Origin of the sequence: Streptomyces sp. AC550_RSS872 (assembly GCF_019049285.1) — a bacterium.
Taxonomy (GTDB): domain Bacteria; phylum Actinomycetota; class Actinomycetes; order Streptomycetales; family Streptomycetaceae; genus Streptomyces.
Window position 1 is genome coordinate 215,732 of record NZ_JAGMUL010000120.1, and the last position, 57,671, is coordinate 273,402.

45 protein-coding genes, 3 pseudogenes and 1 riboswitch (2 of these 49 running past the window's edge) are annotated in these 57,671 nt (G+C 71.7%); of the genes and pseudogenes, 8 read left to right on the plus strand and 40 right to left on the minus strand.

Features of this window, described 5'->3' with window-relative positions:
* The 23 genes from paaC to KUM44_RS34060 form a co-directional block, all read right to left on the minus strand.
* On the minus strand, positions 1-179 hold the 5' end (the start) of the coding sequence (paaC, locus tag KUM44_RS33950; protein WP_217213600.1) for a 1,2-phenylacetyl-CoA epoxidase subunit PaaC. Its footprint begins 649 nt before the window's first position; 179 of the gene's 828 nt are visible here — the first part of the coding sequence; the start codon lies at positions 177-179; its stop codon lies off the left edge, out of view.
* A gap of 10 nt (positions 180-189) precedes the next feature.
* Positions 190-495: a 1,2-phenylacetyl-CoA epoxidase subunit PaaB gene (gene paaB / locus KUM44_RS33955; protein WP_217213601.1), complete on the minus strand. Its 306-nt coding sequence runs from the start codon at positions 493-495 to the stop codon at positions 190-192.
* On the minus strand, positions 492-1,469 hold the full coding sequence (gene paaA / locus KUM44_RS33960; protein WP_217213602.1) for a 1,2-phenylacetyl-CoA epoxidase subunit PaaA: 978 nt from the start codon (positions 1,467-1,469) through the stop codon (positions 492-494). Before paaA ends, paaB begins: the two co-directional genes overlap by 4 nt.
* Positions 1,470-1,616: 147 nt before the next feature.
* Complete coding sequence (locus tag KUM44_RS33965) at positions 1,617-2,507, minus strand: peptidoglycan-binding protein (protein ID WP_217213603.1); 891 nt, start codon at positions 2,505-2,507, stop codon at positions 1,617-1,619.
* Positions 2,507-4,060 carry a DUF6519 domain-containing protein gene (locus tag KUM44_RS33970; RefSeq protein ID WP_217213604.1) on the minus strand — a complete coding sequence of 518 codons (1,554 nt, stop codon included), beginning with the start codon at positions 4,058-4,060 and terminating at the stop codon, positions 2,507-2,509. Before KUM44_RS33970 ends, KUM44_RS33965 begins: the two co-directional genes overlap by 1 nt.
* Positions 4,061-4,138: 78 nt before the next feature.
* Positions 4,139-6,325: a hypothetical protein gene (locus tag KUM44_RS33975; RefSeq protein WP_217213605.1), complete on the minus strand. Its 2,187-nt coding sequence runs from the start codon at positions 6,323-6,325 to the stop codon at positions 4,139-4,141.
* The gene (locus KUM44_RS33980) at positions 6,325-10,170 is read right to left on the minus strand and encodes a putative baseplate assembly protein (protein WP_374202099.1); all 3,846 of its coding nucleotides are present in this window, start codon (positions 10,168-10,170) and stop codon (positions 6,325-6,327) included. The genes KUM44_RS33975 and KUM44_RS33980 overlap by 1 nt, the downstream gene beginning before the upstream one ends.
* Positions 10,167-13,283 (minus strand): putative baseplate assembly protein, encoded by a 3,117-nt coding sequence (locus KUM44_RS33985; RefSeq protein WP_217213606.1) that lies wholly within the window; start codon positions 13,281-13,283, stop codon positions 10,167-10,169. Before KUM44_RS33985 ends, KUM44_RS33980 begins: the two co-directional genes overlap by 4 nt.
* Positions 13,280-13,675, minus strand: coding sequence for a GPW/gp25 family protein (locus tag KUM44_RS33990; protein ID WP_217213607.1), 396 nt, complete (start codon positions 13,673-13,675; stop codon positions 13,280-13,282). The genes KUM44_RS33985 and KUM44_RS33990 overlap by 4 nt, the downstream gene beginning before the upstream one ends.
* On the minus strand, positions 13,672-14,007 hold the full coding sequence (locus KUM44_RS33995) for a hypothetical protein (RefSeq protein ID WP_217213608.1): 336 nt from the start codon (positions 14,005-14,007) through the stop codon (positions 13,672-13,674). The genes KUM44_RS33990 and KUM44_RS33995 overlap by 4 nt, the downstream gene beginning before the upstream one ends.
* Positions 14,008-14,030: 23 nt before the next feature.
* The gene (locus KUM44_RS34000) at positions 14,031-14,567 is read right to left on the minus strand and encodes a phage baseplate assembly protein V (protein ID WP_217213609.1); all 537 of its coding nucleotides are present in this window, start codon (positions 14,565-14,567) and stop codon (positions 14,031-14,033) included.
* 42 nt (positions 14,568-14,609) lie between these two features.
* Positions 14,610-15,749, minus strand: a complete 1,140-nt coding sequence (locus KUM44_RS34005; protein ID WP_217213610.1) for a hypothetical protein — start codon at positions 15,747-15,749, stop codon at positions 14,610-14,612.
* Positions 15,742-16,125, minus strand: coding sequence for a hypothetical protein (locus tag KUM44_RS34010; RefSeq protein WP_217213611.1), 384 nt, complete (start codon positions 16,123-16,125; stop codon positions 15,742-15,744). Before KUM44_RS34010 ends, KUM44_RS34005 begins: the two co-directional genes overlap by 8 nt.
* A 10-nt stretch (positions 16,126-16,135) precedes the next feature.
* Positions 16,136-16,852, minus strand: coding sequence for a hypothetical protein (locus tag KUM44_RS34015; RefSeq protein WP_217213612.1), 717 nt, complete (start codon positions 16,850-16,852; stop codon positions 16,136-16,138).
* 33 nt (positions 16,853-16,885) lie between these two features.
* Entirely contained in the window at positions 16,886-17,440 is a 555-nt protein-coding gene (locus KUM44_RS34020; protein WP_217213613.1) for a hypothetical protein, read from the minus strand.
* A 25-nt stretch (positions 17,441-17,465) separates the two neighbouring features.
* Positions 17,466-24,467, minus strand: coding sequence for a DUF4157 domain-containing protein (locus KUM44_RS46985; RefSeq protein WP_302186089.1), 7,002 nt, complete (start codon positions 24,465-24,467; stop codon positions 17,466-17,468).
* The gene (locus KUM44_RS34030) at positions 24,464-24,793 is read right to left on the minus strand and encodes a DUF4424 domain-containing protein (RefSeq protein WP_254390493.1); all 330 of its coding nucleotides are present in this window, start codon (positions 24,791-24,793) and stop codon (positions 24,464-24,466) included. The genes KUM44_RS46985 and KUM44_RS34030 overlap by 4 nt, the downstream gene beginning before the upstream one ends.
* Positions 24,784-26,799 (minus strand): ATP-binding protein, encoded by a 2,016-nt coding sequence (locus KUM44_RS34035; protein ID WP_217213658.1) that lies wholly within the window; start codon positions 26,797-26,799, stop codon positions 24,784-24,786. Before KUM44_RS34035 ends, KUM44_RS34030 begins: the two co-directional genes overlap by 10 nt.
* Positions 26,800-26,831: 32 nt before the next feature.
* Positions 26,832-27,677 carry a DUF4255 domain-containing protein gene (locus KUM44_RS34040; protein ID WP_217213614.1) on the minus strand — a complete coding sequence of 282 codons (846 nt, stop codon included), beginning with the start codon at positions 27,675-27,677 and terminating at the stop codon, positions 26,832-26,834.
* 33 nt (positions 27,678-27,710) lie between these two features.
* Positions 27,711-28,454 carry a hypothetical protein gene (locus KUM44_RS34045; protein WP_217213615.1) on the minus strand — a complete coding sequence of 248 codons (744 nt, stop codon included), beginning with the start codon at positions 28,452-28,454 and terminating at the stop codon, positions 27,711-27,713.
* On the minus strand, positions 28,447-29,193 hold the full coding sequence (locus tag KUM44_RS34050) for a hypothetical protein (protein WP_217213616.1): 747 nt from the start codon (positions 29,191-29,193) through the stop codon (positions 28,447-28,449). Before KUM44_RS34050 ends, KUM44_RS34045 begins: the two co-directional genes overlap by 8 nt.
* 26 nt (positions 29,194-29,219) lie before the next feature.
* Positions 29,220-29,744 carry a phage tail protein gene (locus KUM44_RS34055; RefSeq protein ID WP_004003113.1) on the minus strand — a complete coding sequence of 175 codons (525 nt, stop codon included), beginning with the start codon at positions 29,742-29,744 and terminating at the stop codon, positions 29,220-29,222.
* Positions 29,745-29,777: 33 nt separating this feature from the next.
* Complete coding sequence (locus KUM44_RS34060) at positions 29,778-31,643, minus strand: phage tail sheath subtilisin-like domain-containing protein (RefSeq protein ID WP_217213617.1); 1,866 nt, start codon at positions 31,641-31,643, stop codon at positions 29,778-29,780.
* A 609-nt stretch (positions 31,644-32,252) separates the two neighbouring features.
* On the opposite strand from KUM44_RS34060, the gene KUM44_RS34065 reads away from it, so the two are divergent.
* The 5 genes and pseudogenes from KUM44_RS34065 to KUM44_RS34080 form a co-directional block, all read left to right on the plus strand.
* A complete protein-coding gene (locus KUM44_RS34065) occupies positions 32,253-33,311 on the plus strand; it encodes an NAD-dependent epimerase/dehydratase family protein (protein WP_217213618.1) in 1,059 nt (352 codons plus the stop codon).
* Positions 33,312-33,668: 357 nt separating this feature from the next.
* Positions 33,669-35,222, plus strand: a complete 1,554-nt coding sequence (locus KUM44_RS34070) for a C40 family peptidase (protein ID WP_254390494.1) — start codon at positions 33,669-33,671, stop codon at positions 35,220-35,222.
* Between the two features lie 74 nt (positions 35,223-35,296).
* Positions 35,297-35,576: pseudogene (locus tag KUM44_RS46100) on the plus strand (MFS transporter); the annotation flags it as partial.
* Between the two features lie 18 nt (positions 35,577-35,594).
* Positions 35,595-36,318: pseudogene (locus tag KUM44_RS34075) on the plus strand (Gfo/Idh/MocA family protein); the annotation flags it as partial.
* A gap of 85 nt (positions 36,319-36,403) precedes the next feature.
* Positions 36,404-36,523: pseudogene (locus KUM44_RS34080) on the plus strand (sugar phosphate isomerase/epimerase); the annotation flags it as partial.
* Positions 36,524-36,543: 20 nt separating this feature from the next.
* Here KUM44_RS34080 and tgmB read toward each other — a convergent pair.
* From tgmB to KUM44_RS34110, 6 genes are all read right to left on the minus strand, one after another.
* Complete coding sequence (tgmB, locus tag KUM44_RS34085; RefSeq protein ID WP_217213619.1) at positions 36,544-37,500, minus strand: ATP-grasp ribosomal peptide maturase; 957 nt, start codon at positions 37,498-37,500, stop codon at positions 36,544-36,546.
* A 14-nt stretch (positions 37,501-37,514) separates the two neighbouring features.
* Positions 37,515-37,706 (minus strand): putative ATP-grasp-modified RiPP, encoded by a 192-nt coding sequence (gene tgmA, locus KUM44_RS34090; protein WP_217213620.1) that lies wholly within the window; start codon positions 37,704-37,706, stop codon positions 37,515-37,517.
* 162 nt (positions 37,707-37,868) lie between these two features.
* Positions 37,869-39,347: an MFS transporter gene (locus KUM44_RS34095; RefSeq protein WP_217213661.1), complete on the minus strand. Its 1,479-nt coding sequence runs from the start codon at positions 39,345-39,347 to the stop codon at positions 37,869-37,871.
* Between the two features lie 199 nt (positions 39,348-39,546).
* Positions 39,547-40,965: a cytochrome P450 gene (locus tag KUM44_RS34100; protein WP_217213662.1), complete on the minus strand. Its 1,419-nt coding sequence runs from the start codon at positions 40,963-40,965 to the stop codon at positions 39,547-39,549.
* A gap of 131 nt (positions 40,966-41,096) precedes the next feature.
* On the minus strand, positions 41,097-42,494 hold the full coding sequence (locus KUM44_RS34105) for an FAD-binding oxidoreductase (protein ID WP_217213621.1): 1,398 nt from the start codon (positions 42,492-42,494) through the stop codon (positions 41,097-41,099).
* Between the two features lie 218 nt (positions 42,495-42,712).
* Positions 42,713-43,438 carry an ankyrin repeat domain-containing protein gene (locus KUM44_RS34110; protein ID WP_217213622.1) on the minus strand — a complete coding sequence of 242 codons (726 nt, stop codon included), beginning with the start codon at positions 43,436-43,438 and terminating at the stop codon, positions 42,713-42,715.
* 143 nt (positions 43,439-43,581) lie between these two features.
* Positions 43,582-43,664, plus strand: a riboswitch (cobalamin riboswitch).
* A 185-nt stretch (positions 43,665-43,849) separates the two neighbouring features.
* Between KUM44_RS34110 and KUM44_RS34115 the strand changes: the two genes are divergently transcribed.
* From KUM44_RS34115 to KUM44_RS34125, 3 genes are read left to right on the plus strand one after another with little or no spacing between them, the layout of a single operon-like run.
* Positions 43,850-44,872 (plus strand): iron ABC transporter permease, encoded by a 1,023-nt coding sequence (locus KUM44_RS34115; RefSeq protein ID WP_217213663.1) that lies wholly within the window; start codon positions 43,850-43,852, stop codon positions 44,870-44,872.
* 2 nt (positions 44,873-44,874) lie between these two features.
* A complete protein-coding gene (locus KUM44_RS34120; RefSeq protein ID WP_217213664.1) occupies positions 44,875-45,657 on the plus strand; it encodes an ABC transporter ATP-binding protein in 783 nt (260 codons plus the stop codon).
* Positions 45,642-46,646, plus strand: coding sequence for an ABC transporter substrate-binding protein (locus KUM44_RS34125; protein WP_217213623.1), 1,005 nt, complete (start codon positions 45,642-45,644; stop codon positions 46,644-46,646). The genes KUM44_RS34120 and KUM44_RS34125 overlap by 16 nt, the downstream gene beginning before the upstream one ends.
* Here KUM44_RS34125 and KUM44_RS34130 read toward each other — a convergent pair.
* From KUM44_RS34130 to KUM44_RS34180, 11 genes are all read right to left on the minus strand, one after another.
* The gene (locus KUM44_RS34130; protein ID WP_217213665.1) at positions 46,616-47,590 is read right to left on the minus strand and encodes an L-tyrosine/L-tryptophan isonitrile synthase family protein; all 975 of its coding nucleotides are present in this window, start codon (positions 47,588-47,590) and stop codon (positions 46,616-46,618) included. The two genes, KUM44_RS34125 and KUM44_RS34130, sit on opposite strands and share 31 nt — an antisense overlap.
* A 102-nt stretch (positions 47,591-47,692) precedes the next feature.
* The gene (locus KUM44_RS34135; RefSeq protein WP_217213624.1) at positions 47,693-48,964 is read right to left on the minus strand and encodes a cytochrome P450; all 1,272 of its coding nucleotides are present in this window, start codon (positions 48,962-48,964) and stop codon (positions 47,693-47,695) included.
* Between the two features lie 14 nt (positions 48,965-48,978).
* Positions 48,979-49,131, minus strand: coding sequence for a hypothetical protein (locus tag KUM44_RS34140; RefSeq protein ID WP_217213625.1), 153 nt, complete (start codon positions 49,129-49,131; stop codon positions 48,979-48,981).
* Positions 49,132-49,623: 492 nt separating this feature from the next.
* Positions 49,624-49,848, minus strand: coding sequence for a hypothetical protein (locus KUM44_RS34145; RefSeq protein ID WP_048580724.1), 225 nt, complete (start codon positions 49,846-49,848; stop codon positions 49,624-49,626).
* Positions 49,849-49,877: 29 nt separating this feature from the next.
* Positions 49,878-50,720 carry an ABC transporter ATP-binding protein gene (locus KUM44_RS34150; RefSeq protein WP_254390496.1) on the minus strand — a complete coding sequence of 281 codons (843 nt, stop codon included), beginning with the start codon at positions 50,718-50,720 and terminating at the stop codon, positions 49,878-49,880.
* Positions 50,717-51,811, minus strand: a complete 1,095-nt coding sequence (locus tag KUM44_RS34155) for an iron ABC transporter permease (RefSeq protein WP_217213626.1) — start codon at positions 51,809-51,811, stop codon at positions 50,717-50,719. Before KUM44_RS34155 ends, KUM44_RS34150 begins: the two co-directional genes overlap by 4 nt.
* On the minus strand, positions 51,808-52,884 hold the full coding sequence (locus tag KUM44_RS34160) for an ABC transporter substrate-binding protein (protein ID WP_217213627.1): 1,077 nt from the start codon (positions 52,882-52,884) through the stop codon (positions 51,808-51,810). The genes KUM44_RS34155 and KUM44_RS34160 overlap by 4 nt, the downstream gene beginning before the upstream one ends.
* A gap of 115 nt (positions 52,885-52,999) precedes the next feature.
* Positions 53,000-53,674, minus strand: coding sequence for a sigma-70 family RNA polymerase sigma factor (locus KUM44_RS34165; RefSeq protein ID WP_374202100.1), 675 nt, complete (start codon positions 53,672-53,674; stop codon positions 53,000-53,002).
* Positions 53,675-53,910: 236 nt separating this feature from the next.
* Positions 53,911-54,627, minus strand: a complete 717-nt coding sequence (locus KUM44_RS34170; RefSeq protein ID WP_217213629.1) for a hypothetical protein — start codon at positions 54,625-54,627, stop codon at positions 53,911-53,913.
* A 195-nt stretch (positions 54,628-54,822) separates the two neighbouring features.
* Positions 54,823-55,401 (minus strand): copper chaperone PCu(A)C, encoded by a 579-nt coding sequence (locus KUM44_RS34175; RefSeq protein ID WP_217213630.1) that lies wholly within the window; start codon positions 55,399-55,401, stop codon positions 54,823-54,825.
* On the minus strand, positions 55,398-57,671 hold the 3' portion of the coding sequence (locus KUM44_RS34180; protein ID WP_217213631.1) for a cation-translocating P-type ATPase. It continues 81 nt past the right edge of the window; the window shows 2,274 of its 2,355 coding nt (coding positions 82-2,355); the start codon falls outside the window, past its right edge; the stop codon is at positions 55,398-55,400. Before KUM44_RS34180 ends, KUM44_RS34175 begins: the two co-directional genes overlap by 4 nt.

Below are 57,671 nucleotides of genomic sequence, written 5' to 3' on the forward strand. Positions count from 1 at the left end.
GAGACCAGGGCGTCGTCGGCCAACGCGACGCAGACGGCGGCCAGTTCACCGGCGTCGACGCCCTCGGGCACGGTGGTGTCCACGCCGTGCAGCGGGTCCTCGAAGCCGGTGCCGTAGGCCCAGCGGGCGTCGTCCTCGTGTCCCTCGGCGAGGGTCATGTAGACGTGGTCGTCACTCATTCCCTCTCCTTCAGATGTGCGGGACGTCGTCGGGGATGTCGTAGAACGTCGGGTGGCGGTAGACCTTGTCGGCGCTCGGCGCGAAGAACGGGTCCTTCTCGTCGCGTGTGGAGGCGGCGATGTGCTCGGAGCGCACGACCCAGATGCTGACGCCCTCGTTGCGGCGCGTGTACAGGTCGCGCGCGTGGGTGAGCGCCATCCGGTCGTCGGCGGCGTGCAGCGACCCCACGTGGACGTGGTTGAGCCCGCGCTTGCCGCGCACGAACACCTCGTACAGCGGCCAGTCCTGCTTCCCGGACGATTTCTCGGAGGTCATGCCACCGCTCCCTTCTCCGCGCGGGCGGCCTGCTTGGCCGCGTGGGCGGTGGCCGCCTCCCGTACCCACGCGCCCTCCTCGTGGGCGCTTCTGCGCCGCCGCATCCGCTGGTCGTTGCACGGCCCGTCGCCCTTGATGACCCGCATCAGCTCGTCCCAGTCGGGGGTGCCGAAGTCGTGGTGACCGCGCTCGGCGTTCCAGCGCAGTTCGGGGTCGGGCAGGGTGACGCCCAGCTTCTCGGCCTGCGGGACGGTCATGTCGACGAAGCGCTGACGCAGCTCGTCGTTGCTGTGCCGCTTGATCTTCCAGGCCATCGACTGCGCGGAGTTGGGCGAGGAGTCGTCGGGCGGGCCGAACATCATCAGGGACGGCCACCACCAGCGGTTCACCGCGTCCTGCACCATCTCGCGCTGGGCCTCGGTGCCGCGCATCATCGTCATCAGCAGCTCGTAGCCCTGCCGCTGGTGGAAGGACTCCTCCTTGCAGATCCGCACCATCGCGCGCGCGTACGGCCCGTAGGAGCTGCGGCACAGCGGCACCTGGTTGCAGATCGCCGCGCCGTCCACGAACCAGCCGATCACTCCGACGTCGGCGAAGCTCACGGTCGGGTAGTTGAAGATCGAAGAGTACTTCTGACGGCCCTCGATGAGCCGGTTCGTCAGCTCCGCTCTGTCGGTGCCCAGGGTCTCCGCCGCCGAGTACAGATACAGCCCGTGTCCGGCCTCGTCCTGCACCTTCGCGAAGAGGATCGCCTTGCGTCGCAGGGAGGGCGCCTTGGTGATCCACTCCCCCTCCGGCTGCATGCCGATGATCTCCGAGTGGGCGTGCTGCGCGATCTGGCGGATCAGCGTCCTGCGGTAGCCGTCGGGCATCCAGTCCCGCGGCTCGATCCGCTGGTCGCGCGCGATCGTCGCGTCGAAGTGCTCCTGGAGTCCCCCCAGCGGGGGCGCCTCGGCGGCGTGTGATGTCGTCATCGATACCAGCTTCCCCAACCGACCATTCGTTCGGTACCAGTGTGACTGGTTTCCTCTGACGGAGCAAGACCTTGCGCCCCCACGAAGAACGGCCCAGGGCACCCCCATGGGGTACCTGGGCCGTTCGGCTCGCCCGAGCCCTCACCCTCACACGTCGGGCACCTTCAGCTTGTCCCAGCTGACCTTGCCGGGTATGCCGTCCGCGTCCTTGCCCTTGAAACCGAGCTTCTGCTGCCAGGCGGCGTAGGAGCGGCGGTCGGCCTCGGTCCACTCCGGGGTCGGGCCCTCCTCGTAGCGGCCGCACCCCTCGGCGACCAGGCGGCGGCCCATGGCCGTGATGATCGGCGACTTCCGGCCGGTGTGGAAGAAGCCGCTGCCGGGGAACGGCACGTACTTCGGCTTGGGCACGGGCTTCGGGTCGGGGGTGGTGTCACCGCCTCCACCGCCGCCCTTCAGCCGCTGCGCTATGCGCTTTCGCATCCCGTCCATCGTGAAGCCGCGCGGGTCCGTCTTGCCCGGCTGCCACTCCTTGTGGCCGATGACCGAGCGCTCGCTCCAGCCATGGTGCCGGCAGATCGCGGCAGAGACCTTCTCGATGGCCTCCTTCTGCGCCTCGGGCCAGGGGTCCTTGCCGTCGCCGAGGTTGATGCACTCGAAGCCGTAGAAGCGGGCGTTGCCGTCGGTGTCGGCCTCGTTGTCGTGCGGGAGCTTCGACTCGTTGATCACGGCGCGCAGGACGTCGCTGTCGCCGAGTCCGGCGTGGTTGGCGCGGCCGTTGCCGACGAGGTGGATCTCGCCCTTCTTGTCGATGACGCCGTGGCACAGCGGGCCGGGCAGGCCGGAGTAGCCGTTGTAGCAGATGTTCACCGAGGCCTCGGTGCCCTTGGTGACGGTGTGGTGGATCATCACGCCGTTCACCGGGCCCCAGGCGCCCTTGCTGTTGCGGTTGTGGGTGCGCCAGCTGCGCACCTCGTGGACCGTGAGACCTTCCGCGCGGAGGATCTCCACCATCTTGGACGCGCTCAGGGGCTTGGCCATCACTCGTCTCCTTCCGCCGCCGCCTCCGCATCCGCGGTGGTCTGCGACCTCCCGCCGGACGGGTCCTCCGCCAGTTGCTCCTCGCGGCGCGCCTGCTCCTCCGCCGCGAGCGTCGCCTCGTCGGCGGCCGGGATGCTGCTGGCCAGCGGGTTGAAGGCGAGGCGCAGATCGACCGTGCCGCCCTCGCCCTTGACCAGGGCCAGCGGCGCGAAGCCGCGGACGATGCCGGAGGGGGCCTGGAGCAGCGGGCGGCGCGCTGCGTCCGTGGGCCACTCGACGCGGCCGGTGGCGGTGCGGGCGGGAATGATCCAGTGGTCCCCGGTGCGGTACGTGGCGCCCTTGGCGAAGTACACCTCGACGCCGTCCTCCAGCGGCAGCCACTCCCCCTCCGCGACCGGCACGGCGCCGCCCTTCAGGGCGGTCGTACGCCCCTTGCGCTTCGGTCCGCCGTGGTGGTCCCAGCGGCGCAGGAAGGGGTTGAGGTGGGGCAGCCGGCCGACTGACTGGTCGGGCTCGGCGCTGAGGCGGACGCGGCGGCCCGGCAGGTCCAGTTCCTCGACCCGGAGCAGCGGCAGGGGTTCGAGGCGGGAGGCGTACGCGGTGTCGGTGAGCTCCACGTGGTCGCCGACGTCCAGGTCCAGCTTGTCGTCGTGGCCGAGGGCGGCCAACTGCACCCAGGTGCCGTCGAGTTCGTCGACCGGGAAGACGACGGAGCCGTTCTCGCGGGACCACTTGAACGTGGCGTCCTTCGCCTCGCCGCCCGCGTGCACCTCGACGCGGTAGAGCTGGTTCTCGGGGCCTCGGTAGCGGGCGTCGGGCTTGACCAGGCAGGGGTCCTCGTGGGCGTGGTCGGGTCGCTCGCTGCGGGCGGCCAGGCGCGCGGTGGGGGTGGCCTGCTTCCGCGCCCACTTGTCGAACGCGGCGCGGACGACCTCCTTGGACGGGTCGGTCTCCTCGATGTCCAGCGCGGCCAGTGACAGCGGCAGCACCTGCCAGACGACCTTCACGCGGGCGGCCGTGTCGGGCATCGCCGCGCCGAGGGCGACCTCGCGCAGGGCCGGGTCCTCGGCGGCGGAGACGGCGCGCTCCCAGACGTTCAGGTAGACCACGAACGGCGACGTCGCGGGCGAGGGCAGCCGGTCGCCCGGCCTCTCCGGGTCGCGGAATCCGTCGGGCTGGTCCCAGTAGGTCCAGTACGCGGGCGGGGCGGCGGCGTCCTGCTCCTGCTCGGCGGTGTCGTCGTCCGGGACGGGCACGCCGGGCGCCGGGCGGGTCGCGTCGAGAAGGATGCCGTCGACGTAGTAGCGGCCGCCGCGGATGTGCAGCGTGTCGATGTCGTGCTTGCCGCCCACGTAGTCGATCTTGAACCCGGCGGCGTCGCGCGGCCCGCCGTGCCGGCCGATCAGGTCGGCGGCGAGGGTGCGGGCCTGGTGGAGCTGGATCGCGGTCTGCTCGTTGATGTCGGCGTCGAGCTGAACACGCCCCTGCTGGGCGACGACCGCCGAGTAGTGCCGTTCCGGGCGGAACGTGAGGCGGGAGAGGTCAGCGTGCATGAAGGGGGTCCCCCTGGTTCAGGAAAGTGCGGGTAGGGCATACGGCGGCGGCGCGCATGTCATGGCTCATGTCTCGCCTCACGTCACGAAGAAGATCCCGGCGTCCGTGCCCGCCGGGGTGTACTCCGCGAGCCGAGCCCTGAGGCCGTCCTCGCGCTGCGGCCGGTACAGGTCGTGGAAGGCGCCCATCTCGGCGCCGTCGTCCGAGCCCCGCCGGATCTCCTCGGCACACCGGTCCGCCAACAGGCCGTACCAGGGCGTCCCGTAGCGCTCGGAGGTGAACAACGGCCGTACGCGACCTGCCTGTTCGGGCCCGGCCAGGTCGGGCTGGCAGCGGTACCGGCGCGGGGTGCGCGACCCGGCCGGAACGTGGCAGTACCGCAGACAGCCGATGCCGCGCCGGGCCACGTGCAGCCGGCCGGTGAAGACCGAGTTCTCGGCGGTCTTCACGGCGTGCGTGTGGATCTCGCCGATCACGGTCGTGCGGTGCAGATGCAGTACGGCATGCGCGTGCCGGCAGTCCGGCGCGGACAGGGCCTCGCGGTCGCTGCCGGTGGCGTCGAGGATGCTGTCCCGGAGGTGGATGTCGAGGGGGTCCTCGCTTACCTCGTCGCCGATGACCTCGATGGTGCCGAGGATGCTGTGCTCGACCTGGAGGCATGCGGTGGTGCGCTCCAGGACGATGCTGGGCTCCTCCGGGGAGTGCGGATCGCACTCGGGCTCCAGCGACCAGCCGGGGACGAGCGTGGAGTGCCGTACGACGACCGCGCCCATCGGGCCGGTGACGTTGATGCCGCGTCCGGCGACCAGCAGCCCGTCGAGGACGATGCGCGGACGCTCGTGCGGGGCGCAGTCCTCGGACACGGCACGGATGTTGAGGGCGTCGGGGCGGTTGCTGTACCAGTCGAGCAGGCGGATCACCGGCCGGGTGCCCTCGGCGGCCCGGACCTCGAGGCGGTCGCCGGGGTCGAGATCGAAGTCCAGCTGCTCCTGGTAGGCGCCGCTGTGTGTGATCTCGATGATGCCGCAAGGGCCGGTCCGGTCGGCTCGGCGGTCGTGCTGCCAGGCCCGGTAGGCGTCCATGATCTGGCGGTACTGCTGTCCGGGCCCGACGCGGTAGACCTCGGCGTCGGGACGCGGCTCGCGGTCGAGCCGGTCGTACTCGCCGCCGCCCATGTCCGCGGCGGACGCGTAGTGGTAGTCGACCCAGACGCCCTGCCGGGGCGCCGACCGCGACCCGAACGCGATCCGCCCCAGCTCCGGGTCCACGGCGACCTGACCGCGCCCCGGGCGGTAACGCCAGTCCGACAGGTCGGCGACCACGATGTCCGACGGCGGCACGGGCTGGTCCTCGCCGTCACGCCGGATGACGAGGCTCTTGCCGGGCCCGTAGTAGTCGGCGAGCCGGTCGTGGAGCCGGCGGCGGGTGACGAACGCCGGGACGTTGTCGATCGTCGCGATGTGCGTGGGCGACGGCTCCGGGAACGGCTTGGTGACCAGCGGGGTGTCGTTGCCGAGGATCGAGAAGGTGTAGAGGTTCCGGGCGCGGTCGATGCAGTACGCCGGGGACTGGGTGAGCGAGTGCGCCTTCAGCCGCCAGACGAAGAGCGCGACTCCTGCCGGCGTCCAACCACCCTGCCGGTGCCGGGAGTTGGCACGGCGCACGTCGACCGTGCGGGCCGTCGCGCCGAAAGGGCCGCCCGCGAGGTCGAGGGCGGAGTTGTCGCGCAGGTCGACGAGCCGGCCGCGCGTGCCGCGGTGGACGCCTGTGTCGCCGTACAGCTTCACGGGCTGGGTGTGGGCGACCTGCCGGGACAGCTCGACGGCGCGGGCGGGCCAGCCGGTGACCTGGTCGGAGAGTTCCTCCAGGAGGTGGAGGGTGCCCTTGCGACGGCGGTTGGCGACGGTCGCGGCCACGTCGGCGCGCGGGGCGACGGCCTCGGCGAGGGCGGCGCGGCCACCCTCGTGCAGGCCGGTCGTGAGGACCCGCTCGTACCCGGGCAGGGTGCGGTAACCGACCAGGTCGCCGAGGTACGGCAGCACCCAGGGCGCGGCCGTCTCCACGAACAGGTCCTCGTAGCCCTGCTGGACGCCGTCGCGGACCCGGTCGAGCTGCTCGGCGATCACCGCGAGCAGTGCGCGCAGCTGTTCGCCCTCCTCGGTGTCGCGCAGCAGGTGCCAGCGGGGCAGCAGGGCGGCGAGCCCGTCGGGTTCCCTGGACGTCGTCGCCGGGGAAGCCGTCTCGAACCGGACGTCCGGGGACATCACTTGACCTCCGTCAGAATCAGGGTGTCCGCGGCCCTCGGCGACAGCATCGCGAGCTGGGCCGGGCGGATACCGCGGAAGACGAACACCGAACGGCCCCTGGCCAGGCGCCGGGTGTCGGTGATGTCGGGGTTGAGGCGCAGGAGTTCGGCGAGCGGGACGCCGTACTTGGCGCAGATCTCCGACAGCGTCTCACCGTTCGCGGCACGCACCGTGTGGATCTTCTCGTCGTACGTCGCCTCGCGCGCCGGGACCGACGCCTTGGGCGGGCCGGGGTCGGTGAGGATCCCGGTGAGTTCCTCGGGTGTGGCGGACGCGGGGACGCCGGTGAGGACGTCGACGTCCACGTAGTCGACGCCCGGCACGGAGTGGGCGGTGGCGAGGACGTCCGAGAGGCGGGCGGAACGCCCCAACTCCCGTCCCTCGTAACCGAGTCGGGCGAGCAGCGCCCGACGCAGCCGGGGTTCGACGATCTCCCAGGCGTGGTCCTCGGCCACCTTCACCTTGGCCGCGACGAGCAGCAGGACCAGTTCGCGGACGTCCACTCGGACCGGGAGGTTCATGTCCCCGTACTCGGTCAGCGCGCCGCGCAGGGCCCTGAGCGTGTCCGAGTCGCCGTCGATCGGCACGTCGTCCGTGCCCGCGACCGTCACGTGCAGCACGCGGCGCCGGCCGTCGAAGAGTTCGCGTGCGGCGGCCCGTCCGATGCCGGCGCGGGAGCGGGCGAAGTCCTCGTAGTCGGACGCGGAGACCAGCCGGTCCAGCGCCGACACGGCGAGCGGGATCGTACGACGGGTCAGGCCGGGGCCGTCCGCGTCCGCGCCGCCCTTCGCCGGGCGCGGGTTGGTCACCTGGGTGACGCCGAGCGGCCGGGTGAGGGGCTGGGTGATGCGGTCGGCGGCGACGTTGGCGGCCTTGCCGGTGCCGAAGCGGTAACGGGCCCGGATGTTCTCGTGGCCGGACGGCAGCCGGGCGCCGTTTACGCCGTCGCCGAAGGTCACCGTCGTACGGCCGTCGGCGGTGGAACCGGTGATGTAGATCCGCTCGACGGGGCCGCGTCCGGCGAGACTGTCGACCTCGTGCCACAGGACGCCGTCGACCCGGACCTCCAGTACCGGTGAGGCGCCCAGGGGGTTGTCGTCGGCGAGCCAGGTGAGCGGGGACTGCCAGAGCGCGAACGTCTGGTTCACGCGGTCCGAGTCACCGCTGCCGATGGCCTCCTCGCGGCTCTCGCCGTGGGTGGCCTCCACGACGTTGCCCAGGATCCTGACCGTCTCGCGCCGGTAGCGGTGGGCGAGGTCGGCGGTCAGGGTGAGCCTGGTGTGGACATGGTCGCCGGGCAGCTGCGGGTCGACGGCCGCGTCGGCGGCGGCGACGGTGACGACCTCGGTGGCCCGCACGCCCGCGGTTCCCGGGATGTCGCTGCGCTCGCCGGTGACGACGAGCGTGCGGCCGGCACGCAACCCGTCGTACAGCCGGGCGAGTTCGATCTCGTTGCCGTGGACGTCCTCGCCGAGCGGTTCGTCGGCCAGTCGCAGGGGTTCACCGGCCGCGTGGACGGTGGTGTCCCGGATGTGCGAGAGCAGGACGTCGAACTCGTCCAACCACGGGTCGGCGAGGGTGAGTTCGGTGCCGCGTCCAGTGATGCCGTAGTTGCTGTACGCCGCCGTACGCGCCGCGACGACCTGGGTGGTGACGAAGTCGAGCTTGTCGTCACCGGGAATGCCGCCCTGGGCGCCCTTCGCGGGGCGTTGGATCGCGACCCAGCTGCCGACCGTGACGCCGGTGTGGACCGTGTCCAGCTGGAGGACCCGGCGGTTCAGCGGCTCGGGCTTGCTGGCGATCACGATCTCGACGTTGGGCTCGGTGGTGCCCACCGTGTACTTGAGGCTCACCTCGTACTCGCCGTGGGTGAACTGCTCACTCGCGTTCGGCCGCAGGGCGATCTGCTGGGACGTGCCGTTGTGGACGCCGACGTGGATCAGGCCCTCGTCGTCCGGCCGGGACACGAAGAGGGTGCGCTCGGGCAGACCGGAGTGGAGGCGGGCCGTGACACCGGGCTCCTGGGAGTCGGTGGGCCGACGGTTGAGCCAGTTGAGGTCACGGTCCTGGCCGGAGCGCACCGACAGCTCGACCTGGCCCGTGCCCAGCGGGAAGGCCAGCGGCTGGGCGACCGGCAGATTCTCGGCACGCTGGTCGGAGCTGCTGCCCTCGACGTACTGGAACTCGGCCCGCACCGGCGTCCTGCCGGACGTGTCGTACACGACCCGCATGCTCGCGAGCACGGCGCCCGTGAGCGGCCAGTCGGCGGTGCGGATGACCCGACCGCGCTCGTCCTGGACGGGCTTGAGCGGGGCGGTCGCGCCGAAGGGGGCGGCGGTGACGCGCATGGCAAGCAGTTCACGGAGGAGCTGGGCGGTGCCGGGGGCAGCGGCTTTGCGCCATGCCGGGTAGAGGGTGCCGAGAGAGGGGTTGAGTGCAGCGAGGAGGCGGGCGGTGTCGGTGCCGGGGAGCTGGGAGCCGGTGCCACCGCGCGGGGTGGGGGTGGAGGCGCGCAGGGCGGGGAGGACAGCACCCAGTGCTTCGAAAGCAGCGGCACGCGCATCGCCGTTCTTCAGGGGCGCGGGGCTGTATCGATTTGCGGCTCCGCCGCGGGGCGCGACCAGCCCCAACGGCGCAGCAGACGACCGACTACCGCCCTCTTCCGCTTGCGCCGGTGCCAACTCCAAGGCACGTTCGCCCAGTTCCGCCAGCACCGCCTCCAACTGCTCGAACCAGCCGGCGACGTCCTCATACGGCTCTGCCAACACCTGAGCCTCCCCGAGTCGAGCCACGGGCTCCGCAAGCCGAGCCGCAAGCCGCTCAGGACTCTTGATGCCGTCCAGGTCCTCCCGCAGCGGCGCGAGCACCTGATCCTCGAAGTCCTCGATCAGCCGACTGACCGGCCGCGGATTCGGGACCTCGGGAGTCGGAGGCTCATCCCCCGGCTCCCCCGGAGCAGCCGGCACGGCCGTCCACCGCCGCACCTCGTCGACCAGCTCCTTCAACGTCGGCGGCGCGGACTTCGGCAGCGAGATCGCCGTGATCTCGTCCTCCCGGTCAACCCGCGTTTTGGCGACAGGCAGCAACTTCCGCTCCCCACCGGCCTGTTCACCGAAGACGAAGAGCAACTGATCCCCGGTCTGGAGCGAATTCGCCGTGCCCTCGACGAAGAGTTCCGAGCGACGCTCAAGGTCCGCAGGGGTGACTGGGGAGGGACGCCGCCGACGCACCTTCAGCTCGTTCCAGTCCCAGCGAGCCGTCAGATCCCGGCTGGTCTCGAACGTGAGGGACTGCTCCTCGGCGGACGCCGGCACGCTGTGGCTGCGGGCGCCGCGCGGGATGGTGACGGGCAGAGCCTCCGCGCGCGGGTCGCGTTCCAGCGTGTACGCCAGATGCGTGGCGGCGGCCACGCCGGGACGGGGGCGGTGGCCGACGAGACGGCCGAGCAGGACCAGGGAGCGGTGCTCGTTGGCCGTACGGATGTAGGCCTCGTCCGCGATGCGCTCGGAGTGGAAGGTGAGCAGGTCACCGAGGACGGCGGTGGCGTCGAGGAGGCCGATCGCCGGGTCGTCCGGGGTGCGCACGGTCAGCCCGGCCAGCGCCGGGTACGCCGGTGAGGCGAGGCGGTCGAGGAGGGCGGCCCGGAAGGAGCCGTACTCGCCGACGCGGTAGTCCAGGGCCGTGCGGCCGGGCGGGTTGTGCACGGGAGCCGGGGCGAGGCGCTCGTCGTGGCCGCCGCGGCAGGCGCCGCCGCAGGTGCAGTCGTCGGTGATCGTGCCCTCGGTCATCGCTGACTCGGTCATCGGGCACCTCCCAGGGAAATCGCCAGCCGGCCGTTCTCCGGCCGGTCCGGGTCGTTGTCGCAGGTGGCGATCTCCAGCGGGCCGAGCCGCAGCACGCCGTCCTCCTTCTCTCCTCGGTCCGGCTCGAACAGCCTTTGCAGCCGGGTGACCTGGACGCTCTCCACGCCGGGCACGGCTGCCGCGACGGCGACGAGCCGGCTGAGCCGTACCGGTTCGCCGAAGGTCAGCGCGTCCGGGTGGAAGAAGCCGAGGCGTCCGCCCGGGAGGCGGCCGTTGCCCAGGACGCGGTACAGCTCGGCCAGGATCTGCCCGTGCTGGTGGCCCGGCTTGGCGCACACGGTCAGCGCGATGTCCAGCGGGACGAGCCGCGCGGCGTCGACCACGAGGTCGTGGCCGATACGCCGGTACGGCTCAAGGGACTGGGCGACCGAGGCCAGCAGCTCGGCCGACGGGGCGCCGGTGCCGTAGGCGTCGATCGCGACATGCGCCTCCTGGACGCTGCCGGTCCAGCGCAGCTCCGCCGCCGCCCGCTGGACGCCGGACAGGGCGGAGGCGAGGGCCGCGTAGTCGTCGGCGGTGACGGCGCGCAGCCGGGTGCGGCGCAGGTCGAGCGGGGCCAACTGGCGTACCTGTTCGACGGGTTCGGGGGCCGTGCCGCCGACGGCCGGGAGCGGGTTGCGGACCACGGCGGCGGGGGGTGGCTCGCAGTCGGCCTGGACGACGAGGTGGTTGATGGCCTCCGCGCCGACGTTGCCGGCCGTGCCGCCGCCGAGGCGGTAGTGCAGGGCGAGCCGGGATCCGGGGGTCGGCTTCGCGCCGTGGCGTCCGTCGCCGAAGCGCAGGGCGAGCCGGCCGTCGTCCTCCAGTTCGCCGACGAAGTGCCGGTCGCGGGGGCCGCTGTCGAGCAGGTCGCGGCGCGGCTCCCACACCCAGGTCTCGCCCTCGTCGACGCGTACGGCGGGCAGGGCGTGCCGCGGGTCCTGGGCCAGGGCGTCGGTCGCGGAGCCGCGCAGTACCGGCTCTTCGGGGTGCAGTCCGGCGGCGTAGGCGGGGCCCCAGCTGTGCGCGATCTCCCAGGCGATGTGCCCGTCGAGGACCGTGCCCGCGCGGGCGCGTGCCGTGAGGATTTCGACGCGGCGTAGTTTGGCGTCGAGCAACTCGTCGGTGCGGTGCAGGAGTTCGCGCAGGGCGCGGACGGGGTGACGGTGGAGCTCGATGTGCTCCAGGATCTTCAGGCCGTAGATCACGGTGAGTTCGTCGATCTCCTGCTCGGAGAGGCCGTCCCGGTCGCGGGCGCTGCGCCACAGCTCGACGAGCCGCTGCCGGACGCGTCCCGGGATCGCGGCGATCCGCTCGGCCTGCCCGGCGGCGACGGTGGCCGGCTCGGGGAACGGCACCGTCTGCGCGACCGGCGCGCGCCCGAGGACGGGGCGGAAGCGGGGCTGGATGCCCGGGTAGACGGACTGGGCGAGCAGGGTGCGCAGGGCGGCGGCCTGGGCGTACGCCGTGCCGGGCACGACGCGTTCGTGGCGCTGCCCGGCGCGTTCCAGGCCGAGTCCGGCGCGGTTGGCTGCCGATTCGCCGACGACCTCGAAGAGTTCGCGGATGTCGTCGGGGGCGAGAGCCTCGCCGGAATCCGTCTGATCCGTAAGGGAGTTGATGAGACGGGCGGGGGCGTTGCCCTCGTCGCGGTCGTGGCAGCCGAAGGCGGGAGGGTCGCAGGGGGCGACCTCGGCGGGGACCGGCGGGACGGTGAACGTCTCGGGGAGCCCGTGCAGGGTACGGCCGTGGTCGACGAGGACGACGTTGCCGCGGGCGAGGGTGACGTCCTCGACGGGCAGGCAGTCGCGGCCGCCGCGGGTGGTGAGGCAGAGGGGGAAGCGCAGGGCGTCCTCGCCGGCCCAGGTGACCTCCAGGACCGGCTGGTCCTCGATGCGGTCCACGGCCGGGGTGACAGAGGTCAGGCGTACGGCCTGGCGGTGGCTCGGGTCGGCGTCGCCGGGGGTGCCGGTGCGCGGGCCCTTGACCTCCTCCAGGACGAGCACGTCGCCGGGCTTCAGATCGAGTCGGCGGTCCCGGCAGGTCTCCGGGTCGACCCACGCGTCGCGCAGGGTGGCGGAGGTGGCGCCCTTCGGCAGGGTGCACACCTCCCCGCCCCAGCTCCACAGCCGGATCGCGTTGTGCGCTACCCGCAGCTCCAGCGGGTCGGCGGTGACGACCGGTTCGAAGACCTCCACCGAGCCGCGCTCGTCGAGGTCGCCGAGGTCGGCCTCGTCGATGACGGTGCCGGGCTCGGGGCGGTCGTGCGGGTCGAGGGTGCGGACGTCGACGGAGGCGAAGCGGTAGGTGCCCGGCGCGAGCGTGTGATCACCGGCGGTCTCGACGCAGACGTACGCACGCGCCGAACACCCGTCGTGCATCGCGTAGTCGATGAGCCGCACGTGCCGCCGTACGGAGACGCGGCGGCGGGCGGTGTCGAGGTAGGCCTCGGTGGCGACGGCGTCCTGCTGGTAGCTGATCTGGTCGCCGGCGTACGCGAGCAGTTCGACGAGGGTCGTGCCGAGGTCGGCGGGATTGCGCTCGACCCAGTCGGGTGTGGTGAGCGCGAGGCGGTCCAGGAGCAGCTTGCGGATGGTGTCGTAGTCGCGGGCGGTGTAGTCGACGACGGGCGCGGCGGGGAAGCCGGGCTGCTCCCTCTCGTCGTCCTTGCAGTCGAAGGGAGTCGGGCAGCCGGGCCGGAAGGCGAAGGTGGCCCGGTGGTACCGCTGGTCGAAGCCGCGGAAGGGCTCGGTGCCGGGGCGGCCGTACGGGTCGGTCTCGACGAGGGAGAGCCGGTAGCGGGAGGTGTCGCCGGCCTTGTCGAGGGTGACGTAGAGCCGGTCGTCGAGTTCGGGGTCCTCCTCCCGCTCCACGCTGACGTCCACGGCGGTGACGCCGGTGATGCGCCGGCCGCCGTCGATGCGGACGTTCTCGGGGCCGAGGCCGTGCGGGGCCTTGCCGAGGAAGGTGACGGTGAGCAGCAGGCCGTCGTCACTCACCTCGACGGCGTCGACTCCACCCAGCTGAGCGGCGCGGACCTTGGCCCGGCGGGAGGTGGCGGTCGTACCGGTCATGCCGTGGCCCTCCCTTCGAAGACGTCGTCGCGTCGGGCACCGTCGGCACGTACGACGTACGACAGGTACACGCGGACGACGTTGTCCTCACTGACCACGTCCAGGGCCTCCACGTCGATGAGATCGCCGAGCCAGCGCTGGAGCGAGGCCTGCACGGAGAGTTCGAGGGTGCTGATCAGCTCCGGGCTGGTCGGGGCGAAGACCAGGTCGAGGAGCCCGCAGCCGAAGTCGGGGCGCATCACGCGCTCGCCGGGGCTGGTGAACAGCAGCTGCTCGATGAGGTCGTGGACGTGTTCACCGTGCCTGGCGTGCGCCGTACGGCCGCGGCGGTCCGCGCGGAAGGGGAAGGCGAGGTCGGAACGGGGCCTGGTTCCCCGGCTGGTGGGGCTCATCGGACGGTGACCTTTCGCTGCGCGGCCTGGACGACGGGCGGCCCCTGCGGCACGAAGGCCGCGGTGAAGCACTCGGCCGCTGAGGTGTCGAGCAGCACGGGCGCGCCGTCGACGGTGATACCGGAGCCGGCGGCGGTCCAGCGGACCGTCACGCACGGCGAGGGCATGCCGTTCACGGTGTGCGGGCAGCCGGTGACCACATAGCTGTGCGCGGCTGTGGCGACGGCGGCGCCCGCGAGGCGTACGCCGCCGGAGGGTGTGGTGGCGGGCGCGACGCGGCCGCCGTGCGGGCAACCGATCACGGCACCGGCGTCGAGCAGAGTCCCGGACATTCTCTTGTGTCCCCCGTCTTTCCTCATCGCTTGGAGAGCACGGTCAACTGGCCCTCGTTGATGGTCACTTCATCGCCGCGCAGCAGGATCTCGGCGCCCGCGCCGGTCGAGATGACCACGGCCTCCCTGGTGATACGGATGTATGCGCCGCCCTGGGCCTGAAGCAGGATTCCCTGCTCGGCGCCGGGCGTGTCGTTCATGACGAGCTTGTGCGCCTGCGGCGTCTGGACGACGACGGGCTTGTTCGGCGAGTTGGCCTGGAGTTCGCGGCGCGCGTCGGGCGGAAGCTCGTCGGCGGCGCCGTACCAACACCCGGTCCACACCGGGAAGCTGGGATCCCCCTGTTCGAACTCCACCCACACGCCGGCCCCCGGTGGCGGCACCACGAACTGCCCCGACTCGGGCCCGGTGAACGGCAGGCAGGGCAGCGCCCACGTCGACGGCTCGTTGCCGAGGACGTCCGGGACCTCGACCGTGATCCGGCCGATGCGCAGCGGGTCGTCGTTGTCGACGACCCGGCCGCGGAACTTGCCGAGGTAGCGATTGCTGGGTGCCGCCATGGTGGGGGTGCTCCTGGTCGATCGTTCGTGGGGTCACGTGTGTCAGGGCCGGACGTAGTCGCTACGCGCTTCCAAGCCCTCCCTTGAAAGGGTGAAGTTCTGCTGGTACGAGCCCGGACGCAGGTTGTGCGTGACGGACTTGACGAAGTAGTCGCCGTCGTACGCCCGTCCCGAGCCGCGTACGCCGACGAGCTGGCGGGGCTGGAGGATGTAGCCGTGCCGGATGACGTCGAGGGAGCCGGAGCCGGAGACGACGTCGGCGGACACGGCGGCGCGGGCGAGGAGTTCGGCCTCCGCCTGCTCACGCTGGTGCTTGGCGGTGCCGGTGAGCGTCCTGCGCTTCAGGGCCGGGGTGGGCCGCTTGCCGAGGGGCGGGCGCAGCGGGCTGATGGACGGCTGCGGGAGCAGGTCCGACTGCCGGGTCGCGGGGTTCTGCCAGCGGGCCTGCGGCTCTTCGCGTGCGGTGCCGTCGTAGGCGAACGTCAGCTGGTCGACGGTGGAGTTGGCGTCCATGTTGACGTTGAGGGCGTGCTGGCGGATGCCGAGGCGGATCTCCGGACCCCAACGGGCGGAGGACTGGCCGGGGTTGGGGCCCGGCTCCAGGTAGAAGGTGTAGCCGTTGGCCCGCGCGAGCTCGGTGACGTATTGCAGGTCCGTACCAGTCTGGTAGTGCACCCGGAGGTCCTGGTGCGGAGGCTGGGCGACCTTCTCGGTGTAGACGTCGGGCCGGATGCCGTAGTCGGAGTAGCGGCGCAGGATGGCGAGCGCGCGCTCGGAGGGCGGGAGGTTCGGGTACCTCGCGGTGCGCTCCTCCAGGTCCATGAGCAGCGTCAGGTCCTCGCCGGTGACGGTGAGGGTGGAGTGGCCGGGCTGGTTGCTGGCGCCGACCTCGTGGCGGACGACGAGTCCGTCGAAGAGGACGGCGGAGGTGCCGCGGACGGTGACGCCGACGATGAGCCGGGTCTTGGGATCGAAGAACCCTTCCGGCAGCAGCCGCCGGCTGATGATCCCGTTCTTGGTGAGGTCGAAGGCGAGCTGGAAGCCACTGCGCTCGCCCGCGGTGGCGGTGATCTGGGCGGACAGCAGGGCCTCGGTCACCTCGGCCGGGACGGGCCGGGCGAGCTTGGGCCCCATGAGGAGCGTGATGTGGACGGGGCCCTGCCCCACGGGCAGATCAAACACGCCGGTCTCCCCTGCCGCCCGGGAACCCGCCGGCGAGCGGGATGTCGATGACGCGCCCGGCCTCGTCGGTCAACTCGCGTGGATCGAGTACGGGGTTGGCGTCGGCGATCTGCCACCACTGGCCGGGGTCGCCGAAGTACCGCTGCGCGAGCAGGTCGGGACGCTCACCGGCGCCGACGGTGTGGGGCTGGGTGACGTCGCCGTCGGGGATCTGGTCGAGCGGAGGCAGCAACCGGCGCTTGGTGTACCGGACTTCGGTGCCATCGGGTCGGCGGTGGATGCCGATCTCGGTGTCGTGATACCGGCTGGTGCGCGGGTAGGGATGAGCACCCGGTATCGCGTCCAGGGCGCTCTCGTAAGGCTCGATGTCAGCCATGGTGTCCTGCTCAGCCCCTTCCGATCACGACGTTGTTTCCGCTTGCGGTTGCTGTCCCGAATCCGCTTCCGCTGAGCCCGAGCGAGCCGAGGCCGCCGCCGCGTGCGGCCGCGGCGAGGCGTTCCTTCTGCGCGAGGTGGGCCATGTACAGGTCGGCGCCGCGGTGGCCGGCGGGGAGATCGCTGACGGTGAGGATCTTCATGCCGATGCTGAGCGACGCTCGGATCGGATTGAGGTTCACGTCGAAGGCGGACTCGTTGATGGAGAGTTCGGTGAGCCGGACGGGCATGACCCGCTTGCTCCCCCAGGTGAAGAGAGTGAGCGGCATCTCGATCGGGCTGATCTCGATGGCACCCTTCTGCGACAGCTTGCTCGCCGCACGGAGCTGGGCGACGGTCGGCTGCACCAGCATTTCGAGAGTCGCGAGCTGCGGGTGGATGCCGTCGGGGGCGGCGACCTCGAACTGGTCGGTGGCGTCGATCTCGGCGGTGAACTTCCAGGTCTCCTGGGCGGGGCCCTTCAGACGGAGGGCCTCGTTGCGGTCCCCGCTGCCGGTGCCGCCGCCTCCGGCGTCACCGCTGTCGCCGGCGGACTGCGGGGCGACGCTGCGCTCCAGGGTGTCCGGGTTGAACTGTAGGACGATGATCCGCTGGGGGGTGCCGGTGTCGGGGTTGACCACGACGATTCCGGAGCGGATGGGTTTGGGGATGTCGGCGTAGCGGCTCACGTTGTATTCACCTGGCTCGGTTGAGGTGGACGCTCAGTTCTCGGAGAGCTCGAGTCCTTCGATCAAGAAGCCGGCGTCACGCCGTACTCCCTCGTCGGCATCGTTGTTCTTCATGTCCATGGCCAGGCTGCGCAACGACGGCCAGGCGCCCAGATAGCCGATTCCCACCAGAACCGCACGACGGACATCCGGGTGCGGATCGGAGGCGGTCTCCCGGAACTTGGCCGCAAGTGGGCCGTGCTCCTGGAGGGGCGCACTCACGGCCGACAGGTAAATGCCGTGGACCTTCTCGTCCCGGTCACGCGCCCGGGACAGGAATTCGAGCGCCTCCTCGTGCGTCCAGCACGGGAGTCGGCTGGTCACGAGATCGCGAATGTTCTCCACATCCGCTCCGTCGATGACGAGATAACGAAGCCCTGTGATGTGGTCGCCGAGAAACGTGATGACCGTGTCACCGTTCATCGTTTCCCAGACCTCGCGCTCCGGGAGCTCGCCTTTACGGCTGAAGGAGACGGTGTTCCAGTCCTCGCGCCAGGAGAGAACACCGACGTCGTCCAGCGTCACTTCACGCTTCAGGACCACGCGCACTACCGGTGACATTTCAGTGTTCCTCTCAATTTATGCCGTGATGCCGTCTGATGAACTCGACGATGTAGTCTACGATGTCCTGCCGACTCGCTCCCCATACGCTTCCGGAGCCGTCCAGCTTCATGACGACCCATCGCGTCATCACATCGATCTTCCTGAAGCTCAACTCGCCGCGTTCCTCGGCACTTCCATGTTGCCGCTGAGAAGCGCGAAGTGGTCCCACCGTACCGCGTACGCGTTCCGTCAGAATTCGGGACTCTTCCTCGGCCGTCGGCAGCGATTCCTGCCGGTCTTCCGCCTCGAGTCCGCGGGTTGCCCGTGTCGCTCCCTCCATCGAGGCGGGATACCTACCGCGTCCGCCGATCCTGCGCGGTTTGAGTTTCGGCTTGCGCCTCCTTCTCGGTTTGCCGTCCTTCGTTTTGGCCGGCTTCGCGGGCGGGGCCGGCGGCGGTTGTTGCGTGGGATCGGGCTCGAACTCGGCGAATGCCTCCTCGAACGACATCTTCCCTTCTGCGATCAGATCCATCGTCATGGGTGCGAGTGCGGCGTTCTCCGGGTCACGGGCCGTTTCCCGCACGTACATGAGCCATGCGACGCGCCCCAGCGTCTCCTGCTCGTCCTCGGTGAGCTCGTCGGGCCACCGGCCAGTCCGCAGGAAATTACGGATGGTGCGCGCGAGTCGCGCGTCACCTATCTGTGTGGCGTTGAGCGCGGAAAGAGTCTCCGAGTTCAGACCGACGCCCTCGGGGTTCTTCTGTAGACGCTGATTGATGTCCTTCGTGTGTTGATTTATTTCCGGATAGGAGGCGGCATCCATGACGAACGCGTTGCGGGGATCGAAGGGTCGAGGCTCTGCACCCTCACGTGCCTTCGGCCGGAAATGACGCTCCGTGATGCGCTGCCGAGACTCACCGATCGTGTAGTCCATACGGCTGCGCGGAATGTCCGAACCCCGGCTCAGCATATGCAGCGCAGCACCTGGGATTCCCGCCCCACCGCCCGCGTGCGGAACGTTCTGGATGTCCTCGGTCTCCAGGCCGGAGTTGTTGTCTCGATAGGACCCCGCTTCCTCCGAACCGAAGCGCTGGGCGGCGCCGGTGACGCGATCATCTTGAAGGAATGCGACGACGGCATCCCGGACGATGGAGCGCAATTCCTCCGGGTTCGGCGTGTACGGGCGCGCGGCCGAACCCTCCGGGTTGAGCCTGGCGCGTATGTCCCGGGTGGTTCCGGACCCCTGAGCCGCGAGTTCGTTCAGCCGGTACCAGGCCTTCATCCCGGCGAGGGTCAGGCGCAGCGGTACACCTGCGGTGCCGTCGCCGAGCATTCTCTGAAGCCGGGGCCTGATGCGCGCCAGGATCTTTTCCAGCCGTGCATCCTTTGAGTCCTTCGAATCCTCTTCCTTCTTCCTCTGGTCCTTCTTCTGCTGCTTCTCCTTCTTCGGGTCCCTGTCCTTCGGCTTCCCGTCCGAGTGTTTGTCGCGCTTCGGCTTCTTCGGGTCCTTCCTCTCGTGCTTGGGCTTCGGCTGCCGGCCGTCCTCGTCCTTCCTCTTCGGCTTGTCGGGCTTGGCGCCGACCCCGTCCTTGGTCCTGTCCTGGTCTGCATCGGGCTTGCGTTTGGCTGGGGTGTCCCCGGACTTCGGCTTACTCGGGTCCTGGCCCTTCGGCCTGTCCGGCGTCCTTCCGTCGGCGTCCTTGGGCTTGGACGGGCCCGTGGTGTCGTCCTTCGGCTTGTCCGGTGCCTTGCCGTCGGTACTCTTCGGCTTCGTGTCCGGCTCGGGCTTCGGCTTGGCCGGCGGTTCCGCCTTCGGCTTTACGCTCGGGGTCGGCGTGGTGTTCGGCTTCTCGTCCTTGTCCTTCGGCTTGCCGTTCTTGTCCTTGCTGGTTGCAGGCGTCGGCTTCTTGGTGTCGCCCTGTGTCTTGGGCTTCCCAGGCGCGCCGTCCTTGCCCTGGCCCGGCTTCGGCGACGTCGCCGTCGATGCCTTCCCGTCCACGCCCGGCTTCTTCGTCAGGTCGACCTGGGGCTTGTCGCCCCCACCCTTGTCGTCCGAGCCGTCAGCCCCAGCACTCTTGCCCCCGCCCGCCTTGTCCTTCCCCTTGCCGCCCAGCTTCGCGGCGATGTCCTTGAAACGCCGCCCCACCTTCGCCACGTACTTGCCGATGCCGCTCAGCAGCGCCTCGTAGGCGAGTTCGAGGAGGGCCACGATCCCCGCCGCGACCGCCTTGGCGAAGAGGACGCCGGCGCCGCCGCGGCGGACGGCCTTCAACCAGTCGAGGACGGCGCCCATGGCGCGCAGGATCTCGCCGAGCGCGCCGATCGCCGTGCGGATGGCGTCGATGACCGCCATGACCCAGCCCGCGCCCGGGATCAATTTGGCGATGACCTTGGTGATGACGATCTCGCCGATGATGAAGGGGAGTTGGGGGACTATCGCATCCCAGGTCTCCTTGACGATCTGTTCGAGGGCGATGCCGCCCTTGATCAGCTTGTCGAGGATGGCCTTCGGGATGCCGATGATCTCTTCGATCTTGGACTGGAACCAGTCCTTGACGGCCGCCTTGACCTCGCGGAACAGGTGGTTCTTCGCGCCGTCCACCGCGGAGTTCTTGGCACCGCCCAGCCAGCCACCGGGGTCGGAGAGGAAGTCGACCGCGACAAGCATGAACTCGCCGAGCGCGCCCAGCAGCTTGGAGGCGAAATCCAGCACGGCTTTCACCGCGTCCACGATCGCCTTGACCACGTCCAGGAGCGCCTTCTTCAGGACGTCCAGGATGCTGCTCAGGAGCTTGCCGATGGCGTCCAGGAGGTCGCTGATCGCCTGCTTCAGCGCCTCGGCCAGACGTTGGACGAGGGCAATGGCCGCAGCGATCAGATCGGTGATGAACTTGCGGATACGGGCCGCGAGTTCGACGACCGCCCGCACCATCGCCACCGCGAACTCGATCAGTTCCCTGATGAAGTTCTTGATCGCCTCGACGATGTTCTTGCGGGCCTCGTTGATCCAGCGCTCGACCGTGTCCTTGAAGTTCTTGATGAAGCCGACGACCGCGTCCCGCGCCGCCCGGATGACCCGGACGATCGCGTTCTTGATCTCGATGACCTTCTGCTTGATCCAGTCGAAGGCCTTGGTGATCCAGTTCCCCGAGTCCTCGACGGCGCCGTCGCGCTGCTTCTCCGCGTCGCGCTCCGCCTTGTCGCTCTCCTCCTGGATCTTCTTGTCACTGCCCTCCTTCTCCTTCTCGACGTTGTCGTCGGTCTGCTTTTCCTTGTCCTCGACGTCCTTGCGGACCTTGTCGTGCCGGTCGGTCTTCTTGTCGCCGAGGCTCTTGAGCTCCTGATCCTGCTCCGTGCGCCAGCCCTCGCGCTGGGCGGTGACTTCGCCCATCGCCTTTTCGCGCTCGCCGGCCTGCGTGTCGGTGTTCTTCGCGATCTCGGAATCGACCTGCTGCTTGTGCTTGGCCTGCGAGTCACGGAAGTCCCGGTCCTTGGCCTGCCGACCCTCGGAGATGCCTTTCTGGCCGTCGCTGAACGCCGCCTGGAACTGCGGCCCCTGCTCGTGCTCGGCGACTTCCGAGGCTGCCTCCGGCGGTACGGCGCCGGTCGCGCCGCCACCCTCGACCGCGACGCCCTCGCCGCCCTGCGCGCCCGGTACCTGGGCGGTCAACTCCTCCTTGGGGGCATTGGGATAGACCTGGTCCTCGCCCATGCCCCGGTTCGAGTCGTCGCGAGCCGTCGCGACGGTTTCCTGGCCCTTGGCGTCGACATGGCCGTCCTGCTCACCGGCGCTGCTCTCCGCCGAGCCCTTCAGCTCCACACCCGGCGCGTTGCCCGCCTGGGCCTGCTTGAGCGCCTCGTCCTTCGTGGGCAGCCCGGCGAACTTGGCGGCCAGCTCCTGCGGATCCACCTCGAAGCCGAGCCAGCTCGCCACCTTGCCGATGCCGAAGCCGAGCGCCATCTTGAAGGTGTCCCAGCCGCTGGGCTCCTCCGCCTTCTCCGCCTCGATCTGGCCCTCGGGCTCCTTGGCGCCCTCGACCTGGGCGTTCTCCTGCTCGGGAGCCTCGGCCTCCTGAGGCTTGTCCTGCGAGTACTCGGCCGGCGCGTCCGACTTCGGCTTGCCCCGCAGCGTCTGCGGCGCACCCGCCGGGCGCTGCATCGAGGGGGGCGCGGACGCCAGCGTCTTGTGCTCGTCGCCGACCGTGCGGTCCACCGCGCCGCCGACCCCGCCCATCGCCTGAAGCGCCTTGTGCGGCTTGAGCTTCGAGGCCGTCGCGAGTCCGGCCTCCGGCGAGACCCCGGAGAGGTTCGGGACCGGCGCGGAGTCCTTCTTCCCCTTGCCGGCGGCCGGGGCGCCGCCACCGCCGCCTGCTCCTCCACCGCCTGCCCCTCCACCGCCTGTTCCTCCGCCGCCGCGCGCCGCCTTCGGCGCCGGTGCGCTCTCCCGCTCGGCGTTCGGTTCCGGGGCCGCCTTCGCCGAGGCCGACGTCGGCGCCTGCTCCGACTTCGCGGCGGCGGGCGCCGGTGCGGATGCAGGTGCAGATGCGGACCGTGCGGGCGCCGCCGACGTCTCCGTACGAGGAGACGCTTCCGTACGGCCTTCCTGCGCCGACGTGTCACCGGCGGGCTCGGCACCGGTCGCCCCCGACGTGCCGGACGATCCGGACGAGTTCGCCGTACCGGCACCCCCCGTCCCGTCCGACGCCCCGGGCGTCGTACTGCCGCCCCCACCGACAGACGACGCGTCCTGGGCGGAGCCGCCACCCTGCTCTGCCTGCTCGGCCTGCTCGCCCTGCGCACCGGCCCCGGACGAGCCCCCGCCGTTCTCCTTCGCCCCGGCGTCGCTCTGCGCCGACTGCCCGCCCTTGGCCTGCTGGGACTCCTTCTCCGGTGCGGTGGCTCCCTTGTCGCCCGCCGCGTCCGTGCCCTTCTCCTCCTTGGCGGCCGGCTCCTTGGCCTCGGAGCCGGCCTCGGACTTCCCGTCCTGCTTGCCCGGCGCCTCCTGCACGGTGGTCTGCGCGGCCACCGGCCCGGCCTTGGGGTCGTCACCGCTCTTGGGGTCGCGGGTCCCCGGCACCGGCCGCGCGGCGGCGGCCTGATCCAGGGCCGGACCATCCGGCCCGGCAAGGCTGTCGGGCCCGCCTTCGGTCTCCGGCGTCGAAGGCTCCGGCTCCGCGGCGGACTCGGCCGGTTCCTCCTCGGGCTCCGCCGTCTCGTCCTCGGCGTCCTCGGCCTCCCGTTCGGCCTGCACCTGTTCGGCCCGCGTCGGCGGCGGGGCCGGGAACGACGGGGCCGTCTGGGCGGTCGCGGGCGCGGACGGGTCCAGCTTGTCGGCGGTCGGTACGGCCGACACGTCGAGGTCCTGCTGCGGAACGAAGTCGTCCGGCTGTAGCTTGACGTCCCAGGCGCTCGGTTCCTCGCCCCCGACCTCGACCTCCGACTCACTGCCGGAGCCGGACGGGTCCTCGTCGGTCTCCTCGTCACGGCCGTCGAGATCCTGGTTGCGCTTGCCGTCGAGCGTGCTGAGCCTGCCGGGCAGCTGGGTGTCCTTGCCGGACGCCGTCGGCGAACCGGTCGGCTTCTGCTGGCCCCGCTTGTCCTGCTGCTTCAGCTGCCGTCCGGCGACGGCCGCCTCGGCCGCGCCCGGGCGGTTCTTCGCCGCGGACTCCTCTTTGCTCGCGGCGGCCGCGTCCTCGCGCTCGGTCTGCTCCTGACCGCCCTTGTCCTTCTCCTTGCCGCCCTTGCCGTCCTTACCGCCCTCGCCCTCCTTGCCGGCCGCGTCCCGGGACTTCCCCTCCGAGCCCCCCGACGCCTTGCCCGAGGCCGAGTCGGCGGATCCCTTCCCGCCCGGCTGCGCAGCACCGGCCGAACCCTCCGAGGCGGAGGAGGCCTGCTCCTCACGAGCCGCGGCCGGGGCCGCACCGCCACCGGATGCCGGGGCCCCCGCCGCCCCGGATCCCTGCCCGGCCGACGCCTCCTGGTCCCGCGTCCCACCGGGCGCACCCCCGCCCTGCGGAGTACTCCCCTGCTCCCGTGTCCCCCCGTTCCGCGGAGTGCTGCCGACGGCGCCTTCCTCGACAGCCAGGTCCTTCTCCGGCCCGGGCGCGATCCGGGGCCGCTCCTCCTCCGCCCGCCGCTCCTCGGCGGAGCGCGCCGCGTTCTCGCGCTCGTTGCGCACTTGCTCGGCCGTGTCCGGCTCGATCTCCGGGGCGTCGTGCGCGTCCCGCTCCAGACCGTCCTCGGCGTAGTCGTCGTACGCCTCGATCTCGTCGACCAGGTCGAGTACCCGGTCGTGCTCCGAGCCGAGCAGCCGGCTCTCCAGGCGCACGAGGACGCCGTCGAGCAACTCCTCGGGCAGTCGGGCGAGTTGCTTGCGGGTGCGCTGGGAAAGGTCCTCGGGGTCGCCGCGCAGGGAACGTACGAGGGAGTTCGCGAGACGGTCGACGAGGGTCGCGGGGTCGATGGCCTCGGCGCGGTTCCGGTCGGCGTCGACGGTGGCGTAGCGCAGCCAGCCGGGGGTGGCCTGGTCCTCCGCCACGTCGGCCGTGGACTCCTCCGGGGCGGCCTGCGAAGGACGTACGAGGTCCTGGGCGGCCGACTCCGCCTCCCGCTCGATCGCCTGTTGCGGCACGCTCACCGCACCCAGCCCCCGGCCCGCACGCAGCGTGCCGAGGCCGTGCGGGTTCTGGACGGTGTGCAGCAGCTCGTGGGCGAGGAGGCGGCGGCCCTCGTCCGTGCCCGGTTTGAAGGCGCCCTCGCGGAAGAAGATGTCCTGGCCCACGGCGACCGCGTCCGCGCCGAGGAGTTCCGTCAGCTGCCCGGCGTCCCGGTCGGTGTGCAGGCGTACGCGGCCGAGGTCATGGCCGAGTCTCTCCTCCAACTCCCTCCGTACACCAGGGTCGAGAGGCTGCCCGGCACCGCTGACGATGTCCTTCGGCTCGGGCGTACGGGACTTGGCGGCACGCTCCTTGCGCTTGCGTCGGCGCTGTTCGGCTGCCTGCTCGGAGCGGGCGTCCTGGGCCTGGGAACTCATCGCGTCACCTCCCCGTGGCCACTGAGCCCTTCGTGCACCGCGCGGGCCAGCTCCTGGCCGAGGCGGCGGGCGGACAGGCCGGCGGGCAGGGGCGGCAGGCCGGACAGCGCGTCGAGGGTCAGGGCGCCGTCGGCGGCGAGCGGGACGCCGTGGATCTGGACCAGACGGGTCAGTTCGCGTTCGAAGGCGACCGACACCCGCTCCGGGTCCACGCGGAAGCCATGGAGGGCGAGTTCGCCGATCTCCACCCGGATCTCCCGAGGTTCCCGGTCGTGACGGGTCTCGCGCGAGGCGCTCCGCTCGCCCGCCTCACCGTTCACACCCATCCCCGCACCTCCCCCGGCGTCAGGGAGCGCTCCAGCTTCTGGTACTCGGTGCGCGCCGCGGCGAGCATGTGCCGCATCTGGAGCCGGTCGCCCTCCTCGGCCGCGAGGAACGCGCCGGAGAGCGCGATGTTGCGGATCGAGCCGCCGGCGACCGTGAGTTGGGCGAGCAGGCCGGGGTCGATGTCCTTGACGGGAGCCCGCGACGGCAGCACCCGGCGCCAGATCTCGGCGCGCTCGTGCTCGGCCGGGAAGGGGAAGTCGACGACGAAGCGGATACGGCGCAGGAAGGCGGTGTCGAGGGCCTTCTTCATGTTGGTGGTGAGGATGGCGAGGCCGCGGTAGGCCTCCATCCGCATCAGCAGGTAGCTCACTTCGAGGTTGGCGTACCGGTCGTGGCTGTCCTTGACCTCGCTGCGCTTGCCGAACAGCGCGTCGGCCTCGTCGAACAGCAGCAGTGCGCCGCCGCGTTCGGCGGCGTCGAAGACGCGGCGCAGGTTCTTCTCGGTCTCGCCGATGTACTTGCTGACGACCTGGGAGAGGTCGACGATGAACAGGTCGAGGCCGAGCTCCTTCGCCATGACCTCGGCGGCCAGCGTCTTGCCGGTGCCGGAGCCGCCCGCGAACAGGGCCGTGACACCGAGGCCGCGCCGCAACGTGCCCGCGAAGCCCCATTCCTGATGGACCGTCGGACGCTGTCGCACATGGGCGACGATCTCGCGCAGCACGCCGGTCTGCCGGTCGTGCAGGACCAGGTCGCCCCAGCCCGCCTCCGGTTCGATACGGCGGCCCAGCTCGTCCATGCCGATCCGGGCCTCCTCCAGGCCGGCCCGCCAGGCGAGTTCGGCGGCGTCGAGGGTGTCCTCGTGGGGGAGTCGACGGCGTACGGTCGCGGCGGCGGACCGGATGACGTGCGGGGGCAGCTGGAACTGGGCGACCAGGGAACGCAGTTCGACCTCGTCGAGGTCGGCGATCGGGTGCATCGCCCGGCCCCACAGCTCGAACTGCTCCTCCTCGTCGAGACGCGGGACCGCCACCCGTGCCCCGTGCGGCCGGTCCGAGCGCAGCGGGTCCTCGCTCGATACGACGACCGGTACGGCCGCCCCGGCCAGGAACGCCTCGGTCGCCGCCCGCTGGTCGCGGTCCAGGTCGCCCACCTCGACGAGCAGCGCGGCCGGCAGCAGGATCGCCTCGCGCTGCCAGAGCCGGGCCAGCCGGTCGCGTTCTGCGGGGTCGGCCGGGATGTCCTCGGCGCCCAGCGCGTACAGCCCTAGCCCGGACCGGGCGGCCGCCGCGGCGGCGATGTCGGCACGGCTGCGCAGATCACCGCCGGTCACCTCGACGAGCAGCGGCGTGTCGGGGCTCGCCCCCGTCGTCCAGCCCTCGGCGACGCGGCTCGCGGCCAGGTCGTACGACGGCGGCAGTTGCTCCGGCACCGATGTGCGGCGCAGGCGGCCGTGCAGGCGGGCGTCGAGGTAGGGCGAGCCGAGCAGGAAGTGCAGGATCCGCTCGTCGAGGCGCAGGCGCGAGGTCGTCAGCCGGGACTCGTCGTCGAGCTCGACGATCCGCCAGCGCCGCAGCGGCGCGACCGGCGTGAGGGCGCTCCAGTGGGGTTCGGCGAGGGCGGCCAGGGCGAGCGAGAAGGTCGGGTGCGCCCGCTGGGGGTCCCCGCAGGCCGCGGCACAGCGGGCGGCGGTCGTGGGGTCGAGTTCGTCGGCGGCGGTGAGGAGGATCAGGTCGCGTTCGAAGGGGGTGAGGCCGAAGCAGGTGACGAGGGCGTCGAGGGGGGCGGTGCCCGGGGCGGCCAGGGGTGCCGGGCTCGCGGAGCCCCCGGCGGTCGACGCGGCGGACGCGGCGTCGGGGTCCTGACCGGTCGGCTGTCCGGCGCCGGTGGCGTGGGCGTCGATCCGGGCCAGGACACGCCGGATCTCCGCGGTCAGCGTCGCGCCCGCCTCGTGGCCGGCGGCGGTGCCCGACGCACCTGCCGCTCCCGGCCCGTTCGCCTCCATACCCTCACCCGCCCCCGTCGTTCCCATGCCTCTCAGCCCTCCGTGTCCTTCCGGGGTTCCGGCTGCGCCGACTTGCTCACACGGGTGGCCCTGCGGGGCCGTGCCGGGGCCTTGGCGACGGTCTTGGCCGGTGCCTTCGCGGTCTTCTTGACGGCAGCGCGCCCCGGCGCGGGTTCGTCGGCGGCCGACACCTCAGCGCCCGTCGGCGCAGGGCTGGTTGATGGCTGCTCAACCTTCGGCCCGGCCCCCGGAGGGACCGGCGCCCCAGGCGCCCCGAACGGCAGAACCCGTACGTCCGGCCGCTCCACGGGCTTGGCCGGCACCGGCTTCTCGCGTCCGTCGATGAGGACGAGGGTCGCCTGGTAGACCACCGACAGCGAGTAGGGCGTCTGGTAGAGCATCCCCCACAGCTTCGACGTCTCGTCGATGTCCATCACCGTCGGCGTGAACCGCACCCGCTGTGCCGCCTGAGCGAGGTCGCTGTCCGCCAGGTGCGGGAGTTGAGCGGTCTCCTCGATGACGTCCTTCGGCAGGATCGGGATATCGTGCAGGGTGCGCACCACGGAGCCGATGAGCCGCTGGCCGACCAGGGCGGTCTCGTCGCCGTACGCGGTGATGAGGTAGTGCAGGTCCAGCGCGGCGGCCGGCCGTTTCACCAGGGTGCCGTCCAAGGCCCGGGTCGGCAGGTCGTTGTTGCGCATCGACGTGTTGGGCGTGACCTGGTAGAGGAACACGTTGAGGGTGGGGTGGTCCGGCGGCTCCGTCGGCGGCTTGTGCGGCTCCACCTTCACGGCCTCGTCGAACTCCGGGCCCACGTTGGACGCGAGCAGCAGGGCGAGGGCCTGGGTGACATGGGCGATGGCGAGTGCGTTGCTCATGGCGTCGGTTCCTCGGTTCCTCGGTCTGTCATGTCACTCCCGCCCTCGCGCCAGATAGTCGGCCAGGCTCAGGGTCGCGCCCGGCCGCTCGGTCGCCGGCGTACGCTTCCGGGCGCCGCCGGACGGCGACGGTCCGGCCGTCACCTCCAGCCGCCCGATCTGCACCTGCACCACCTGCTCGGGCGTCCTCGACGGGCGCCGCGCGGCGGCCTGTCGTACGGCGTCCCGGGCTGCCGCCGTGTCCGCGGCGCTGGGGCGCAGCGTCGCGGACACGGCGGCGGGAGCGGCGTCCGTACCCGGGGGGATGGGTACGACCGCCGCGCTCTGGGATGAGCCCTGCTCGGGACGCGCACGGCCCGTCGCCCGCTGTACGGCGTCGGGCATCGGCCGGGGCTCGGCGGCGAGCGGCGCGACGGGGCGCAGCAGGGGTGTGTCGTGCAGGGGCCTCGGGGCGGGCCGCGGTGCCGGTTCGGACGGGGTGCGTTCGGTGCGTACGACCGTCCGTTCCCGTTCCGTGTGCGACCGGGCCGGGGGCATGGCCGGGCGTGGCACCTCCCCCTGCCGTACGGCCGACGGGGTACCGGCGGGCCACAGCAGGTCGGTGCCGTCGTCCGGGTCCGGTGCCGTGCTCCGTACCGCCTCGACCCGCTCGAACGGGCCGGGCAGCCGGGGGCGTACCCGCACCACGCCCGGGCGCGGTCCGGCGGCGGCCGGGGTGTGCCGGGCGATCAGCCGGTCGAGGAAGTCGGGCACCGGCGCCCCGTCGGCGTCAGACATCCGCACACAACTCCAGGTAGTAGCGGCGCCGCAGCGGGCTGAGCGCCAGGATCTCCGGCTCGCTCCAGCCGTACGACGTGGCGAGCAGATGGACGTCGAGCAGCAAGTCCCTCGCCCAGGCGTCCAGTTCGGTCCACAGGTAGGACGCGATGTCCAGCTCGGCCCGGGTGGCCTCGCCGCACTCGGGGCAGGCGATGGTGAGCGTGACGTCGGCCCCGGGGTCGGCGGCCTCGACCGCCTCGGCGATCCGGCGCTGGACCGGCACCGGCAGGTCACCGGCGCCCACCGTCGTCCCGTCGCGCACGGCCGAGACGAGGCACCGTGCGAGCAGGGCGGCCCGCGGGTCGCCCGCCCGGGCCGCTGCCGTCAGGTCGGCGACACCGGGCAGCCTGAACTCCACGTCCCAGCCGTCCTGTTGGACACGGACCACGGAGTCACCGGGCCCGCCGGGACCGCCCGAGCCGCCCAGCGACCGTGCGAACTCCCCGGCGTCCAGATCGAACTCCATGTCCGCCCCGCACGCCGAGCACGCCAGCCGCACCTGCATCCGCTCCCCGAACAGGGCGCGGCGCAGCGCGAACAGGTCTGCCTCGCGCTCCCCCACCGGCAGCACCGGCAGGCTCGCGGCGTCGACGTCCGGGCGCGCCGCGCGGTGCAGCAGCAGGGCGCGCCCGGTCGATGCCTCGGCGAGCCCCGCCTCCCAGGTGACCAGCAGCTCGGCCGCCCCGGTGATCGCCATCTCGTCCCCCCTCAACTACCCACTGGTCACGCTGGGTTGAGGAATGAGGGCTCCTCCGGCTCGGGCACCTCGTAGTCCCGCTCCCAGCCTTCGCACTCGAGCTTCAGCGACTGGATGGCCACCGCGTTGGCGTTGGCGTCGAGCTCGCCGAGGACCTGGTACTCGCTGGGCCAGGTCCGGTACAGCTTGTGCGAGACGGCGACCTGGCCGGCCTCGTTGAGGACCTGGATGACGATGTCCTTGCGGAAGTCGGCGAGGGACACCTCGGAACCGAGACCCGCGCCGACCTGCCAGACCTTGTTGGCCCAGCGGTCGAACTCGGGGTCGTGGGTGACGCCGCGCTCCAGGGTGATGCCCTCGAACTCGGAGCGGCCCGGCGACTTGCGCGGGGAGGAGGGGTCGCCGCCGTGGCGGTGCTTGACCACTTCCGTCGTCCGCTTCAGCGGACTGATCTTGCTGATGCCGGCGACCGTACGACCGTCCCACAGGACCAGGAACTTGAAGTTCTTGTACGGGTCGAAGCGATGCGCGTTGACCGTGAACTCAGCCATCGGATTCCTTCAGTTCTCCACGATTCCCCGCGCCTAGAGCGCGAACTGCCCGGACGTCTGCTGGATCTTGACGATCACGAACTCCGCCGGCCGCACCGGTGCGATGCCGACGAGGACGTTGACGATGCCGTTCTCGATGTCCTCGGCGGTCGTCGTGTCGCCGTCGCACTTGACGAAGTACGCCTCGCGCGGGGTGCCGCCCTTGAAGGCGCCCTGGCGGAAGAGGGTGTGCAGATACGAGGAGGCGGCGAGCCGGATCTGCTGCCACAGGTTCTCGTCGTTGGGCTCGAACACCACCCACTGCAACCCGCGCTGGAGGCTCTCCTCCACATGGAGGGCGAGCCGGCGCACCGGCACGTACTTCCACTCGCTGTCGAGCGCGTCGGAGCCCTCCAGCGTGCGCGCGCCCCAGACGACCGGGCCGGTCAGCGGGAACGTCCGCAGGACGTTGACGCCGAGCGGGTTGAGCAGACCGGTCTCACGGTCGGTGAGGTTGACGGTGAGCGAGTGCACGCCCGCGAGCCGCGCTTCGGTGCCGGCCGGGGCCTTCCACACGCCGCGCTCGGAGTCGGTGCGGGCGACGACGCCGGCGATCGCGCCGGACGGCGGGAAGGAGCGCAGCCGGCCGGTCAGCGGGTCGGTGAGCTGAAGGTGCGGAAAGTACAGGCCCGCGTGATTGCCGCGCACGGCGTCGAAGGCGGCGAGACCGGCGCGGGCGGAGTCGACGCTGACCCAGGTGCTGGGCGCGTCGACCAGCAGGAAGATCCGCCGTTCCTGGCACAGCCGCTGGGCGGCCGAGATGACGGTGAGGGCGTCCTCGGTCTTCTCGTACGCGGCGAGCTCGGGCAGTGCCAGCAGGTTGACGTCGGCGACGCCGCGCAGCGCCTGGATGCCGGTCTTGTCGCCCTCGGAGCCGATGAGGTCGCGCGGGCCGGGGGCCTCGCCGTCCTCGCCGCCCTCCAGCGGGAAGACCGGCGGGTTGACGGAGGCCTCCAGGCCGAGGTCGTTGGCGCACTCGCCGAGGAAGCGGACGACGTCCTCGGGGTCGGTGGAGCCGGCCACGACCTGGATACGGCGGCCGAACGCGGTGACCTCGGCGCCGGCGAAGGCGTGCTTGCCGGGCGCGTCGGGCAGGGCGCGCAGCTTGCGCTCCAGGAACAGCGCCAACTCGGCGACGGAGCACGGGGCTTCGCCGTCGCAGTCGGGGTCGTAGAGCGTGAACTCGCGCTCCACATCGCCGATCTTGACGGTCAGGTCGACGGCCAGGTTGGGCAGTTCGTCACCGAAGGGCTTGGAGACGGTGCCGGACGGGTCGGGGCGGCCCTCGCCGACGACCTCGACGCGGATGAGGCGCGAGCCCGCGTTGATCACGGTCTGCGCGTAGCGGCCGTTCGCGGGGTCCATGGACAGGCCCGTGAAGCTCTCGCGGGCGTCGCCCTTGGCGTCGTAGACCCGCAGGTTGAAGGTCTCGTCGGGACACGGGGTGTCGTGGTCGACGGCGACGCGCAGGCCGTTGCCCCAGAGGCCGGGTTCCTTGGCGTGCACGTCGAGGACCGGGCCCTCGCTGTGGCCCTCGGTGGACTTGAGGGTGACGCAGGCGGCCTTGCCGCTGCCGGCCTTGGCGACACGGACGATCACCGCGACGGTGCCGCCGTTGCCGAAGAACTGGTGGACCGCGTAGCCGACGGCGCTCTGGGCGCTCAGGCCCCCGAAGCGGCGCTCGAACTCCGCGAAGCTGGTGACGCGTACCGGCTCGTTCAGCGGACCACGCCGGGTGTGCCCCACGAAGGCGGTCACGGACGTGGTCAGGGTCGAGATCGTGCGGGTGCTGCTGGGGAGTTCTTCGACGTAGACGCCGGGATACGTCGGCTTTGCGGCGCTGACCGCGCTCATCGGCATTCCCCCTCCTTATCCCTGTCTCGGGTACCGGACAAAGGCACCAAGAGATGGCAGAGGGAGGCATTCCCGACCCGGGGCACGAAAACGCCACCCGCAAGGGCGACAGCGTCACGTGCACCGCACCAGTTTCCCCCGTCATCACCGTGGGTGTTCGAACCGCACGGCTCAAGCAACGCGCTTGTGACTCCTGATGCTCAAGTGCTCAACCCACCTTGGTGTGTTCGGAGTTGACCGAACAAGGCGCCTTCAGGCCACCCCAGGAGGGGGTTCGGTGAAGGCCCCCTCTCGGCATCCGCACATCCCGCCTGCGCGCCCCGGGCAGCAGGTTCACGGATTCTGCACAGAGGCGTCGCCGAGGAGCACCGAAGGAGCCCCGACCCGCGACCGAACGGTCACACCCGCGCCGTTCGACTGGTCGCACGGCCGTACGGCCTCCTCGAATCGCACACAACGTGCCGTGGCCGGTTTTCCGGGGGTGACGAGAATCAGCCGCACCGCCACCCACTCCTTGCGGGGCCACGAACTGCGGCTCCCGCACTGGTGACCCGGGACAGGGCGGTCGGAGCCCCTTAGGGTGGCCCCGACCGCACGACCGGAGGGGGTGAGCGCGTGGGCGACGACGGTTCGGCGAGCGTGTTGGTCACCGGGGGCAGCGGGTTCGTCGGCAGTCATCTGGTCAAACGGCTGCTGGAGCGCGGCTACCCGGTCCATGCCACGGTGCGCCGCACGGCCGACACGGCGAAGGTGCGGCCCCTGCGGGAGATGCAGGAGGCCCATCCGGGCCGACTCCGGCTGTTCCAGGCGGACTTGCTGACCGAGGGCTCCTTCGACGCGGCCATGGCCGGCTGCCGCGTGGTGTTCCATGTGGCCTCGCCGTTCCGTATGCCGGAGAAGATCGAGGACGGCCGCCGGGACATGGTCGATCCGGCCCTGCTGGGCACGCGCAACGTACTGGCGGCCGTCGAGCGCACGCCCACCGTCGAGCGGCTGGTCCTCACGTCCACGGTGGGCGCGATCTTCGGTGACTACACCGACGTACTGGCCATGGACGACGCGGTGCTGTCGGAGCGGTACTTCAACACCACCAGCACCGTGGAGAACAACCCGTACCACTACGCGAAGACGGTCGCGGAACGCGCGGCATGGGACGCGGAGGCCGCTCAGGACCGTTGGCGCATGGTCTCGGTCAACCCCGGCCTGATCCTCGGACCCTCCCTGACGCCCGCCTCGGAGTCCGGGAGCCTCTTCCTGCTGGACGAGTTGTTCAAGGGCTGCTTCTTCTACGGCGCACCGGACTTCAGCTTCACCACGGTGGACGTGCGCGAGGTGGCCGACGCGCACATCGCGGCGGCGGAGAACCCGGACGCGAAGGGCCGCTACATCCTCGCCGCCCCGACCATGACGTCCTTCCACGAGATGTCCCGCGCGATCCGGACCCGATACCCCCGTGACCTCCGTCTCCCGCGCACCGCGCTTGCGCACTGGCCGGTCCGTGTCCTCGGCCCCGCGTTCGGGCTGACCCAGGACTACATCCGCAAACACCTCGGCATCCGCTTCCGGGTGGACAACAGCCGCAGCGTGAGCGAACTCGGCCTCACCTACCGCCCGATCGAGCAGACACTGCTGGACCACTACGAAGCGTGGCGAAGCCGCCGCGCCGCGCAGTGAATTCGGGCGCCCCACCGCTCCGAGCGTCGAAGGTCACAAAAACGTATCGGGCATTTCACATGTCAATCTTCACGGGGGGCTCACAAGTTCGTTAGGTTACGCATCGGACCGCACGACGACCTCCGGCGAACCCCGCCGGGACGCGCGGCCTCCGCCGAGTCCGGTGTGCCCGCGAGGTCCACTGGAGCCGGGGACCCAACCGATCTTGGGGTGAATCGGCCCAACTGCCCTCAGGGGCAAGGGCCGTAGGGCACACCTTCCGGACCGACCGCCCGAACCCTCCCCCAGAGCCTGAACGGCCTGGGGGTACCCCCATCGCCAACCCGGTAGGCGGAGCACGGAAGGAGTACGTTGCCCATGGCGCCGGAACGCAGCGCGCGTCCGGGGGCTCTGAGCCTCCCCGGCATGCGCAACTCCGCACTCGCGTCGGCAGCCCTCACCTCTGTGGCCCTGCTCGCCCAGACGGCCAACGCCGCCCCTTCGGCCGGGGACGAGTCACCGAGCCGCGAGGAGGTCAGCCGACGCGTCAGCTCCCTCTACGACCAGGCCGAGTCCGACACGGGGACCTTCAACGCCACCCGCGCTGCGGCGACCGGCCCGCGCCAGCGCGCCGACCGGCCGACGGACGCCGGACGCAGGCCCGCCACCGCCCGGAACGACGACAGCGGGCGCGGTGGCCCCGCGCTGGACAGCGTCGCCCGGCAGTGGTTCGACGTGGCCCGCTCGAAGCTGGGTCCGACCGTTCCGGCCGCGCTGCCCACCGACAGGATGCCGACCCGCTCCACGGGAGCACGGGCCCCTCGCCTCCCGGCCGACGGCCTCACCGACCGCGGCCGGGAGGCGACCGGCCGCGGCGCCCTGGAGCTTCCCGCCGCGCCTGTCGCCGAGTTGACGTCCGGACCGACGGCCGCGACGGCCGCGGTGGCCGAACTGACGGCCGGGCCCGCCGCCGCGCCGCCGGCCGCTCCCGAGCCACCGCTGGAGACCGCCGGTGCCCTCCAGGGCACCCGGCCCGACCAGACCGCCCTCGCGGTGCCCGCCCCGTCCGCCGAGCCCTCGGCCGAGCTCCAACAGCGCGCCTCGCTGCGGACGTCCAAGGAGCGCAACCAGCGCAAGCTCTCCCAGGCCCGCGAGTTGCTGTCCCTGCACACCGCGCGGCCGAGCGCGTCACTCACGACCGTCGGGGCCCTGCCCGCCGCCGACACCTGGGGCACCACGTCGACCCAGGCCCAGCCCTCGGCCGACACACAGTGGGACGCCCTGCGAAACCAGGGACCGGCCGACCTCACCACCGTCCCGCCCGGTACGACGGCGTGGCCCCCCACACCGACTCCGACCGCCGACCCGCCGGCCACCACCGCAACGAGCCAAGCCCTCGTCACGGCACAGACCTACGGCACGGACCCGGCCCTCGACACCAGCCAGGCCTACGCGACCGGGCAGACCTACGGCACCGGACAGTTCTACGACACCGGCCAGACCTACGGCGCGAACCAGGCCTACGACACGGGTGAACTCCTCGCCGCGGGCACCGCCCTCACGGCGACCGCCCCGCAGGACACCCGAGCCGTGCGGGCCCTGGACTTCGCCCGCGCCCAGCTCGGCAAGCCCTGCGTCTGGGGTACGTCGGGTCCGGACGCGTACGACGGCCCCGGCCTCACCCAGGCCGCCTGGAAGGCCGCCGGTATCTCCCTGCCGCGCACCGCACCGGAGCAGGCGACCGCCGGCCAGGGGATCGCACTCACCTACCTCGAACCCGGCGACCTGGTCCTCTTCCACGTCGGCCACGTCGGGATCTACTCCGGGAACGGCATGATGATCCACGCCCCGGGCCCTGGGGCGGCCATCCGCGAGGAGTCGATCCACTACGCCGGTGAGTCGGCGATCCACAGCGCGATACGGCCCGCCTGACTCGAGGTAGGACCGCCTCCACCACCACCCTGCCTCCCGTCCGGCGGGGTGGTTCCCCCGCGGCGCGGTGCTTCCGGGTCAACCGCCGCCCGATGCTGATGGCCCGTCAGATGGGCGCCACCGCAGCCCTGTTGCTGATCGGTGTGTACTCCCTGGTGCTGCCGGCCGGCGACGGCCGTGGCTACGGGGTGCTCGCCATGACCGTCACTTTCGCGGCCGTGGTGCTGTTGCTGACCAACTTCGTGATCGGCCTGGCCTTCCCGTCGCCGGCCTTCCCGTCGCTGGTCTCCGGCATCGGGATCTCCAACACCATCTCTCGAGACCCTCGAAGCCGAACTCCGGGCGCGCTACTCCTGGTTAGGGCTGAGCACCATGACTGTACGTGTGGGCGTCATCGGCGCCGGCTTGATCGGCAAGGAGCACATCCGGCGCCTGACCGACACCGTCACCGGCGCCCGTGTCACCGCGGTCACCGACGCCGTCCTGGTGACGTCCTGGGGCCCGGCCCACGCCGAGCACGTGCTGAACGCGATCGCTGCCGGAAAGCCGGTGTTCTGCGAGAAGCCGCCGGCCACCACCGCCGGGGACTGCCTCAGGATCGTCGAGGCCGAGACCGCCCGCGGCCGCCGGCTGGTCCAGGTCGGCTTCATGCGACGCTACGACACCGGCTACCAGCAGATGAAGCAGGTCATCGACTCGGGCCGGATCGGCGAGCCGCTGGTCGTGCACTGCGCCCACCGCAACCCGTGGACGTGCTGCGCCGGCTGCTGGACGACGAGATCGTCTCCACCCAGGTGATCACCCCGCGCGCCACGAGCAAGCGGTTCGCGCACCTGAAGGACCCGCAGATCATGCTTTCGAGACCGCCAAGGGCGTCCGTATCGACCTGGAGGTCTTCGTCAACTGCCAGTACGGCTACGACATCAAGTGCGCGGCGGTGGATGAGGACGGTCTCGTCCGGCTCCCCGACCCGGCCGCCGTCGGCGTGCGCACCGCCGCCCGGCACAGCACCGAGGCGCTCACCGACATCACCGCCGCGACCGTCGAGGCCCTTCAGTCGGGCCGCGTCGTCGCCACCGATCTCAAACCCCGCCCGCCCGGCCTTCTACGGAGGTGCCGCGTGAAAATCGCTCTCGAACCCGTACATGCTCCGCACCCTCCCCATCGGGGAGATGGTGCGCACGCTGCGCGAGATGGACTTCGACGGCGTGGCCACGGCATGCGTCTTCGCCTGGGAGGAGCGGGCCAAGGAGTCCTCGGCGTTCATGCTGGACCGCATCCGCAAGGAGCTCGCCGCGTAGTCCGTACGGCGATCCAGGCGTCACCCGCGCCGGTCCGGGGTGCGGCGGTCCGCCCTGCACTGGGCCAGCCACAGGGCGACCGCTGCCGCGATCGGCTGCCCGGTCTCCAGCTCGACGAAGCCGAACTGGCCGCCCTGGTTGCACTCCAGGAACCACCAGATGCCGTCCCCGTCCTCGGCGAAGTCGAAGGCCGCGTACGCCAGTCCGGCCAGAGCGACGTACTCGTGCACCGCCTTGCCGATGCGCTCGGGGACCGGCACCGGCTCCCAGGTGTGCCCCGTGTCGCCGTAGCGCCCGTCGACCTGGTCGGGTTCGGCGGTCTTCCGCGCCGCGAACAGCCTGGACCCGACGCAGGTCAGACGGATGTCGGCCCGCTTGGGGACGTACTTCTGGAGCAGCGCGGGTCCGGCGGCGACGGCGCTGAAGTCGGCGTCCGGGCCGATGAGGGTGGTCGGCAGGGTCAGCGCGGGGTCGCCGGGCGGTGGCCCCGAGGCCGACTTCACGACGACGTCCCGGTACTCCTCGGCGAACTCCCGCGCCAGCCGGGGTGCTGTGGTGAACACCGTCGGGGGCACGGCGAAGCCGCTGAGGTGGGCGACCCTCAACTGCCAGGGTTTCAGCCGGGCCTGGTCGGCGTTGCGCGGATGGTTCATCCACCGTGCGGCGGCGGAGTGGAGCATCCCGTACAGCGCCTGCCGGGTCTCAGCGGTCAGCCACGGTGAGGGGTCGGCCGCGTGGGCGGCCGGTTCGCCGGGTCTGCGCACCCAGATGGAGCGCAGCCCGCCCATGCTGAGCACATGCCCGTTGACCGACAGGTGCCCGTCGAAGTCGCCGTGGGCGTAGTCGGCGGACAGTACGGCCTTGCCCGGCAGATCGGCCGGGTCCAGTCGCATCACGGGCGTCCCCGTCCCGTGCAGCCCGGCCACCACCAGGTCGGCGGTCACGTCCTCCTCGGACGTCAGGATCAGTACGGTCATTCGCGCACGGGTCGTCAGTCGTCGAAGTGGGTCGCGGATCCGGCGGTCGACGTCGTCGTACCGACCGCGAGCAGCAGGTCCGGGTCACTGACGGCCGGGCGGCCGTCGGGCAGCACGTTCAACTGGCGGGCCGGGTCGAAGTGATACGGCGTCACGGCGTGGGAAAGCCCTCTGGGAGAGGCGTAGTTGAGGGTGAACGGTCGCACGATGAACCTCCGATTTCATGCGTGTGAATTACCGTCACTTACGCACTACTTGCGTAAGGAATTCATCACTTTCCGCCACATCAACGTGAAGGTCGTCACACCCTTCACCGGATTCCCCGACTACGCACAGGAGTCCTTGACGCTGAACCGTTTCATTGCTTCTCAGGCCGTGGGTAGTCCTCCGCCCTGGAGTCGTTCCAGGTCGGAGGGGCGGACCTGGATGACGAGGAGGGCGATCACCGCGGCGATGGCGGTGAAGATCGCGGCCATGATGAAGGCGGCGGAGACTCCCGCGGTGAGGATCTCGTCGGCGTAGGGCGGCGGGAGCTGCCCGGTGCGTTCGAAGCGGAGCCGCTCCAGGGGGGTCGCCTGGGACAGGAAGGCGGGGATCTGCCGGTCGGCCTCGTTGTTGCTCGCCGTACCGAACATCGTGACCAGGATGGAAAGACCGAGGGAGCCGCCGACCTGCTGGGTGGCGTTGAGGAGCCCGGAGGCGGCGCCCGTCTCCTGGGTGGCCACGTTGGACAGCGCCATCAGGGTCAGGGACACGAACTCCATGCCCATGCCGAGACTGAAGATGAGTATCGGGCCGAGAATGCTGCCGAGGTAGGTGGAGTGGACGTCGGTGAGGGTCAGCCAGGCGAGGCCCGCGGCGGCCAGGACGGCACCCACCACCATGAACGGTTTGGGCCCGTACTTGGGCAGGAACTGGGACGCCAGCCCCGCGCCGATCGCGATGACGGCGCTCACCGGGAGGAAGGCCAGACCGGCTTCGAGCGGGCTGAAGTCCAGCACGTTCTGTACGAAGAGCGTCAGGAAGAAGAACATGCCGAAGATCGCGGCGGCGAGGCTCAGCATCATGCCGTACGTGCCCGCCCGGTTGCGGTCGGCGAACATGTGCAGGGGCGTGATCGGCTGCCGGGAGCGCGCCTCGACCAGGACGAACAGCAGCAGGAACACTACGGCGGCCCCGAACGCGCCCAGGGTGAGCGCGTCCCGCCAGCCGTCCTGCGCGGCCCGGATGAACCCGTACACCAGCAGCACCATGCCGATGGTGGAGGTCATCGCGCCCAGCACGTCGAAGTGCCCGGCGTGCCGCTCGGACTCCCGGATCCAGCGCGGTGTGGCGAGGACGATGAGCAGTCCGATGGGCACGTTGACAAACAGCACCCACCGCCAGTTGAGCCATTCGACGAGCATGCCGCCGGCCAGCAACCCGATCGCGCCGCCGCCGGCCGAGACCGCGGCGAAGACGCCGAACGCCCTGTTGCGTTCGGGTCCTTCGGGGAAGGTCGTGCTGATCAGGGCGAGGGAGGTCGGGGAGGCGATGGCGCCGCCGACGCCTTGCAGGGCACGGGCGGCGAGGAGTTGCCACTCGTTCTGGGAGAGTCCGCCGAGCAGAGAGGCGAGGACGAAGAGCAGCACGCCGAAGATGAACACGCGCCGTCTGCCGAGGATGTCGCCCATTCTGCCGCCGAGCAGCAGCAGTCCGCCGAAGGTGAGCGTGTAGGCGTTGACGACCCAGGACAGGCTGGTCGTTGAGAAGTCGAGCGAGCGCTGGATGTCCGGCAGGGCGATGTTCACGATGGTGATGTCGAGCACCACCATCAGCTGACAGGAAGCGATGACGAGCAGCGCCATACCGCTGCCACGGCTCTCGCTCCGCTCCGTCTTCTGCGGGGTGGTCCGTGCTTCGGGCGTCGGCTCGGGGTTGCTCATGGCACTGTGCCGTGGGCGGGGGTCGGATGGCTGGTTCCCGCCACCATTCGACCGTACGCCGGTGCCGTACGGCCCTCCAGTCGATCACCGGACCGCGCCGGACCGGTGTGTGAGGCGCAGGTCAGCGAGGACCGCGGATCAGTCCCGTCAGATAGCGCCAGAGCGACGAGCGCTGCCGGGCGGAGCGGTCCGGCAGCACCGGATCGGTGCTGTCCTGCGCCGGATCGAGGGTCGGCCGTGGCGCCACCGCCCGCTCGGGCATCGCGGCGAGTTCGTACCGCACGGGCAGCGAGCGCAGGCCGCGCATGAACGGCGAGGAGCGCCAGGGCAGTTGGTCGGCGGGGAGGGCGAGGTCCAGGTGGCTGAACCGCTCGAACAGCCGGCCCACGCCGACCGCCGCGACCGTCGAGGCCAGCTCGCGTGCCGGGCACTGGCGGCGGCCCGCGCCCCAGGACAGATGCGCACGGGTGCTGATCGTGCTGCTCGGCGCCATATGGCCGGCGAAGAGCGGGTCGGCGTGTGCTGCGGCGGAGGAGACCCACACCGGGTCGCCCGCCCGGATCGTGTAGTTGCCGAGCGGGGTGTCCTCGGCGGCGAATCGCGGGACAAAGTTCACCAGCGGCGGCTTGCGCATGACCACCCGGTTCATGGTCTCCCTGATCATCCCGGCGGACAGGCTGGCGCGCACAGCGCCGTCGCCGTCACCGGAGATGACCTCGACCACGGTGTTGGACATGAGGATCCCGACGTGGTCGGAGGTCATGCCGAGCAGCATGAACAGCTCACGGGCGAGTTCGTCGAGCGAGAGGCCGGGGTGCGCTGCCAGCAGGTAGGAGGGGAAGTCGTCGCCCGGCTCCTCGAGCTTCACGGCCGCGAGTTCCGCGAGTGTGGCGAGCAGGCGTTCCAGGGCGGGCTCCGCGTCCGGACCGGCGTCCAGCACGCGCCACATGTCCATCAGGGCTTCGTCGCCCTGGGAGCCGGGGAAGCCGAGCAGATGACTGGCCACCATCAGCGGCAGCGGCCGGGAGAACTGCGCGGACAGGTCGGCCACGCCGGTGCCGCCGCCCTGTCCGACCAGGGTGATCAGATCGTCGGCGTAGGCGGTGACGGCCGCCTTCAGGCGCTTGGCCTGCGGGTGGCCGGGGTCCTGGAAGGGCTTGAGTGCCGCGTCCCACGCCGTGCGCAGCGAGCCGTGTCCGGGGCCGCCCTGGATCAGCACATGGTTGACCTCCAGGGACGGCCCGAGCGGCCAGTCCGCGGGCACCTCCCCCTCGGTGCGGGCCCGCCAGTTCTCCAGCCCCTTCGGCCAGGCGGCCTCGTCCTGGAGCACCTGGAACGCCTCGCGGTAGCCGAGGACCAGCCAGGCGGGCACTCCGAGCAGGTCGACCGGGGCGACGGGCCCGTGCTGCTGTCGCAGCCGCTCGTAGACGAGCGAGGGGCGGGTCTCGTAGTCGCGGGTCAGCAGCGGTTGGGCAGTCAGCTCTTCCAAGCGCGTGCAGTCGACGTTCCCGGATCCGCTCTCGCCCACCTGGGATTCCACCGTCCCGCCGCCCTCCGACACTCCCCGCACCGGCGCACTACCAGTCAGTAGCCGGCAACGCCGGTGACCCTACCCCAGGCGGCCCTCGCGGGTGAACGACGGGTGCGGCTCGGACGCGTACGGCTCGGACGTCAGCCGGCCGCCGGCGGGATGTTCTGGTTGGCGTGAAAGAAGTTGTCCGGGTCGTAGGTGTGCTTGGTCGCGGCGAGTCGGTCGTAGTGGCCGCGGTAGGTCGCCCGGACCCGGTCCGCGCTCTCCGCCTCTCCGAGGAAGTTGATGTAGGAGCCGCCCATGGAGTGCGGATGCAGATCGGTCCAGTAGTCGACGCTCCACTGCCGGATCAGGTCCGCGTTGGCGGGGTCCGGGTCGACCCCGGCGATCACACCGGACCAGACGGCGTCGCGATACGCCCAGGCCGTGTCGTCGGCGCCGACCTCATGGGCCGCGGCGTCCACGGGATACAGGTGCATCAGGGACAGTGCGGTGGGGATGTTCTCGCCGTACTTGTGGTGCACCTCGACGGCGGCGTCGGAGATCGTGTCGAAGAAGTCACCGCGCCAGTACCACTGGTAGCCCTTTGGGATCAGTGTGTCGAACATGCCCTGCAGGGCGGGGTAGGGCATCGGCGTGGTGAAGTGGAAGGCGGACGGCGCCGGTTCGTTGACCGCGGTCAGCGCCTGCTCCAGGCGGTCGCCCGCCAGGTCGCCGGTGTAGCACCAGACGACGCCGCACACCTTCTGCCCGTGGATCGGCTCGGGGAACGGCGGCCCGGGCGGGATGGTGAAGACGGTGAAGAAGCCATAGAGGTCCTGGGGCGCGGCGGGCAGGAACTCGCGGTACCAGCGCAGCACTTCCGGAGTGCGGTCGACCGGCCACACCGTCACCGCGACCCCGACCGTGTCCACCGGGTGCAGCCCGAACGTGAACGACGTGACGACGCCGAAGTTCCCGCCGCCGCCGCGCAGCGCCCAGAACAGGTCCGGGTGCTCCTCCTCGGAGGCGGTGACGAACGATCCGTCGGCGAGGACGACATCGGCCGAGCGGAGGCTGTCGATGGTCAGGCCGTACTTGCGGGTGAGGTAGCCGTGGCCGCCGCCGAGGGTGAGGCCGCCGACGCCGGTCATCGAGATGATGCCGGCCGGGATGCCCAGGCCGAACGTGTGGGCCGCGTGGTCCAGGTCGCCCAGTTGTGCGCCGCCGGCGACCTGTGCGGTCCCCGCGCGCGGGTCGACGTGCACCCCGCGCATCGTCGACAGGTCGAGGACGAGCCCGTCGTCGACCAGGCACAGCCCGGGTCCGCTGTGCCCGCCGCCGCGCACGGCGAGCTCGACTCCGGTGTCCCTCGCGAAGGAGAGCACGGCCCGCACGTCCGCCACGTCCACGCACTGCGCGAAGGCCGCGGGGCGCCGGTCGATCATGGCGTTGTAGATGCTGCGGGCCTCGTCGTAGCCCGGGTCCCGCGCAGTGATGACCGGTCCCCGCAGGGTCTCGCGCAGGCCTTCGAGTGCCGTTCCGTCGATTCCGCCCATGGCCGGACCCCTCTGAGTGAAGACGGTGAACCGCGGACGGATGACGGCGCATGACGTCCGGGCGGGCAGCGGGGGCGTGGTGCGCGGATCCGTTCGCACCTCGTATCGATGTCGGCAGGGCGCAGCGGACCCACCAGGTCCCAGTCTTCACCTCACCGTCCGCGGCCGCACATCGAGCGCGTCGAGCACGCCGCCCTGCCTGGTGTGCTGCTCCGGCGTCAGACCAACTCCGCGGCGGATCTCGCCCCCTGATCGCGCAGCCACGCGACCAGCGCGGGGTGCCCCGAGCGGTCGGCGGCGTCCAGTGCCGTCAACCGGTCGTGGCCGATCCAGTTGACGTCGCCGCCGCGTCGCAGCAGCTGGTCGGCCGTCTCCCGCTGCCCACCGTGGCAGGCGCACCACAGCGCGTTGGTGATGTCCTCGGCGGTGGGCGGGTCGGCTGCGGAGGTGAAGCAGGCGGTGACACGGTCGGCTTCGCCGAGGGCGGCGGCCTGCCACAGGGTGGTGCGGGCGCCGCGTTCCACCAGTCGCCGCGCGCATTTCCACTGCCCGAAGGCCACCGCGTCCGCCAGCGGCGTGCCGTCGGCGATGACCCCGCCGTCGGCCTCGATGTCCGCGCCCAGGTCGAGAAGGGCGTCGAGGACGGGCACGTCGTCGGTGCTGGCCGCCCAGTGCAGCGGCGTCTCGCGGTGCGCGCCGGTGAACCGGGCGTCGACGTCCGCGCCCGCTGCGACCAGCACGGTCACCGTCGCGGGACCGTGGGGGAAGTTGCCGGGCCAGTCGGTGGCGAGGTGCAACAGGGTGCGCGCGCTGTCGGCGTTGCCGACCCGGGCCGTGGCCAGTCCCGGATGTGCGGTGAGCAGGTCCCGCAGCACCTCCACGTCGCCGCTCCGGATCGCCTCGCTCACCTCGTGGGCCAGCGGAGCGGTCGTGTCGATCAGCATCCGGCCTCCTTCCGGGACCTCGCCTGGACAACGTCCCCACCTGGATAGCACGGCCCACTGACAACGCCTCCTCCAGCACGATGCGGCAGCCCTGTCCCGCAGCCGCCGGACCCCCGTCTGTTACGCTCCCCGGGCCTCCCGCGGGGGAAGTCCGGTGAGAGTCCGGCGCTGACCCGCAACGGTGTGCGCGGGGATCCTGTGGTCCGTCGCGTGAGCCCGATCGCCCGTGGTGGGTGCGACCCGTTGACTGCTCGCCGTGGACTGCGAGAGGGGACCGCGCGGCCGGCACGGTCGCACGGGCTGTCTCCTCGATCGAGGTTCACAGGCGGCCCCAGGCGAAGGACCCGCCCGCCCGTGCTCCGAAGCAAGAAGCGGATACCGAGACCGGCATCCGTCGCACCCCGCCTGTCCGTGCCACCGCTCGTCGTCGGGCTGGGGCTGCTCCTGCTCGTGTCCCTCGGGTGCGGTGTGGGGCTGGGAGCGGCCGGGATCGGGTGGGGCGATGTCTTCCGGTTCCTCGGGGCCGGGCTGACCGGCGGCGGCATCGACGCCCGGGACGTCGCCGCGTACACCATCGTCTGGGAGATCCGGCTGCCGCGCGTCGTGCTCGGTGCCGTCGTCGGGGCCGGGCTCGCGGCCGTCGGGGTGGCCGTGCAGGCGATGGTGCGCAACGCGCTCGCCGACCCCTTCGTGCTGGGCATCTCCTCGGGCGCGGCGGTCGGCGCCAACGCCGTGATCCTGCTGGGCGCGTTCGCGGGGCTGGGCGTCTGGGCGCTGTCGCTGTCCGCCTTCGTCTCGGCGCTCGCGGCCATGACGCTGGTGTACGCCGTGTCCCGGTCGCCGCACGGGCTCACCCCGCTGCGCCTGGTCCTGACCGGGACGGCGCTGGCGTACGGCTTCGAGGCCGTCACCACCGTCATGGTGTTCGGCGCGGCCCGGGGCGAGGCGGCCCGCTCGGCGATGATGTGGCTGCTCGGGAGTCTGGGCGGCGCGACCTGGGCCCAGGTGCCGCTCGCCGCGGTGACCGTGGCGGCGGGGTGGGCCTGGCTGCGGTGGCGGGCCGAGGCGCTCAACGCGCTCGCGATGGGCGACGAGACGTCCGCCGCGCTGGGGGTCCAACCTGCGCGGCTGCGCCGGGAGTTGTTCCTCGTCACCGCCGCCGTGACCGGGACCGTGGTCGCGGTCAGCGGGGCCATCGGGTTCGTCGGGCTCATGGTGCCGCATGTCGTGCGGATGCTGGTGGGCGCCGATCACCGGCGGGTGCTGGCCGTGGCGCCGCTCGTCGGGGCCGTGCTGCTGGTGTGGGCGGACCTGCTGTCCCGGCTCCTGCTCGCCCCCGCCGAACTGCCCGTCGGGGTGATCACGGCCGTGGTCGGGGTGCCCACGTTTCTGCTGCTGATGCGGCGCGGCGGCTATGCGTTCGGAGGTCGGTGACCGTGCGGCTGGACATCGAAGGGGTCACCGTCGAGGCCGCCGGGGCCCGGCTGGTGGACGACATCCGGTTCACCGTGGACAGCGGGGCGTTCGTCGGGCTCGTCGGCCCGAACGGCAGCGGCAAGTCCACCCTGCTGCGGTGCGTGTACCGGGCGCTGCGTCCGGCCGGCGGTGTGGTGCGGCTCGACGGGGACGACGTGCACGCCCTGGCGCCCCGGGCCGCCGCGCGGGTGCTGGCCGCGCTGCCGCAGGAGTCGTCGGCCGAGTTCGACTTCACCGTCGCCGAGGTGGTGGCGATGGGGCGGCTGCCGCACCGGGAGCGTACGGCCGGCTCCGACCGGGAGATCTGCGCCGCGGCCATGGACCGCACCGGCGTCGCCCATCTCGCGGACCGCGGGTTCCTCGCCCTGTCGGGCGGTGAGAAGCAGCGGGTGCTCATCGCGCGTGCGCTCGCCCAGCAGCCGAGGGTCCTGGTCCTGGACGAGCCCACCAACCACCTCGACATCGCCCACCAGTTGGACGTGCTGTCCCTGGTGCGGGCCAGCGGCCTGACCGTGCTGGCCGCTCTGCACGACCTCAACCTGGCCGCCGCGCACTGCGACGTCCTGTACGTCATCGCCGGGGGCCGGATCGTCGCCTCGGGTGCCCCGCACGACGTCCTCCGACCCGACCTGCTCGCCGAAGTGTTCGGGGTCCGCGCCCATCCGGTACGGCATCCGGAGACCGGCGCGGTCCAGCTCCTGTTCGACCTCCTCCCCCAAGGAACCACATGCGCAAGCTCGTAGCCACCGCCCTCTGCCTCGCCGCGACCGTCACCGCGACCGGCTGCGGAGCCACGGTGGAGAAGCCGGCCGACGCCAAGTCCTCCGCGATCACCCTCACCAACTGCGGCCGCGAGGTCACCTTCGACAAGGTTCCCGAGCGGGTGGTCACCAACGACGTCGGCATCACCGAGCTGATGTTCGCCCTCGGTCTGGAGGACCGCATGGCCGGGTTCGCCATGCCCGACGACAAGGGCGAGCTGAGCGGCGTGCCGTGGAAGGACGGCTACGACAAGGTGAAGTGGCTGTCGAAGGACCAGCTCACCAAGGAGAACGTCCTCGACGCCCGCGCCGACCTCGTCTTCGCCGGCTGGAACTACGGCTTCCGCGAGGACGGCGGCTTCACGCCCGACGCCCTGAAGAAGCTCGGCATCGCCTCGTACGTCCTCACCGAGTCCTGCCACAACGGCCGTACGGAGTCCTCGCGCGGCATCATGCCGCCGCTGGACGCCCTGTACGCCGACCTCACCAACCTCGGCAAGCTCTTCGGCGTCGAGCAGCGGGCCGCGGCGCTGATCGCCGACTTCAAGAAGCAGATCGCACGGGTGCGGGCGCAGGCCCCGGCGGGCGCCGACCGGCCGAAGGTGTTCCTGTACGACAGCGGGCAGGACCAGCCCTTCACCTCCGGCCGCTATGCCGCCCCCGAGCAGGTCATCAGCGAGGCCGGCGGCGTCAACGTCATGCACGACGTCCAGGACTCCTGGACCACGGTGGGCTGGGAGAGCGTCGTGCAGCGCGACCCGGACGTCATCGTGATCTGCGACTACGGAGACGTCAGCGCCGAGCAGAAGAAGAAGTTCCTGCTGTCCTACCCGCCCCTGCGGAACGTCTCCGCGGTCAAGCACCAGCGGATCTTCGTCCTCGACTACGTCGACCTGGTCGAGAGCCCCCGCAACCCGTCGGCCGTCGCCCGGCTCGGCACCTATCTGCGGACGGTCGCCGAGGAGCGCTGATCGTGGGCGTGTGAACGCTCGAAGTGGCTCGGTCTGCCGTCGCGGTGGACCAGGCGGCCGAGCCGCTGCGCCCTGGCGCGGGGCATGAGGGTCCAGGTGGCGTCCGCTTCGTGCAGGGCAGCGGAGTGCCACGGGGTGGTCCAGGCGTCGGGGCCGTCGAGGAGCCGGATGCCGAACTTGGGGGTGCCGGCCGGCTGGGGGTGGATCGACAGACGTACGGCGCGCGGATGGTGGTCGGCGATCAGCTCGCCCCAGGCACGGCTGCGCTGGATGACGCCGTACGCCCGTCTGCGGCACTCGCGTTGGAGCGCGGAGCGGGTGCCGGTGAACCCGGTGGTGTCCTCGACGAGGAAGCGGGTGATGCCCCGGTACAGGGCGAGGGTCGGGGCGTCGGCGCGGACCTCGGCGCGCAGGGCGTCCAGGGTCGGGGCGTGGCGGTCGTGGACGTGGGCGCGTCTGGCGGCGTGCGGGAGGTCGCCGAGGACGTCACGCAGGTCGAAGACGGAGAGATGACGCAGGTCCGACTCCCTGATCAGCGCGCGGAGTTCGTCCGCGTAGGCGTCGATGTGCTCGTCGGGAACGCGGATCAGGTCGCCGAAGACATGGCCGTCGGAGCAGATGACGACGTGAGCGCCGGGCGGGTGGATCCGCTCGATGTCCGTGCAGAGGGCGTGCAGGAAGCGGAGGGAGAGGCGTTCGCCCTGGTCGGGCAGGTGGCCCAGGACCTTCGCGGGGTTGGGTGACTTGCACGGGAAGCCGGGGAGGGTGAACACGACGGGCGCGTCCTCGCGTACGAATCCGGCGATCCGGCGCAGTTGGTGACCGAACGACTCCGGGGTGGCCGGCGCTCCGTCGGTCGAGCGGTGGTGGGGCAGGAGCAGCTCCAGGATCGCGGCGCTGATGCGGTGCGTGGCGCGCGTGTCCGGTGCGGTCGTCAGCGGCATGTCGTTCCTCCGGGGGCGTGCGGGCATGACGGCATGGCGGCGGGGCGCCTCGACGGGCCGGGCGCCGGCCGGAAGGTGGATGGGATCAGCCGGAGGCCGGTGTCAGAGCCGTCGGTCGTAGCCGACGGGCAGGCGGTTGGTGCCGCGTCCCAGAACGGACGGGATCCATGCGATGTCCTCGTCCTTGACGGCGAGGTGCAGGCCGGGCAGGCGGGTGAGCAACGTGCCGAGGGCGATGCGGAGTTCGGCGCGGGCGAGAGCGGCGCCCGGGCAGAAGTGGATGCCGTGTCCGAAGGCGAGGTGGGGGTTGGGCGAGCGGTCGAGGTCGAGGGTGTCGGGGTCCGCGAAGCGGCGCGGGTCCCGGTTGGCCGCGCACAGGGAGACGATGACCGAGTCGCCGGCCGGGATCCCGGTGCCGTGCAGGTCGCTGTCCTGGTCGAAGAAGCGCCAGGTGGTGAGTTCGAAGGCGCTGTCGTGGCGCAGGAGTTCCTCGACCGCGCGGGGCATGAGGGCGGGGTCGTCGCGCAGTCGGGCGAGCTGGGCGGGGTGGCGGAACAGGGCGATCAGGGCCGTGGTGAGCTGGTTCGTGACGGGTTCCTGACCGGCGACCAGCAGCTGGAAGATCATCGAGTACAGCTCCTCCTGGGACAGTTCGCCCTGGTCACGGGCGACGACGAGACGGCTGAGCAGGTCGTCGTCACTGTTCTTCCGCTTGTGGGCGACCACCTCGGCGATGTAGCTCAGCAGTCCGTGCAGCCGGGCCTCGTACAGCGGCCGTCCGGGGTCCGTCGGCCCGACCGGTTGGACGACCTTGCCCCAGTCGCGGTCGAAACGTGCGGCCAACTCCCCTGGCAGGCCGATGACTTCGGTGAGTACCTGGAAGGGGAAGTCGGCGGCGAACCCGGCAACGAGGTCGGCGGGCCCGGTCGCCGGAAGAGCGTCGACGAGCGCATCGGCCACCTCGCGGAATCGGGGTGTCAGCTGCTCGACACGGCGCGGCGCGAAGGCGTCCGTCACCAAGCGCCGCATGCGCGTGTGGTCCGGCGGGTCCTGGTGGAGGAGGTGCACCTGGAGCTGGGAGTGCTGCGGTTCGGGCATGACCGAGGCGCGGGCACGCCAACGGTCGTTGCCCCGGTCGTGGTTCTTGCCGAGCCGGTCGTCGTTCAGCGCGGCATGGGCGGCGTCATAGCCGGTGACGAGCCAGGCCTGGACACCGCTGGGGAAGAGGACCCGGTGGACCGGACCTGCCTCGCGCATCCGCCCGTAGAGGGGGTAGGGGTCGCGCTTGTACGGGCAGCCCAGCAGCGGGACAGGGTCGGGGAGCGGCTGCCGGGGGTTCACGACCGGGAGGGGTTCCGGGTCCTGGACGGTCATGGGGTGGGGGCTCCTCAGAGGGCGAGTCCGGGCTGGTGGCGGTCCAGCAACAGGGCAGGGTCGACGACGCGTTCGAGGCGGAGGCGGAGGCGGGGGCCCCACTCCAGCTGCTCGGGCCGGGTGTCGAGGCTGGGTTTGACGCGGGTGTCGTCGGCGACCGCCCGCACCTGGCGGGCCGAGGGTCGCAGGCTTGCTCATCGCGCGGCCGCGCAACGCTGGTCGTACGGCGCGGGTCGCCGGAACCGGCATCAGCACGGACGGCACCGCCGCGCACGCGCCCTGTCCGGTCCGGGACGCGATCAGCCACGCCGCACCGGGAGAGCGCACGGCCAGGCCACCGCACAGCGCGAAGCCGGCGGTGGCCGACAGCAGGGCGGGTCGTGTACCCGCGCCGCCCACTGGGCCGTGGCGGGCGGGACGTGCAGGCCCGCCGCGATGCCGGCCGGCGCCACATTGACGATGTTCATGTCGAGCATCGCCACGAACGACAGTGCCCGCCACGGCCACGAGAACCCAGCGGTCCCTCACTCTCGCACCCCTCCCCTCACGGGCCGGGCCGCCGGACGGCAGCCTCGTCCCAGAGGTCGGGAGGGACGGGGGCCGAGTTCCCGGACTTGGCCGGAAATATGATGAATACGGAGTCGGCCCCCGTTACGGCGTCAGGCCGTGGCGATGCCGTCCAGCTTGCCGGACTTGGCCTCCGCGACCAGCGACGAGAACTGGTCCGCGCTCATCTGCACCCGCTGCCCGAAGTCGTCCGTGAGGACCACCCGGCGCTCGGCCGGGGCGGCCGGGTCGACGAACAGCTGCGGACAGCCGCAGTCGCAGTTACCGCAGAACGTCGCCACCGGGTCCAGGCCGTCCATCCCGTGGATGTCGCTCATCGTGCACAACCTTTCGCGATCGTGGGCGCTCACCGGCGTGACCGCCCGGGACCGGCCCCCAGCACATCGCTCGGGGCCGAAACAGGGATACCCACGCCGTCCGCCGGGGCCCGATGGTCGAAGGCGATCAGCGGGGCACCGGTCAGCGGATGGTCCACGACAGTCGCCCGTACGCCGAACACCTCGGCCAGCAGCGCGGGTCGCAGCACCTCCCGGGGCGGGCCGGAGGCGACCACGTGGCCGTCGTGCAGCACGTGCAGCCTGTCGCACACGGACGCCGCGGCGTTGAGGTCGTGCAGCGACACCAGGGTCGTACGGCGACCCGCGCGGAGCAGGGCCAGCAGTTCCACCTGGTGGCGGATGTCGAGGTGGTTGGTGGGCTCGTCCAGGACCAGCACGTCCGGCTCCTGGGCGAAGGCGCGGGCCAGCAGGACGCGTTGGCGTTCGCCGCCGGACAGTTCGGTGAACCGGCGCCCGCAGTGACGCTCCATGCCGACGTCCGCGAGGGCACGGGCGACGACGTCCCGGTCGGTGGCGTCCTCCCCGGCGAAGGCCCGCTTGTAGGGCGTACGGCCCATCGCGACGACCTCGCGGACGGTCAGCTCGAAGTCGCCGCCCCGCTCCTGCGGGAGGGCCGCGACATGCCGGGCCGCCTCCACGGGGCGCAGTCGGCGCAGGTCGGTGCCGGAGAGCAGGACGCGGCCGGCGACCGGCTTCAGATGCCGGTAGACGGTGCGCAGAAGGGTGGACTTGCCGCTGCCGTTCGGCCCGACGAGGCCGGTGATCTCGCCCTCGGCCGCGATCAGACCGGCGCCGGAGACGACAGTACGGCCGGCGTACGCGACGTGCAGGTCCTCGATCTCGATCCTCAACTCCCGCTCCCCAAGCGCCGGTCCAGCAGATGCAGCAGCGCCGGAGCGCCGATCAGCGAGGTGACGACGCCGACCGGCAGCTCCTGCGTGTCCAGGGCCGTACGGCACACGAGGTCGACCACGACCAGGAGCAGCGCCCCGAACAGTGCCGAGACGGGCAGCAGGCGGCGGTGGTCGCCGCCGACGATCAGCCGGCAGACGTGCGGGACCATGAGCGCGACGAAGGCGATGGCGCCGGAGACGGCGACGAGGACGCCGGTCAGCAGGCTGGTCAGCGTGAAGAGTTCCCTGCGCAGACGGGTGGCGTCGACGCCGAGTCCGGCCGCCGTCTCGTCGCCCGTGATCAGCGCGTTGAGCGCCCGGGCACGTGCCTGGAGCCACAGCAGGGTGACCGGTACGGCGACCGCGGGTGCGGCGAGCAGGGGCCAACTCGCGCCGCTCAGGCTGCCCATGAGCCAGAACAGCACGCTGTGGGTCTGCTGCTCGTCGCCGGCCTGGAGCACGAGGTAGCTGGTGAAGCCGGACAGGAACTGCCCGATCGCCACTCCGGCCAGCACCAGCCGCAGCGGCGCGAATCCGCCCCGACGCCGGGCCACCGCCCACACCAGCGCGAAGGTGGCGAGGGCGCCGGCGAACGCCGCGCCGGACAGGCCGAGCCCGAACGCACCGCCCGTCCCGACGCCGAGCACGATCGCGGCGACCGCGCCGAGGGAGGCGCCGTTGGAGATGCCCAGGAAGTACGGGTCGGCCAGGGGGTTGCGCACCAGGGCCTGCATCGCCGTACCGACGAGGCCGAGCCCCGCGCCGACGAGGGCGGCCAACAGGGCGCGGGGGACGCGGAGTTGCCAGACGATGAGGTCGTCGGTGCCGGGGCGCGGGGCCTCGCCGGACAGGCGGCGCCAGACGACGCTCCACACCTCGCCGGCCGGGATGGACGTGGAGCCCCAGGAGACCGCCGCGGTGAGAGCGGCGAGCAGGGCCAGGGCGAGGGTCAGTGCCAGCGGCGCGGCGGGAACGGCACCCGTCCGCGCCTGCTCGTCCCCCTCGCGCCGGTCCTGCGCGCCCTTCCGGCGCACCAGGGTGTCGGTCACCGTCGGCCGACCTTGCCCGGATACAGGGTCTTCGCGATCGACTCGACCGTGTCGGCGTTGGAGACACCGGCGATGGTTGTCTGCTCGGAGCCGATGCGCAGGAAGTGGCCTTCCTCGACGGCCTTGAGGCCCTTGGTGGCGGCGTTCGACTCCAGCCACCTCCGCGCCTCGTCGAAGGCCTTGTCGTTCGCGGTCTCACTGCCCCGGTTGCGCACGCCGAGCTGGATCCAGTCCGGGTCCTTGGCGATGACGTCCTCCCAGCCCACCTGCCGGTAGTCGCCGTCGCAGTCGGCGAAGACGTTGCGGGCCCCGGCGAGGGTGATGACCGCGTGGGCGACCTGACGGTTGCAGACGGCCATGGGCTGCTTGGTGCCGGCGTCGTAGTCGAAGAAGAAGTACGTCGGCCGCTCGCTCTCGGGCGTCTCCCCCACCGCCTGCCGTACGGCGTCCACCTTCTTCCGCATCGCGTCGACGAGTTCCCTCGCCTTCGCGCTCGTGCCGGTGACGGCGCCGAGGGCGGTGATGTCGTCCTCGACGGCGGTCAGGTCGGTGACGGGGCTCTTGCTCGTGGCGGCGCAGGCCGTGGACTTCAGGAAGGTGTGCTTGATGCCGGCCGCCTTGAACTCCTCCTCGGTCGGCGCGTCCCCCGTTCCTCCGCCCATGTTCATCGAGGCGAACGTGTCGATGTACAGGTCTGCTCCGGAGCCGAGGAGTTTCTCCTTGGGGATCACGCTCTCGCCGAGCACCTCGACCTGCTGTGCCCGCGCGTCGAGTTCGCCCGGCAGTGTGCCCTTGCCGGGCGGGAAACCGGTGCCGATCACCTGGTCCCCGGCGCCCAGCCGCAGCAGCAGCTCCAGGCTGGAGGCGTTGCTGGTGACGATCTTCTCCGGGGCCGAGGTGAAGGTGGTCTCGGTGCCCGTGCAGTCGGTGACGGTGACCGGGTAGCCGCCCTTGGAGTCGCCGTCCCTGCCGGCGGCGGAGTTCGCCGTGTCCCCGTTCCCGCTGCCGCAGCCTGCCGCCAGCAGGCCGCCGAGCACCGCGGCCGTCGTAGCCCGCCCCACACGAGAACGCATCGAAAAACTCCCCTGGATCCACTGGACGCACGGGCGGATCTCCGCCGCCCGGTCCAGTAGTCGGGGCGAACCCGGTGTCAGTTCCCGGCGGGGGGAACCGACACCGGGATCCCGGTCAGGCGGCCACGACGTCGGGCACGGCCGTCGCCTCGGTCTCGGCTTCGGCCTCGGCCTCGGCCTCGGTGAGCAGGTCGACGAGGGTCGCGCGGGCGCGTGCCACACGTGAGCGGACCGTCCCGACCGGGCAGTCGCTCATCTCGGCCGCCTCCGCGTAGGGCAGGCCCACCAGCTGGGTCAGGACGAACGCCTCACGGCGCTCGTCGGGCAGCGCGTCCAGCAGGTCGAGCAGCGCGATGCCGTCGTCGAAGCCGGGCAGGCCGGTCGGCTGGGCGCGTTCCGCCGTCAGCGTCCAGTCGTCGGTGTCGCACAACCGCGGCCGGGCGGCGGCGTACCGGTGACTGTCGATCACCGCGCGACGCGCGATGGACAGCAGCCAGGCGCGCGCCGAGGAGCGGCCCTCGAACCGGTGCAGGCTGCCGAGCGCCCGCAGGAACGTGTCCTGCGCCAGGTCGTCGGCGGCCTGCGGATCGGCGGACAGATGCGCCACGTACCGCACGACGTCACGGTGCAGCGAGCGCACGAAACGGTCCGTCGCGTCCGGGTCGCCGCCGCGGGCGGCCAGCGCCCACGCGGTCGTCGACTCGTCGCAGGAGGCCGCTCCGGAGGTGTGGTCCGCCTTCGTGTCCCTCACGCGGGTCGCGCGTGAGGAGGGCAGGGCAGGAGTGATCACCTGAGTCCTTCTCGGGTAGTCCGGGCTCCGGCGCGGCAGCGAGAACGACGGCGGGCGCGAGGGCTTCGCCGCCGGGCGCCGGGGGACGCGTACGGGAGACGTACGCGCGAGCCGTACCGGAGGGATCCGGGGGTGTTGGGGACACGGCCGTACGACAGGTACGGCCGGGGCCCGAGGCACGGCCGGTGTCGATGACTCGACGTCCGGGTCCGTACAGCCTCGGGAAACCGGCTGTCTCAGACGACAGCGGTCCCCGGTGGAGGCCCCCGAGAAGTGATCGTGTGAACGAGCGGCAGCAGCCGCGGCGCCCGGTCGGAACGGCCGCGCCGGGGACGCAGACGCGGCCGGTGCGGCGGTACGGGCAGGGCGAACGACAGCCGCAGCGGGGCCGCCAGCCATCCGGCGACGGCCCGCAGGATGCGGAACGCGGCACGCTCACCGTGCCCCAGCCACAGGCCACACAGCAGCGCGGCGAGGGTGTGGGCGGCGAACATGCCGAACGAGGACATGCCGGCCATGTCGTGGCCCATGTCCATGGGGCTCATGCCCATGGGGCTCATGGACACATGGCCCGCATCCATGTGGCCCGCATCCATGTGGCCCGCACCCATGTGGGGGGAGCCCATGTGGCTCCCGTCCATGTGGACCGTGCCCATGTGGCCCGCGGACATGTGGCCCATGTCGTGCCCGGCATCGGCGGAGGACTGCGCGAACTCGAAGGCCGCGTGCAGCCCACCCTGGGCGAGGACCACGACGGACACGACCAGCGGGAGTCCACGCTCCCGGCCGGCCAGGCACCAGCCCGCACCGCCCGTCAGCACGGCACCGGCCGCCAGCGTCCACCACGGGACGGACGCGCCCGACATCAGGACGTGACCGAGAGCAGCGAGCAGCACGCAGACGGACGCGAAGATCGCGGCCCGTATCGTGCGCACACCCCACCCAGCAGTCATGACGGCCCTCATCCTCGCATCCCGGGCCCACTCGTCACGGGTGGGTACGCACAACACCCCGGTCCCGCACTCAAGCCCAGAAGAGTGATACAGGACACATCGACCGGGGGGAACTGGGCGCGCACGTCGGCCGACAAGTATGGGATGTGAGGGCTGTCTTCGCGGCTGTCCCCGGTACCGTCCCCGCTGCCGCCCTCACATTTCCTCTCCCGGGCGGATCACCACCGCCTGCACCTCGATCCGCCCGCCGCGCTCGAAGTGGAGGGTGAACGGCACATAGGTGCCCGTCTGCCAGTCCGGATCGGCCCGCAGTGTCACGTCCAGGCCGAACGGGGACATGGCGAGGGCGCCGCCGGCCGGGACGCGTGCCGAGTCCACCGTCCGCGCGGACGCCGCGTTGCCGCTGGTCATACGGTGGCGGCTGAGCGACATGTCACCGCCGACGGCGGACGAGGTGACCTTCAGCAGCCGGTCGTCCGCGCCCCCGGTGTTGGTGATCCGGAAGAACGCCGCCGTGTCCCGCACGTCGCCGTACGGCAGGAAGACCCGCCCCTCCGTGACCGCGATCCGTGCCGGGCTGCCCCCGCCGCCGGAGGCCACCCATGTGGTCAGGCCGCCCAGGGCGACCCCGCATGCGGCGATCGGGGCGAGCGCGGCGAGCAGGCCGTCGGTGATCCGGCGCCGGGTCGGGCGCCAGGCCCGGGGACGGGCCGTCGGCTCGGCTGTGCTCCCGGCCGTCCGCCCGGTCGTTCGCTCGGCAGTGGGTGCGGTCATCGGGTCCCTCCCCCGGTCGCGACGGGCCCGCGGCCCGGGACAGCGGCCTGTTCACGGCCGCGCGCCGCCGCCGGTGCCGGCTGCCAGGCCCGTAGCCGCAGGCTGTTGGCCACCACGAGCACGGAGCTCACCGACATGGCCACCGCGGCGACCATCGGGTTGAGCAGGCCGACCGTGGCGAGCGGCACGGTCACCAGGTTGTAGCCGAAGGCCCACAGCAGGTTGGTGCGGATGGTGCCCAGAGTGCGCCGGGCGAGCCGGACGGCGTCCCCGAGGGCTTCGATGTCGCCGCGCACCAGCGTCACGTCGGCGGCCCCGATCGCGACGTCCGTCCCCGTGCCCATGGCGATGCCGAGGTCGGCGCCGGCCAGCGCGGCCGCGTCGTTGACGCCGTCGCCGACGACCGCGACCCGTCGGCCCTGAGCCCGCAACTCCCGTACGAGGTCGGCCTTGTCCGCCGGAGTGCGGCGGGCGTACACCTCCTCGACACCGAGGGCGGAGGCGACCGCGCGGGCCGGTGCTTCCCTGTCTCCGGTGGCGAGGACCGGGTGCACACCGAGGCGCCGCAGCCGGTCCACGGCCCGGTAGCTGCCGGGGCGTACCACGTCCCCGATCTCGATCAGGCCCGGCGTCGCCCCGTCGACGCGGACGAGGACCGGCGTGTGCGCGGCGGCCTCCGCAGCCCGGAGCCCGTCGGCCAGCTCCGGGGACAACTCGTCGTCCGGAGTCAGGACTTCGACCAACCGACCCTCGACCCGGCCGCTCACCCCTCGTCCCGGCTCCGCCCGGAAGTCGCTGACCTCGGGCAAGGGTCCCTGCTCGGGCAGGGTCCTGCGGGCGTACGCGACGACGGCGCGGCCCAGTGGGTGTTCCGAGCCCTGTTCCACCGCCCCGGCCAGGCGCAGCACGGCTTCCTCGCCGAGCCCGCCGGGTACGGCCGTCACGCGGGCGACGCTCATGTGCCCGGAGGTGAGGGTGCCGGTCTTGTCGAGGACGACGGTGTCGATGTGCTGGAGGCCCTCCAGGGCCTGCGGGCCCCGGACCAGGACGCCGAGCTGCGCGCCGCGTCCGGTGGCGGCCATCAGCGCGGTCGGGGTCGCCAGGCCCAGCGCGCAGGGGCAGGCCACGACCAGGACGGCGACACACGCGGTGATCGCCGCCTGCGGATCGGCCCCGGCTCCGAGCCAGAACCCGAGGACGGTGACGGCCAGCGACAGGACCACGGGAACGAACACCCCGGCCACGGAGTCGGCGAGGCGCTGGGCCCGCGCCTTCCCGGCCTGGGCCTCCGTCACCAGCCGTGCGATCCGCGCGAGTTGGGTGTCCGCACCCACGGCCGTGGCCCGTACGAGCAGCAGTCCGCCCGCGTTGACGGCTCCGCCCACCACCGCCGAGCCCGGCCCGGTATCGACGGGCTCGCTCTCCCCGGTGACCAGCGACAGGTCCACGGCGGAGTTGCCCTCCACGACGTCGCCGTCGGTGGCGACCCGCTCGCCGGGCCGTACGACGAAGACCTGCCCGACCGCCAACTCCTCGATGGGGACCAGGCGTTCGGTGCGGTCGTCCTCGCGTACCGAGACCTCCTTGGCCGCGAGGCGGGCGAGGGAGCGCAGCGCCGCCCCGGTGCCGTGGCGCGCCCGCGCCTCCAGGAAACGACCGGCCAGCACGAACAGCGGGACACCGACGGCCGCTTCGAGGTAGACGTGGACGGCGCTGTCCGAGGCGGAGGGCCACAGGCTGAACGGCATCCGCATGCCGGGCTCGCCCGCGCCGCCGAGGAACAGGGCGTACGCCGTCCAGGAGAACGACGCGACGACTCCCAGGGAGACCAGCGTGTCCATCGTCGCGGTCGAGTGCCGCAGCCCGCGCAGCGCCCGGGCGTGGAACGGCCGGGCACTCCACACGGCGACCGGCACTGCCAGCGCGAAGCACAGCCACTGCCAGTTGCGGAACTGCCAGTCGGGCACCATCGAGAGCACGAGCACCGGCACCGCGAGCAGCGCGGTGCCGACCAGCCGCTCACGCTCCCGCCGCACGCCCTCGGGCTCCTGCACGCTCTCGGACTCCCGTCCGCTCGCCCGCTGCGGTTCACCACTCCGGCGCTCCCGCTGCTTCGGCGGCTCGGGCAACGCGGCCGTGTATCCGGCCTGTTCGACGGTCGCCACCAGTTCCTCGGGGCGGACGTCCGGCGGATGGCTCACCCGGGCGCGCCCGGTGGCCAGGTTGACCGTCGCGGTGACGCCCTCCAGCCTGGCGAGCTTCTTCTCCAC

Coding starts and splice junctions, on each gene's coding strand:
- KUM44_RS34175 (WP_217213630.1), bottom strand. CDS start 55,401: ATGACCGCACCCACTGCCGAGCGAACGACCGGGCGGACGGCCGGGAGC.
- KUM44_RS34130 (WP_217213665.1), bottom strand. CDS start 47,590: ATGCCGCTGACGACCGCACCGGACACGCGCGCCACGCACCGCATCAGC.
- KUM44_RS34010 (WP_217213611.1), bottom strand. CDS start 16,125: ATGGCTGACATCGAGCCTTACGAGAGCGCCCTGGACGCGATACCGGGT.
- KUM44_RS33985 (WP_217213606.1), bottom strand. CDS start 13,283: ATGACCGGTACGACCGCCACCTCCCGCCGGGCCAAGGTCCGCGCCGCT.
- KUM44_RS34170 (WP_217213629.1), bottom strand. CDS start 54,627: ATGACTGCTGGGTGGGGTGTGCGCACGATACGGGCCGCGATCTTCGCG.
- KUM44_RS33970 (WP_217213604.1), bottom strand. CDS start 4,060: ATGCACGCTGACCTCTCCCGCCTCACGTTCCGCCCGGAACGGCACTAC.
- KUM44_RS34030 (WP_254390493.1), bottom strand. CDS start 24,793: ATGGGTGTGAACGGTGAGGCGGGCGAGCGGAGCGCCTCGCGCGAGACC.
- KUM44_RS34060 (WP_217213617.1), bottom strand. CDS start 31,643: ATGCCGATGAGCGCGGTCAGCGCCGCAAAGCCGACGTATCCCGGCGTC.
- KUM44_RS34050 (WP_217213616.1), bottom strand. CDS start 29,193: ATGGCGATCACCGGGGCGGCCGAGCTGCTGGTCACCTGGGAGGCGGGG.
- KUM44_RS33990 (WP_217213607.1), bottom strand. CDS start 13,675: ATGAGCCCCACCAGCCGGGGAACCAGGCCCCGTTCCGACCTCGCCTTC.
- KUM44_RS34145 (WP_048580724.1), bottom strand. CDS start 49,848: ATGAGCGACATCCACGGGATGGACGGCCTGGACCCGGTGGCGACGTTC.
- KUM44_RS46985 (WP_302186089.1), bottom strand. CDS start 24,467: ATGAGTTCCCAGGCCCAGGACGCCCGCTCCGAGCAGGCAGCCGAACAG.
- KUM44_RS34125 (WP_217213623.1), top strand. CDS start 45,642: ATGCGCAAGCTCGTAGCCACCGCCCTCTGCCTCGCCGCGACCGTCACC.
- paaA (WP_217213602.1), bottom strand. CDS start 1,469: ATGACGACATCACACGCCGCCGAGGCGCCCCCGCTGGGGGGACTCCAG.
- KUM44_RS34095 (WP_217213661.1), bottom strand. CDS start 39,347: ATGGCGCTGCTCGTCATCGCTTCCTGTCAGCTGATGGTGGTGCTCGAC.
- KUM44_RS34110 (WP_217213622.1), bottom strand. CDS start 43,438: ATGCTGATCGACACGACCGCTCCGCTGGCCCACGAGGTGAGCGAGGCG.
- paaB (WP_217213601.1), bottom strand. CDS start 495: ATGACCTCCGAGAAATCGTCCGGGAAGCAGGACTGGCCGCTGTACGAG.
- KUM44_RS33980 (WP_374202099.1), bottom strand. CDS start 10,170: ATGACCGAGTCAGCGATGACCGAGGGCACGATCACCGACGACTGCACC.
- KUM44_RS34105 (WP_217213621.1), bottom strand. CDS start 42,494: ATGGGCGGAATCGACGGAACGGCACTCGAAGGCCTGCGCGAGACCCTG.
- tgmB (WP_217213619.1), bottom strand. CDS start 37,500: ATGACCGTACTGATCCTGACGTCCGAGGAGGACGTGACCGCCGACCTG.
- KUM44_RS34055 (WP_004003113.1), bottom strand. CDS start 29,744: ATGGCTGAGTTCACGGTCAACGCGCATCGCTTCGACCCGTACAAGAAC.
- KUM44_RS34040 (WP_217213614.1), bottom strand. CDS start 27,677: ATGAGCAACGCACTCGCCATCGCCCATGTCACCCAGGCCCTCGCCCTG.
- KUM44_RS34045 (WP_217213615.1), bottom strand. CDS start 28,454: ATGTCTGACGCCGACGGGGCGCCGGTGCCCGACTTCCTCGACCGGCTG.
- KUM44_RS33995 (WP_217213608.1), bottom strand. CDS start 14,007: ATGTCCGGGACTCTGCTCGACGCCGGTGCCGTGATCGGTTGCCCGCAC.
- KUM44_RS34135 (WP_217213624.1), bottom strand. CDS start 48,964: ATGACCGTCCAGGACCCGGAACCCCTCCCGGTCGTGAACCCCCGGCAG.
- KUM44_RS33965 (WP_217213603.1), bottom strand. CDS start 2,507: ATGGCCAAGCCCCTGAGCGCGTCCAAGATGGTGGAGATCCTCCGCGCG.
- KUM44_RS33975 (WP_217213605.1), bottom strand. CDS start 6,325: ATGTCCCCGGACGTCCGGTTCGAGACGGCTTCCCCGGCGACGACGTCC.
- KUM44_RS34070 (WP_254390494.1), top strand. CDS start 33,669: ATGGCGCCGGAACGCAGCGCGCGTCCGGGGGCTCTGAGCCTCCCCGGC.
- KUM44_RS34035 (WP_217213658.1), bottom strand. CDS start 26,799: ATGGAGGCGAACGGGCCGGGAGCGGCAGGTGCGTCGGGCACCGCCGCC.
- KUM44_RS34160 (WP_217213627.1), bottom strand. CDS start 52,884: ATGCGTTCTCGTGTGGGGCGGGCTACGACGGCCGCGGTGCTCGGCGGC.
- KUM44_RS34000 (WP_217213609.1), bottom strand. CDS start 14,567: ATGGCGGCACCCAGCAATCGCTACCTCGGCAAGTTCCGCGGCCGGGTC.